The sequence below is a fragment of the Microbacterium sp. CFBP 8801 genome (genome assembly GCF_014839455.1).
Classification (GTDB): domain Bacteria; phylum Actinomycetota; class Actinomycetes; order Actinomycetales; family Microbacteriaceae; genus Microbacterium.
In genome coordinates, this window is sequence record NZ_JACYNU010000002.1 from 171,634 (window position 1) to 226,119 (window position 54,486).

Consider the following 54,486-nt stretch of genomic DNA (forward strand, 5'->3'; position numbering starts at 1 on the left):
GACATGTGCGTCGTCCGCATCCAGGAGGAGCCGGTCACCGGACCGACGACCCTGCTTCCCGACACGGTCTTCGACGCGATCACGCGCTGGCGCAACGCCGAGACGCTGCACCGCCTCGCCTACCTGGCGGAGGGGGGCGCCCCCGGAACACAGGGCGGAGCGTCGGCCCTCGGGTACGAATCCACCGCCGAGAGGGAGCCGATCGACCGATGAGCGAGACCTACGACGCGATCATCGTCGGATCCGGACCCAACGGCTTGGCCGCGGCGGTCACCCTGGCGCGCGCGGGGTTGTCGGTCGCGGTGTACGAGCGCTCGACGACCTTCGGGGGCGCCGCCTCGACGGCCGAACTGACCCTGCCGGGTTTCCGGCACGACGTGGGCTCGGCGGTTCATCCCCTCGCCCTCGAATCGTGGTTCTTCCGCGAGTTCGGTCTCGATCGGCGCGTGCCGCTCATCGTTCCCGAGATCTCGTACGCGCACCCCCTCGACGGCGGGCGCGCCGGGCTCGCCTACCGCGATCTCTCCCGCGCGGCCGAGGGCCTGGGCGTCGACGGTCCCGCCTATGAACGCCTCATGCGTTTCCTCGTCGATCACCTGCGCGGGGTCGCCGACTTCACCGGCAACGCCCTCCTGCGTGTGCCGGGGGACCCCCTCGCGGCCTTCTTCTTCGGCATCCGCTCTCTCGAGCAGGGCGGGCCCTGGTGGAACGCGCGGTTCCGCGAAGACGTCGCGCCGGCGCTGGCCACCGGTGTCTCCGCGCACACGATCCTGCACCAGCCGAGCCTCGCGGCCGGCGGTGCCGGTCTCGTGCTCGCCACCTACGGGCACGGCCGCGGATGGCCGATCCCCGTCGGCGGCAGCCAATCGATCGCCGACGCGATGATCGCCGACATCCGCGCGCACGGGGGCGTGTTCCACGCGGGCGTCGAGGTCACCGCCCTCGACGAGTTGCCGCCGTCGCGGGCGGTGCTGCTCGACACGACGCCGCGGGCATTGATCCGCCTGGCCGGTGACCGGATGCCGGCGGGGTACCGCCGCGCCCTGCAGCGGTTCCGCTACGGCGGGGGTGTCGCCAAGGTCGACTTCGCGCTGAGCGACCCCGTGCCGTGGACCCACCCCGACATCGGCGGCGCCGGAACGGTGCACATCGGCGGGACGCGGGCCGAGATCGCCGCCGCCGAGAACGCCGTCGCGCGCGGCGATCTGCCCGACGCGCCTTACGTGCTCACCGCGCAGCCGACGCTCTTCGACCCCACCCGTGCGCCCGAGGGCAAGCACGTGCTCTGGGCGTACACGCACGTGCCGGCGGGGAGCCCCGCCGACCGCGAGGAGGCGGTGGTGCGTCAGATCGAGCGCTTCGCGCCCGGCTTCCGCGACACGGTTCTGGCCTCGTCGTCGCGCACGGCCGTCGACATCGCCGCGTGGAATCCGAACTTCCCCGGCGGCGACATCTCGGCGGGCGCGCCGACGCTCCCTCAGCTGCTGGGGCGGCCGGTGTACAGCCCCGAACCCTGGCGCACCCCGATGAAGGGCGTGTACCTGTGCTCCTCGTCGACCAGTCCCGGCCCCGGAGTGCACGGCCTCGCCGGGTGGCAGGCGGCCCTCAGCGCCCTGCGGCACGAGTTCGGCACGCGCCTGCGGCCCGACCTCGCCCCGCGCGCCGATCAGGTCTTCACCTCGGCGCCCTGACGGTGCCCGAGGGCGACAGCGTTCTGCGCCTGCGTCGGCGGTTGGATGCCGCGACGCGCGGCGCCCGCGTGGCCGAGGGCGAGCTGCGCTCCGGTTCGGCGGCCGGCAGGTCGCTCGCGGGGCTGCGGATCGAGGGGTACGACACCCACGGCAAACACCTGCTCACCCGGTTCGACGATGCCACGACCCTGCACACGCACCTGCGCATGCAGGGCAGCTGGACGATCACGCGCGCCGGGCGCTCCCTGCCGACGGCCGAGCGCGAGCGGGCGCGCGTGCGCCTGCGGTTCGACGACGGCCGGGAGATGTGGGGCATCGACCTCCCCGTCGTCGAGCTCGTCGCCACGGCCCGCGAGCGCGACGTGATCGGCCACCTGGGCCCCGATCCGTTGCGCGACGACTGGGATGCCGCCGAGGCGGTGCGTCGGCTGTCGGTGCGGCCGGAGCGCACGTTCGTCGCCGCTCTGCTCGACCAGACGCGCCTCGCCGGTCTCGGCAACCTGTGGGTGAACGAACTCGCCTTCCTCCGCGGCATCCATCCCTTCGCGCCGATCGGGGCGACGGATCTGCCCGCGCTGGTGGCCCTCGCCGCGCGGTGCCTGCGGACGTCGGCGACCGTGCCGGGGATGTACCAGGTGACGACGGGCGACCGACGCCGCGGTTCGTCACACTGGGTGGCGGGCCGAGCCGGGCGCCCGTGCCTGCGGTGCGGTACCCGGGTTCAGGTGCGCGCCGAGGTGGTCGACGACCCCGAGCGGCGACGCACCTGGTGGTGCCCGCGGTGCCAGCCGGTGCCCTCGGGCGCCGAGGTCGGATCACCGGGGTAGAACAGCGCGGCCGCCGAGAACGAGAACTCGCTGCGGGTCACGGCGCGGTGTCGGCACCGCCGAAAGCCGGGGCCGTCGCGGCGCCGGCGGCCCTCGTCGCCGAGGAGCCGCCGGACCGTCGCGTGCGGCGCGCGATCAGGAGATGTCGCCGGTGGGGGAGTCCGCCGTGTTCGAGGCGTCGTCGGCGTCCTTCTGGGCCGCCGCTCCTTCTTCGGGGGATTCGCTGCCCGCGCCGTTCGAGTCCTGGTCGGGAGCGTCGTCGGTGCGTCCGTCGATGTCGGTCATGTCATCTCCATCCGTCAGGGGTCGTCGTGTCGACCCGGGCCGACGCTGTCACGCGTCGACGTGCGTGTCCAGGGGGTCGACGAGGGCCCAGCGGTCGGGCGCGGCCGCCGTCACGCGGACGGTGGTGTGGCGGGGAGCCCGGTTCGGCTCACAGGAACGGGGCGAGGGCGCCGGCCGTGAGCGCGAACGCCAGGGCCGTGCCGCCGACGACCGTGGCCGCGGTGGCGGTCGCACGTTCGGCGCGGTGACGCCGGGCGGTGTTGGCCGGGTGCGTCGTCGAACGCAGGGAGGATTTCGCGGCGGAGAGCTCGTCGTAGCGACCGACGGGGATGCCGTGCGCGTCGCGCGAGACGTATCCGCCGGTGACCTGGTCGACGCAACCGAAATACTCGCCGCCGCGATGGGCGACCCAGAAGCCGGTGTCGACCTTCGCCCAGAGGACACGGGTGGAGGCGAGCGCGCTGAGAGGCGCGAGGGAAGCGGTGCTCATGTCACGCCGCCACAGACAGGCTGGGGCGCCGAGCAGCGGGCGCGGTGCCGCGCGTCGCGGCGGCATGGGCGGGTGCCTCGGCCGTGGGGATCTCGGCGTTCAGGTCGACGACCAGACCGGCCGACGAGTTCGCCATGTCGGCCATGTCCTTGAGAACGCGGGGGTTGAGGGCCTCGGGCTCGGCCGAATCGAAGACGAAGCGCATCGGGATCGCCGGCTGCAGCCAGATCGTCGATCGTCCCGGGGTGCCGTCGACGTGAGCCCAGCTCAGAGTGAAGCTCTCGCTGCGGCGGAGTTTGGTGGTCGCGACGACTTTCAGGTGCGACAGCAGTCGATCGGGGATCTGGATCGACTCGCTCGTCGTGCCGTAGAACAACTGCCCCATGGGGTTCTCCTCTCGCAGCGGTTTGCTGGTTTACAAACATACTCGACTAGTAACTAGTTTGTCTAACTATTGGTTTGGCGATATAGTTTCTCCACCAGGGAGGAGTGTGTCGTGACAGGTGTCCGCGTCGCGCCTCGCGAGAGCGCCCCTCCGACCGACTCCGCTGAGCCGAGCTACTGGTACGGCGACGAACCCGCCGACCGACGTATGCGCAGCAAGGCCGTCCTCGAATCGCTCCGGGTGTACCGCGCGGCCGAGGTCGCGATGCGTCGCCGCACGCGCGACTCGATGTCGATGGGCGAGAACGAGCTGCTCGTTCTGCGTTACCTGCTGCGCGATTCCTCCCGCCGCGTACGACCGGGGGAGTTGACGAAGTACCTGGGTCTGTCGACGGCGTCCACCACGGCCATCCTCGACCGGTTGGAGCGATCCGGGCACCTCACCCGCGCCGCCAATCCCGACGACCGCCGCAGCATCTTCGTGCAGGCGACGCCGCGCGCCGATGCAGAGGTGCGGCAGACCCTGGGCACCATGCACGACCGCATGCTGGCCGCGGTGATCGACATGACACCCGAAGAATCGGCGAGCGTCGTCGCCTTCCTCCGGCGGATGAGCGACGCGGTCGACGGCGTCGCGGTCGAGACCCCGGCGGTCGACTCCCCGTGATCTACGTGCTCGTCGGCGGCCCCCGCGACGGACAGCACGTGGATGATCTGCCGCGCGGCTACCGTCTGTCTCTGAGCGACCCGCAACCTGAACCCTTCGGGGAGTTCGAGACGGTTCGAGCCGTCTGGTTCGAGCTCGACGAGGCGATGTTCCGCACGGTGCAGCGACGCGACTGATCGGTACCTCACGTCGGCAAGCCCGGCAACCCGCCCCCCTTCGGGCGACGGTGACCCGCAGTCTGTCAGCATGCGCTGTGTCACCTACGCCGGAGAAACCGTCCTCACCACCGACGACGTCGCGTCGTCCCTGATCCTGTTGACGGCGGCGGTGGCGAAGGAAGGCCAAGCCGAGGCCGTCAGCATCCCGATCGTCACCGACGACAAGAAGGTCGCCCAGGCGGAACTCGTCATCGGGGTCGGCAACGACGTGCTGTCGGCACCGGTGGACTGGACCGACGAGGAGCCGGATTTCTCGCACGCGGCCCAGGAGCTGAAGGACCACCGTTTCTTCCCGCGAGCGCACCTGCGCGCTGTCGAGCCCTCGGAGTCCGACGAGGGCGACGACAATCCCATCGACTGGGACTTCGACCAGCCGACACAGGCTTGACGCCGGTGCGGGTGATGCCCGGGCTCCGCAGGGTGGGGGCCACGCCGCGAGCCTTGCGCCGGGTTCGCGGCGTCCGCTATGTTCGCAAGTCCGTGCCGACCGGCACGATGAGCCGAGGGGACGACACGATGACCGCGATGCGCGATCTTCGCCAGGAGCAGCAGGACACGTACCTGCCGTTCCTGCCTTCGTCGTACCCTCCGGTGCCGGCCGCCTAGACCTCGTTCTCTCGCGCCCCGCCCGTCAGGTCGGGGCTTTTCTCTTTCCACCGTGTGGGGGAGTGCTCCGACCGGAGCTCACCCCAACCGCGCACCCGCGCACCACACGAAGGAAAGGATCCATGCAGAAGCTCACCGAACGACTGGTGTCGTGGGCGAGCCTGATCGATGACAAGACCATCGAGCAGGCCCGTACCTCGTCGCGCATGCCGTTCATCTACCCCCACCTCGCCCTCATGCCCGACGCCCACCTGGGCCTGGGCGCGACGGTCGGGTCGGTCATCCCGACGCTCGGAGCGATCATGCCCGCGGCCGTCGGCGTCGACATCGGCTGCGGCATGATCGCGGTCAAGACGCAGTTCACGTCGTCCGATCTGACCGGTCGCGACCTCGCGGAGCTGCGGCAGCAGATCGAGCGTGCCATCCCGCTGTCGGCCGGCCGCGACAACCGCAAGATCGTCGCCACCGCCGAGCCGCGCGTGGCCGAGCTCGAGTCGCTCGCCGAGAAGGCCGAATTCGACCCCGCGAAATACGCCGGTCACTGGCGGCACCAGCTCGGTTCGCTGGGCAGCGGCAACCACTTCATCGAGATCTCGCTCGACGAGAACGACGACGTGTGGATGTTCCTGCATTCCGGCTCCCGGGGCGTCGGCAACCGCATCGCGCAGCACCACATCAAGGTCGCGCAGCGCCTGGCGAAGCAGTGGTGGATCGAGCTCCCGCATCCCGACCTGGCGTACCTCGTCGAGGGGACCCCGGAGTTCACGCGCTACATCCGCGAGCTCCGGTGGGCACAGCACTTCGCCCTCCTGAACCGTGAGGAGATGATGGATCGCGTCGCGAATCAGCTCGGACGCTTCCTCGACACGACCGTCGAGGAGCGGGAGCGCATCAACTGCCACCACAACTTCACGGAGTCCGAGAGGCACTTCGGCAAGCGCGTGTGGGTCTCGCGGAAGGGCGCCATCATGGCCGACGAAGGTCGGCCGGGACTCATCCCCGGGTCGATGGGCACCGCGTCGTACGTCGTCGAGGGGCGCGGCAATCCTGTCGCGCTGAACTCGTCACCGCACGGAGCAGGCCGGGAGTACTCACGCTCGGCGGCCCGCAAGACCTTCACGCACGAGCAGTTGCGTGACGCGATGGCGGGCATCGAGTACCGCGACACCGACGCGTTCATCGACGAGATCCCGCAGGCGTACAAGCCGATCGATCGGGTCATGGCGGACGCCGCCGACCTGGTGAGCGTGCGACACACGCTGCGGCAGATCGTCAACGTGAAGGGCGACTGAACAGGATGCCACGGGCGCGGCCGACGTGCCCGTGGCATCCTGCCCCCGCCGGTGGCGTTCGCGGGGTCGCTCTCGGCGGGTGATTCCACCGATCAGCGGGGGGAGATACACCTCTGGGAGGATGCGGTCACTTCCCCCGGTTCGACAGCATGGGGTCAACGTCTGCCGCACCGCGCAGGCGTCGAATGCCCCCCGGAGCGGAGAACCCATGCCCCCGACCGCCGACTCGGCTCCCGTGCCGACCGTCGAGCGCCCCGTCGACACCGCAACGATCGAGCGGCAGAGAGCCCGCATCCGCGCGGCGCAGGCCCGCCTGGCGGCATTCATCGCCAGTACGGCTGCTGATGTCGACGAGGTCGCCGGCGAGGCGGAGGCGGCGCTGCGTGCCGCGGTGTCGTCGGGCGCGGGTGTCGAGCGCGTCTCGGCGGAACTGGAGCTCAGCCCCCGGGCGCTGCGCGCGATCGTCGACGGGTCGGTCCGGCTGCGCAGTCTTCACCCCGACGAGCGCCTGAGGTCGGTGTAGCGCGGACACACACGAGGGCCCCCGCGAGCACGCGCCGTGTGCGCTCGCCGGGGCCCCCGTGGTGGCATCCGATCCGGGTCAGCTCAGACGCTCGGCGCGGTACTTGTCGCCGCTGAAGCCGAGGATGAGGTAGCCGATGACATGGAACACCACGAGCAGAACGAGCGAGAAGAACCACCCGTGGCCGAAGGCGCGGCCCACCCGCAGCGACACGATGATGTGGAAGACGAAACCGACGATCGGCACCAGGTAGAGCAGCGCGAACCAGCCCGAGAACCCGGCGATCTTGGTGAGGTAGACGACGTTCACGAGGGGGATGATCGCCAGCCACCCGGAATACCCCGCCTTGGTGAAGACACGCCAGAGCGCGATGACCAGCACGACGTACACGGCGATTGCGAGAAGCGAGTTGGTCGCGCTGAGCGCGAAGAGCGAGGTCTGCTCGGTGATGGAGGACGGGCTCGAAGTCAGCATGGGCTCATCGTAGGGCGTTGTCAGGGAGTTCCCAGAGTGGGCGTTCCGACGCCGGAGCGCACCGCCGGGATTACGCTCGGTGCAGGTCGAGCGATGGCGGAGGCGGACGGCATGGGCGAGAGCCGATTCGAGTGGGGCGGCCTGAGCGCCGGCCGGGGCGATTTCGTCACCGCGCCCGAGGCCCTCGCGATGCTCGAGGTGCTGGCAATCGCGCACACCGACCTCGAGGTGTCCACCGAGCTGCGCGATGGCGCCGCCCGCGCGCGATTCGCCCGAGGCGCGCGGTGGGCCGTCGTTTCGACCCCCGGTTCGCGCTGGTTCTCGGTCGAGACCGACACCGGTCACCGCACGGAGCTCATCGACGCGTCGTCGTCGAAAGACGAGAGCGCGCGCCTGCTGGCCGTCTACGTGGATGTCGCCGAGGCCTATGTCCGCGGCGACGCCGCGCCCGCGCAGGGGCACGGCTTCGGAGGGTCGACCGTGACCCTCGACGTCGACGGCCGACGCGTGGTCCTGACGCAGCCGCTCGGTCGTCGCATGCGCGGGATGTTCGGACGCTAGGCCTCCGTCGCCCCCGCGGTCAAGCCGTTGGGGCCGAGGCCTCCGCGTTGACAGGCTGGACGCGTACGCGACGAAGGGAACACCATGAGCGACCCGCAGAACTCCGCCCCGGCCGACGACGCAACCGACCTCGGCGACGACCCGACGGTCAAGCCGAGCCAGGAGACCGACCCCGACGAGGGCTCGAAGGCCCCCACCAAGGACGACCCGAACGCCGACCACCAGGCCACCGGTATCGGGATCATCGACGGCGAGTAAACCGGATGCCGTGGGGTCGGAGCGCGAGTCCTCGGTCCCGCCCCACGGCGTCGGGGATGCCGCGGGGCGGTGATAACCTGGACCGGTCCGCCTCCGTAGCTCAGGGGATAGAGCGTTGGTTTCCGGTACCAAAGGTCGCTGGTTCGATTCCAGTCGGGGGCACCAGACGAGACAAGGGATCGCGGGTCATTCAGACCCGCGGTCCCTTTCTTCATGGCAACAGGGTGGCAACATTCGCTGAGCGGCGGGCCTGATCGAGAGCGACCGCGACGGCGTCCAGATCGTCGTCGAAGAGGTCCGCGTAGGTGTCGAGCGTCATCGCCGCCGACGCGTGGCCGAGCATCCTCTGCACGGCCTTGACGTGCGCGCCGGCTTGGACTGCGAGGGATGCCGCTGTGTGGCGCAGGTCGTGGGGCGTGATCCGCGGGAACGTCTTGTCGGCCGCGCGTGCTCGAGCGACGGTGCCCGTGAACCATCCGTTCCGCGAGGCGGGGAGCTTCACGTGGATCTTGCCGTCGCCGAATAGCAGGTCGTCTCGGCCCTTCCCCTCGGCGAGCTTCGCGATCGGCAGGGCGAGGAACTCCGGGTAGGGAACTGACCTCGAGCGGTGCGTCTTCGGGGTGCCGACGTGGATGAGGCCGGCGACGAGGACGGCGTTCTCTTGGACCTTCACGCGGCGTCTGAGGGCGTCCACGTGCCGTACCCGTAGCGCGGTCGCTTCGCCCCACCGGAGGCCCGTGTAGGCGAGGAATTGCACGAGGGTGGCGTGTTGCGGGGGAGCGGCGTCCACGAGGTGCTGCACCTGCTGGTGGCTCAGGTAGACGCGCGCCTTCGTGGTGCCCTTCGCGGGTAGGTCGACGTCGCGGGCGACGTTGCGCGCGAGCCGGCGGTCGCGCACGGCGACGTCGAGGATGCCGGCGAGGACGCCGTGCGCGCGCCGGACGGTTGTCGAGCTGGCCGTGCGGGCGGGGGAGTCGTCTGTCGCTTTCCCGGTGGTGGAGCTGGCGAGCTCAGAGATCCACGTCTGCACCTCGCTGTGCCGGATGCTGCCGACCGTGCGCGCTCCCCAGCGTGGCTCGACGTGCTTCTGCCAGGCGGACACCAGAGGTAGGTAGCTGGACGGTTTCAGCACGCCCTCACGGTCGCGGAGCCACGTCTTCCCGAGACTGCCAACCGTGGCGGATGCTGTCGACGGGTCGATGTACTCGCCGCGATCCTTCGACGTCTCGACCTCACGCAGCCGACGCTCTGCGTCCGCCTTCCGTGGGAAGCCACGCTCCTGCGTCTGCGTGTGGTCGGGGCGCCGGTACACGATCCGGTAGAGCTTCTTCCCGGCCTTCGTTTCGTAGGGGTAGACGCTACCCATCAGACGAGGTCAGTCCTCTTCTTCGAAGTCGTCATCGTCGCTGTACCCGGGGATGGGGCTCTCTGAAGCGGGGATGAGGCCGAAGCGCCGGAGGAACCGGTGGCCTGCCGGACTGTAAGCCCACTGTTCCCAGCCCCACTGCAGACCGTCCAGGTCGTCGAAGTAGAGCAGCTGATCGAACGCGTCTTGAGCCGTCGACCGCTTGCCCCACCATTCGTCCAGCTCATCACCCGACATCTCGTCGAAGCGAGCGATGTCAGATCGCAGCTGGGCAAGAGCGTCCCGTGAGCGACGAACTTGCGCCTCGAGGCTGACCAAGCCCGCGAGCAGATCCTTCGTCTGCTGCTCGATACGCATGCGGAGTGCCGCGCGTGACGCGGGATCTTGCTCGGAGAAGAGCGCGAGATTCAGGTCCAGAGCATCCGCGAGGGCCACGGCCTCGCCGATCGATACGCGCCGAGCTCCTCGCTCCAGCTTGTAGACGGTCTGCTGCTGGAAGTCGTGACCACGATCGCGCATTCGACGTGCGAGTTCCTCTTGTGAGAGGCCGGCGCGCGATCGGGCCTCCTTGATCCACTGAGCGAAGGCGGCGTCGGAGGTGAGGGTCGCATCCCGGCTTGATTCCACGTCCCCACCGTAAACCAAGATGCCGTTGCGCTCTACGTGGAAATCGTGTTACAACATTACGACTTAACCACTTACGCGAAATTGGAGACAGTGTGGACGATTACCTCACCCCGCAGCAAGCAGCGGCACTCGTGCCGGGAATGACGATCACTAACCTCGCGCAACTGCGCTTCAAGGGTCGTGGTCCGAAGTTCCTCAAGCCCACTCCGCGCACGGTGGTGTACCGCCGACGAGACGTCATCGAGTGGCTCGAGGCGTCCGAGCGCACAAGCACGGCCGCGGTGACGCGATGACCAACAAGAAAGCCCCCGAAGCCGGCCAGGGCTTCGAGGGCCAAGCACCCCAGGAGGGCACTCAAATGATCCACCACACCGTAGCACTCGCCAGTGCCCCTCAGACACCCCGAGTGGTCCCAGGACTGTCTCAGCTAGTCCAGGCGCAGGAACAGCTCGATGAGCTCGCAGCACGACGCGACCGACTCGCGAGTCAGGTCATCGCGGACGCGACGTTCATGGAGACCCCGATCCTCTCCATCCGGAAGTTCTGGGTCGACGGTCTCCAGCAGGCTCACGTCGGCGACGTCTTCCACGTTGCTGACTTCGACGCGAGCGACACCCACGGCTTCGACGCTCACCCCGAGTCGGGATGCCCGGGGGACTGGTGCTGCTCTCCGGTCGGTACGGTTCGGGGCAGCGGTCGACGCGGGCCACGCTGCCGGTTCGTGAACCGCGGATCCTGGGTGCTGGTCGCAGGGCCCGACTCGGATGGCCATGTGGTGTTCGTCGCAACGGAGGCGGCAGCATGACCGGAAAGGCGCCGCGTCCCGAGACGCAGCGGCAGGCTGAGCGCTGGCAGACGGTGTGCCGGCTCGCGGAGGCCGCGGGACTCTGCTCGCGATGTGCGTCGCAGTTCGCGTGGGGTGTCCAGGGTGGGGCTGGTGGGTTCTCGTCAGTGCATCCGCCGTGCGCGGCGTGCGTGGTGGTGATGCTCGACTGGCCCGTCGTCCGCCCGAATGGGTGGCGCTCTCCCGGTGGGGACGTGTCCGTACGGGGGACCTGGGCGTCTGTGGGGTCTACGGAGCGCACAGCGCCGCGAGACGGGGACGCACGATGAGCGCAGACGGCGGATGGATCGACTTCGTGCACGTCACGAGGGACGTCAACACGAACGCGAAGGTCGGGATCGTCATTCTGGACACGAGCGACTGTGTCGCCCAGGACCTCGATGCGGACGGAGCGCGGGAGGTGGCGGCTCGTCTCGTCGCCCTCGCGGAAGAGATCGAACGAGACGCGGCGCGGCGGCGGTTGCGTCGGCTCCCCGACGTCGACGAGCGGTTGCGCGACCCCGATGGGGGTGTGTGAGGTGTGGTCCGTCCCTCCGTCCGGTGGCTGGTCCGTAGCCGCCGACTCACCCGCCTCGGCCTCACACCCGGCCAGTCGCTCGTGCTCGTCGTCCTCGTCGACCACGCCGACGCGACGGGTCTCAGCTTCCCCGCCCAGCAGACGATCGCCGAGGAGTCGGGCATGGAGCGGTCCGGTGTGCGCAAGGCCCTCGCCGCTCTCGTCGACGCCGGCGTCATCGAAGTCGTCGAGCCCGGCGGACCCCGCAAGTCAGCCCGCTACCGCATCTCCTCGGCGGTCGGGTTATGGGCCACTGGGTAGCCCATACCGTGGCCACCGTTATGGGCCACTGGGTATGCCGTATCGCCCGAACCGTTATGGGCCACCCAGCGGCCACGAAGTAATAAGCACTCACGTTCGCGGCGCTGCCGGACTCTGGCGGCGCCTCCCGGCGCCTACCCGCTCGCTCCGCTCGCTGGTGTGTTCGAAGGGAACATCCTCCGCACTCATCGACACCATCGGCCGGCTCGCCGGGCGATGCCCCTCCGGCGAGGAGGCTCAACGGGACGTCGCGCTGGGAGCACGGCAGTACCGTGCCCGTCACGTCGCTTCGTGCTCGCGGTCTTGCCGCCTCCCGGCGGCGCCGGCTGGGGATGACGAGCAGGAGCGGGGCTGGCTGACGTCGCCGGCTGACCGTAGGCGGCGTGGAATGGGCGCGTGGAGATTCCCAGGGCGGGTCCAGTACGTGCGTGGGGGCGTGGTCGGCTGATGCGACCGCCCGCTGCGTACATCGCGCCGTCGGGTGACGTGATGGTGCCCCCGGAGCTCGCCCGGGTGCTCTACGAGGCGCGGGGCGGTCTCCGGGGGCTTCGCCAGATGGTCGGGGAAGGCGCTCGCCCCGATCTTCTGGCGCTACTCGAGGCGATCCGGTACTCGGGCGCGCGGTGGGCAGGTGTCGATCCCGGGACTTCCACCCCGGAACCGACACCCACCGATCGAGAGTGGGTCTCGACCAGGGAGGCAGCCACCATGATCGGGATTTCCGACAGCGGAGTGCGGAAGGCGTGCAGAGAGCACCGTCTCGCCGCCGACGCGTCGGGCGGTTCATGGCTGATCCATCGTGAGGAGATCGCGCACTTCCGCGCGGCGAGGGAGAACCGATGAGCTTGCTCACCGAGGCCAGTGCTCGAATCGAGGGCTGGGTCGAGAAGGAGTCGCAGCGGGCGCGCGCGGCACGCCTGTACACCGACGTCATGGCGACGGACTGGGCGCGCACGTTCCAGGTCGCGTTCGACACCGCCGAGTGGGCGATCGCGAATGCCCAGGACCTCGACGAGATCCGCGCCGCGATCGCCGCCCGTGAGGCCGCGCGGCCCGACATGCTCGCGTACAACGAGATCAAGTCGCTGCTCGAGGACATGAAGAAGGTCCCGGCCGGCAACATCGACGGGCCCTCGCCGGATGCGGTCGCACCGGCCCTGTCGTGGCTGAACGAGCAGCTGCAGACGCTGATGACGGCCGTCGTCGACATCGACCGTCGCCTCGGCCCCGTCAAGACCGTGCACGACGCGATCCGCGACGACGCGAAGATCCAGGCCTGGCGCGAGCTCGAGGACGCCGTCGACCGGTACCGCGAAATCCGCGCCGCGCAGGAGACCCTCTGCCGGCGCACCAACCTGCCGATGATCGACGGGCCCGCGCTGAGCGAACTGCTCGCGCGGTTCGGCATCCTGCGGAACCCGCTCGACCACCACGCCGACATCCTCCGCGACCGTCAGGGCGCACGGGAAGCGCACCGCACGCCGCAGTCCCGCGGCTTCCTCGAGTGGCTCGAGGACGCGCCGCAGCCCGCCTTCGACTGGACCGCGCGCGGCTCCGGCATGCTCGCGACGTGGCCGGACGAGGCGCAGAGCCCGCTCGACTCCCGCGCCTCCCGCGAGGCTTCCCCGAACGCCGTCGTGCGGTGGCTCGCGACGAACAAGGCCGCGTGGGTCCCGACGTTCGAGCATATGGACGCCGTCGCCGCCGAGGTGCGCGCCATGACCGCACCGCTGTACTCCGTCAACGAGCTGCGGTTCGCGCTCGACGCGTTCGAGCGGTACTACACCACCCGCGGAGTGAAGCCCTCGAAGCCGTTCGACGCCGCGGCCGCGACCGCCGCCCTGCCGAAGCCTCGCGGCCTCCGCGACAACCGCGGCCGCGAAGGCGTTCCCCGCCCCGACCCGCGCGTGCTCGCGCTGACCGGAGAGTGACCATGACCGACGACACCGGATCCGTCCGCAAGGGCCGCGACCTGCACGCGCAGCTGCACCCCACTGCAGAGCAGCGCGCCGCGGCCAAGGCCAACACGCCGCAGCCGAAGCGCGGTGAGAAGTCCGTCGCTGCCGGCCGCGCCCTGCACGACAACCGCGGCAAGTACGCACCCGACTACTCCGAAGGAGCATGACCATGGCCACACCCGCCGAGCACGCCGCCGCATTCGCGGCCTACGTCGTCCGGACCCAGAACCCGCAGCTCACCGAGCCCCTCGAGCCCGAGAAGCTCCGCGCCGAGGTGCACACCATCCTGTCCACCAAGGCCGGTACCGGCGGCGACTATGAGGCCGCAGATGCCGCGCTCGCGTCCGCCGGCACCAGCCTGGTGAAGCTGCACACCGCCAAGCTCATCGCCATCACGGCCGAGTGACCGCGGTGACCGACCCGACCACGCACAGCGCACGGGTGTCCTCCGTTCGCCCGCAGCTGCACGCGCGGTCCATCCCCGGGGCGGCGAGCGTGACGATGCTCGCCGCCCCTCACCAGTTGTCTCCTACGGGCTCGGAGTCAGTCCTTCACCAGCTCGACCGTCGTAACCTGCGACGTCGCAACTGTCAGGACCTTCTCGCCGTCGGCGTAGAAGACGTAGTAGTCACCTTCGACGCGGTAGATATCCGCTTCGATCGTGCCCTCGTAACCGTTGTACAGCTTGTTGATCTCGTACTTCGCCATGTGACTCTCCTGTCTTCGATGAGCGCTCTGATGCGCCCGAGCACGGTACCGACGACCTCCGACATCGACCTCGATGAGGCCGGGGGGAGCCCCCTCCGGTCCCCACCGACGTCGGACCGCCGGGGAGGTGCGCGCTTGGCGTGTCGGGTTCGAGGATTTTTGAGAGGTGGCTCTGATGCCTGGTCCTGCGCCTGATCCGTCGTCTCTGCGGGAGGCTCGTCGGCTCCGTGAGGGGACGATCGAGACCCTTCCGCAGGAGCGGCACGGTGACATGCCGGTGTTCCCGCTGACGGGGCACACAGAGCGCGAGGCGGAGATCTGGGCGGCGATGTGGCGGAAGCCGCAGGCGGTCGTCTGGGAGCGTCAAGGCCTGGAGCTTGAGGTGGCGATGCACGTGCGCACGCTGGTTGAGTGTGAGGCTCCCGGCGCGAACGCGTCTCTCCGATCGCTGCTGCTTCGTCAGGCGGGCTCTCTGCTACTCACTGAGCGGGCGTTGCTCGCCGGTGGGTATCGGATCTCGTCGATGCGCTCGCTGCCTCCGGTCGCTGCCGCTGGCGAGTCCGCTGCCGATGTGAAGCGTCGGACTATTCCGTCGTCGAGGGGTCGGCTCAGGGCCGTGCCGGACGCCGACAGGCCAGAAGGGAGACCAGCATGAGCGATCCCGTAGTCACGGCTCGCCTCGAGGGCGGCGTAATTGTCAAGTTCGCCCACAGCTCGCGCGTGCGCGTCGGTGACGACGGGGTCGTCGTGGATCTGCCGACTATCACCGGCTCCACCGTAGGGCTGCCCCCGGGAACCGTGCACATCTCCGCCAGCGGACAGCTCTACCGGACCATCTGAAAACCACCTTCTATCCGTGGCGGATAGGCGCATGGAGGATTGCATACACAACTAGCTGAAGCCTCAGTCCCTTCGACCATGGAGGGGGTGCGTCGTGGCTGATCGCAGCGTCCGCGTGTCTCTTTACCTCCAGGCGCAGGGCTACATCTCCGGGATGGACGCGGTCGCGCAGAAGACCGCGAAGACCGGTTCCGAGGTGGAGAAGCTCGCGCAGAAGCGCGATGCGTTCAACGCCCTCGGCGCCTCCGCGATCGGGCTCGGCGCGGCCGTCGGCGTCGGTCTCGGTGTCGCGATCGCGAAGTTCTCCGAGTTCGACCAGCAGATGTCGTCGGTGCAGGCCGCGACGCACGAGTCGACCGAGAACATGATCGCCCTGCGGGAGGCGGCTCTCGAAGCCGGCGAGTCGACCGTGTACTCCGCGACGGAATCCGCCGCGGCTGTCGAGGAACTCGCGAAGGCTGGCGTATCGACCGCCGACATCCTCTCGGGCGCACTGGCAGGGTCTCTCGACCTCGCCGCTGCAGGTCAGCTCGGCGTCGCGCGCGCGGCGGAGATCACCTCCACGGCGCTGAACCAGTACAGCCTCGAGGGTGACCGGGCGGCGCACGTCGCCGACGTCCTCGCCGCCGGCGCCGGCAAGGCCATGGGTTCGGTCGACGACCTCGCCAACGGACTCAAGTTCGTAGGCCCCGTTGCCGCGTCGATGGGTGTCTCCCTCGAGGAGACGACGGGTGTGCTGGCGCTGTTCGCGCAGCAGGGCATCATCGGCGAGCAGGCGGGCACGTCGCTCCGAGGGGTCCTGTCGTCGCTGACGTCCCCGTCGAAGGAAGCCCGCAAGGAGATCGACCGGCTCGGCATCACCCTGTACGACAGCCAAGGCAATTTCCTCGGGCTCGAGAACGCCGCCGACCAGTTGTCGAAGGCGTACCGCGGCATGGACGGTGCGTCGCGTGACGCGTCGCTCGGCATCGTCTTCGGTCGTGAGACCGTCACGGCGGCCACCGCGCTGTACCGTGCGGGCGCGGAGGGTGTCGACGAGTGGACCCAGGCCGTCGACGACAGCGGGTACGCGGCCGAGACGGCGCGCGCTCGACTCGACAACCTCGCCGGTGACGTCGAGGCCCTCGGTGGAGCATTCGACACCGCCCTCATCCAGACTGGGTCCGGCGCGAACGGTGTGCTCCGCGAGATGGTGCAGGGCGCTTCGGCGCTGGTCGACATGTACAACGACCTGCCCGCTCCGGTGCAGTCAGCGACGCTGCTTATCGGCGCTGCGACCGCGGCCGTCGCCTTGTCGGGTGGCGCCGCACTGGTAGCCGCACCGAAGTGGGCGGAGCTGCGGTCGACCGTGACGGCAGCCGGTTTCTCCATGGGCCGTATTGCCCTGCAAGGTGCGGGTGTTGGGGCTGCTCTGTCGATCGCGACTGCCGCGGTGAGCGTGCTCGTGTCGAAGCAGGCGGAGATGCGCTCCGGTGCGGAGGAATTCGCTGACAGCCTCGATGCCGCGACGGGAGCCGCCACTCGGTACACGCGTGAGCTGATCGCGAAGAAGCTCGCGGACCAGGGCGCGTTCGAGGGTGCCGCGAAGGCCGGTGTCTCGCAGCGTGAGCTGACGGACGCGGTCTACGAGGGCGGTGCCGCGTACGACACGCTGAAGGCGAAGCTGCGTGCGGCGCACGAGGAGTCGCTCACGTCGGTCCCGATCTGGGAGTCGGCGACGATCGGTAACTCGATCAACGCGATCTCCGACATGAACGTGCAGCTCGGCGACGCCCGCCAGCGTCACACGGATCTGAAGGCCGCGCAGGCGGAGTCGACGGGGGCGTTCAGAGAGGGGGAAGCTGCCACGGCACGTAACGAGCGGGCGCTGGCAGATCTTGCCGGTCGGGCAACCTCCACCCAGGTGGATATCGATTCGCTGGCGAATACGATCCGGGGGTTCGGGTCTGCGCAGATGGATACGAACGCCGCCGCGCGTGGCTTCGAGCAGGCGCTCGACGATCTGCAGGGCTCGATCGAACGGAACGGGACGACGCTCGATCGGACCACCGAGGCCGGTCGAGAGAACGAAGCCAACGTGGATGGGTTGGCACGCACGACGCTGGAGTGGGCTGCCGCCATCGTGCAGCAAACGGGCGATCAGGAAGCCGCGAACGGCGTAATGCAGGCGGGCCGGGATCGGTTGATCGAGATGGTCGGTCAGTTCGGGATCACGGGAGATGCGGCGCAGACGTACGCGGACAGCCTCGGTCTGATCCCCGGGATGATTCCTACCGCGGTCGAATTGAACACGTCCACGGCGACTCGGACGATGGCGGAGTTCCTGGACCGGTGGAACGGCGCGTACATTCGGACGGATCTGCTCGTCAACTCGCCAGGTTCCAGCGGTCTCGGCCCGGTGAAGGGCAACTACTCGGGTGGTCTGTACGAGCAGGCGAAGCCGAAGATGTTCGAGGCAGGCGGGTTCGCATCCGGGATCTTCGCCGGTCGGGCGCGCGGGATCCACAAGTTCGCTGAGGAGAGCCTGCCGTGGGAGGCGTACATCAGCCCGCACCCGGCGCACCGGCAGAAGAACCTGCAGATCCTCGACGAGGTCGGTTACCGGCTGAACGCGTGGGAGCGCCCGTCCGCCTCGGCGCCGGGCATGATGCAGAGTTCCGCGGTGCAGGCCGGCCCGTCTGTCACGACCGGTGACTTCAATCTCGTGAATACGGGACTGTCCCGCACGGAGGTGAAGGAGCTCATCCGCGACGAGGTGGACCGGAACTTCATGCGGGGAGGACTTCGGTGATGCGAGATGATCTGAGCATGTGGGAAGACGACGAGATCCGCACCGGCTCCGAGGACGTGTTCGCGTGGGACGGCGAGATGATCGAGCAGGAGGCGATCCCGCTCGCGCTCAGCATCCGTACGGACGTCGCACGGGCCATCGACGAGTACGAGCTCATCCTGACGAGGACGTTGTCGCCGGCCTACGCGGCGATGGTGTCTGCTCGCGCGGCGGGGTTGATCACGTTCGAGGTCCTCGAGCATGGCGAATGGCCGGTCGCGGTCGTGACTACGGTGGCGGAGCGTCTTCAGGCGTTCATCGTCGGGTCGAAGGCGCGGCTTCAGTTCCACCTGGACCGTCGGCCCGATACCGCCTGAGCGGCGCTGTGCGCCTCAGGGATGTCTGTCTCAGATGAGACCGCGCTCGCGATACTGCTCGACCCGTGAGACGTACTCAGCGCGCCGCTGCCGCTGATACGTGGTCTGCAGGTCGGGTCGATCGGTGACGTCGACGCCGTCGCAATGCGGCCGCTCCCACGGTGCATCGGCGCCGGCGCGGAGGTACGTCAGCTCGGTGGCGGTGTCGACTCGGCCGGGGACGGCGTTCGCGCGGGGGTCCATGGCCGCCACGGTAGGCGAGGCCCCCGACATCATCGAAACGTCCCCGGCGTCCCTCTTCGGAGGTGACGCCGGGGACGTTTCGTCGTGTGTGCGCTTGTATGACATACTCACGGGCATGGGTGGGGCATCGTGGCGCGAGGTCTGGCGCGACGGGGCGCTCGCAGACGGATACGAGGAATTGTTCGACGAGCTCGAACGTTCTGGATGGTACGCGCGAACACGCATGGGTGAAACCGGTATCCGGTTTTGGCCCGATGGTGCCCGCGCGAAGCAGATCGTAATCGACACGCGACTCAATCTGAACCCACACCGTCTTTCCATGTGGAGAGAGCACACTGGCCTTGATCTGGCCATAGAGATTGAAGAAGGAGGGAAATGATGAGCAAATTGTTCGGTGTCGGAGTCGAAGCTACTTTCGACGAGCCGTTCGCATTCACCGACGAATGGGTGGATGCCATCTACTGCTCCCTCGAGAAGAACATGGTTGTCCGCAGTGTCGACATGTTCCTGTCCGAGGATGAGGCAAAGGTCACCTTCCTTCTCGGCATCAAGACTTTCATCGACGACAGCCCAGAGTCGGCGAGTGATCTCGCCCGCCAGGCCCTGGACCGGGCGTTTGAATCGACCGGAGACGAAAGTCATGCGAACGACATGATCGTCACCCAGAGCGAAATTCTGCAGTTCGCTTAATCGCGCAGGACTCAACGAAGGCCCCCCGGTCATTTCCGGGGGGCCTTCGTTGTTCGCGGGAGCGCATGTGGCTACGTGCGGGCGCTCGGCGCAAACGACACAACCGCGCTCACCGCCACCGGTGGTGAGGCGCACAGCGCTGCTCAGGATGCGCTGTGGAGCGCTCTCATCCGGTACTGATGCACGGGGCTCTGCGCGAGGTGCAGCCGAAGGTGCTTGAGCAGCACGTCCTCACGCACGACCCGAGTCCGCTGACCGTCGATTAGCCGCCACTCCATGGGCATGCCCCATTGGCGCCAGTATCGGATGGTCCGCTCGGACCGGTTCACCCGGGCTGCTGCGGACCTGTACGTGTGCCACTTCACCGACGCCATGCGATTCATTCTGGGCCCTGTCGGACGGCCCTCGCCATGGCAACACCGTGGCAACAGAAGTCGTGAGCGAGCATCATCGTGCAGGGTTGTGGTGATCAGAATCGGCCCGTATTCACGCGGTTCCTTGGTGCACGAGCGCGCTGTTGCGGGTCGGACGGGGTTTCCGGTACCAAAGGTCGCTGGTTCGATTCCAGTCGGGGGCACCATACGAGACAAGGGATCGCGGGTCAATTAGACCCGCGGTCCCTTTCGTCTAGCGACGGGCCTCGTCGGAGCGTCATCGTTCGCGCCGGGTGAGATCACGCGTCCGTGGCGAGATCACACGCTATGTGGCGTGATGTCGTGCGTAACGTGTGCGTTGGCGCCGGGCGTGTGCCGTCGCGCCGTGCGACGTGACGCCGCTGCCAGCCCGCGTGCGGCGATGCTGTCCTTCACCAGAGACGCCGGTCCGAGCGAATCGTCGAGCAGCAGCGGCCCGATGGAGGCTCTGCGCTACTCCGGGAGCGCCACTCCCTCATCGCAGGTCTGCGCGATCAGAGCGTGCCGTGGTCTTCTCTGGGGATGCGCACGGGCCTCAGCCGCCAGGCGCTGAGTGAGCGCGTTGTCGGCGCCGACAGATAGGGAGCCACGCGTCATCGCCGGCCCGGTTTGTCGGCTGGAAGTTCCTGCGCCGTCCAGATTCGACAGCTCTGGAACGGAGCGACGGATTGACGTAGAATATGACTCTGAAATCATACTGCGATGGAGGGTGCAATGACTGCCTCGACGCTCATCCGCGCCGCCCGCAAGAGCCAGCGACTCACTCAGAAGCAACTCGCAGACCGCACTCAGATCGACCAGAGCCGCGTTTCCCGGTCAGAGGGCGGGCGAGATACCGAATTCGGCACGGTGGAGCGACTGCTCGCCGGCGCAGGGCATCGGCTGTACTCCGCACCGACCCAGCGTGACGACGCGGCGACTGCGGCTGAAGAGATTCGGCATCGGCTAGCGGAAGGGCAGAGGGACCGCGCTCTTCGCGCGCTCCTGCAACTCAACGACAATCTTCTCGCCGAGCGAGGGTTGGTGCGAGGGATTCTCGGCTTGGCCGAGCCTGCATCGACGCTGGATCGAGCGTGGGATGCTGCGCTCGCGGGTCTCGTCGCCTGGCGGCTGCGAGAGGGAGGACTCCCCGCACCCGAGTGGGTTTCAGATCCGAGCCGGTATCTCCGTGCGCCCGCGACGCTCGACGTCGACCCGGCCGACCCGACTCCGCCCCCGTCGGAGGTGCCAGACGAGTTCGCCGAGCGCGGTGTGCTCGTCTGGCGTGACACCTTCGCGAGCGTGTGAGCGTGGCGACGACGCTCGACAGAGAGGACATCCTCGACGGGCTCAGGGCCCTCATCGCTGAGCTGCACGACTCACACCAGGTCGCGGGTATCCGGATCGTCGGTGGAGCAGCTCTCGCGCTCCGCTACTTCGACCGTGGCACGACGCAGGATCTCGATTCGCTCCACATCGAGCCGGGAAATGACGCCGAAGTCGCAGCAGCCGCGGCGAAGGTAGCCCAGTCCCGCGGGTGGGATCCGGGCTGGCTGAACTTCGACGTCGAGAAGGCCGATGCGCTTCCCACGTTCGGTCGTAGATCGGTCGAGTGGGAGACCATCTACGACCACGACGGCATCGTTATCCACGTCGCCGCTCAGGAAGCGATGCTGGCGATGAAGCTGCGCGCCAACCGGCCCGGCCGCGATACGAACGACATCCGGCAGCTTCTACGACTGTGCAACGTCACCACACTCAACGACGCCGAGGAACTCTACGAGGACTTCTACCCGGGGGATGCGCTCTCGGACCGCGCCGTGAATATGGCCGCCGCCATCCTCGAGGGCGGGCTGCCAGACGATGTCCCCTCGCCGGGGCCGATCGAACTCTAGCGACGCGATCAGGAACACACCTCGATTAGTGCTCCGACGGCAAGGCGATAGTGGTCGAGCGCGGCTCCGTTCCCATCGCTCGCTCTTTTCAGACTTCGCGCTCCGCGCTGCGCTCACCAACCGCACGTGCCGGTCGCTGGTCCGATTCCCGTCGGGGGCACGTGTCAGCAGAGGGCCGCGAGTCGTTCAGACTCCGCGGCCCTCTTCTTATTCGCCAAGGTGTGCACACCCGGCGACTCACCCGTTCATAAAGCGAATTCACCCGCATCGGTGGTGAGTGCCAGCCGTCGTCGGTCGAGGGTGAATGGCCGCCCGGCGTGGTCGCGCGGCGGGTGCTCAGCCGTGATCGTCGCTGTGACGCGGCCCCGTGAGCAGCCCCACGTCGAGCAGCGAGTCGAGAGTCTGCCGAACCGACGCCCGCGCGTCGCCCCCGTCCGGTGCCCCATGGGTCTCCACGGCGGCGGTGACGAGTTCGTCGAACGAGGCGCCGTCGGCGGCGAGCCACAGGGTGGGGCCGATCCCGTCGAGGAGGTGCACGGTGGTCTGGTCGTCGGGAGCTCTCGTCAGCAGCGCCAGACGCCCGTCGAGCTCGACGGCATCCTGAACCGGTGTCCGGCGGAAGGGGTGCACGTCGGTGCGATGGCGATTGTTCCGGGCGAGGGGAACATTCAGCGCGATGGCACCCGGCAGGGCCGCCCGTTCGGTGTCGAATAGGGCTCGCACGAGGGGGAGTACCTCTTCGGCCTCGCGATAGCGCAGGCCGAGCGCGCCTCCCGTCCCCTGGATGTGGCCGATGAGGGTCTGCAGGGGCGCCGTGAGCTCGCCGAGATAGCTGCACTGCGGGGCGAGGGCGGCGACGGCCTCGTCGACGGGAAGCTCGACGAGTCGCGGCGGCGCGTCGTCGCTCAGGCGATCGAGAGCCACGATGGCGTGCAGCCGCAGAGGTACGTCGGGAAGATCCCGCAGCCCCAGGCTGCGCGGAGACAGCTGTCGCTTGGCCCGCGCGACATCGTCGATGATCGACAGCGGTTTGCGGTAGGCCACGACCCCGCCCTCTGCGGTGACGCCGACGCTCTCGTCGCTGACGTAGGCGTACTCGCGGGCGAGACGCGACATGAGCGTGGTCTTGCCCATGCCGGACCGACCGGAGAAGAGGATCACGCGGCCCCGGTCATCGGCGACGGCTCCCGCGTGGACCATCCAGAGGTGACCGCGTCGGGCGGAGAGCGCGGCGTGGGTCACCTGGGTCGTCAGATCGGCGACGGTCGCGTCGAAGGGGAAATGCGCCCGGGGAGCCACCGTGGCGACGGGCGACCGCGGATGCGCCGGGCGAGTGCCCGACCAGGCTTCGCCCAGCAGGTCGCGGTCGGACGGGGGGAGCCCTGCGATCGCCATGCGCACGACGACCCCGAGTGCCTCGATGTCGAGATCGGCGTCGGCGGTGGTCGGCACGGACATGAGGCCCTCCCCGTGCCGTTGCGGGGGCGGCACGGCTACCGAGTGTGCGAGGTGGTCGATACCGGCGGTGCCCGCCGAGCGCGACGGCCGACCGGGTGAAGCCGTCGGTGTCCGCGGCCGAATCGCGCGCGCCGGCCCTTTGTCAAGACCGGTCGACGCATTCGTCACCGCTTGCGATGCTGGACCCACCTTGGAAAGGGGTCTGTCATGAGTATCGGAGCCGGCATTGCGCTCTTCGTCATCGGCGCCATCCTCGCATTCGCGGTGAACCTGCCGAACGAATTCGTGGACCTCAGCATGATCGGGTACATCATGATGGGCGCGGGGGCGGTCGTGTTCGTGATCGGGCTCGTGCTGCTGGTTCGCCGCCGTCAGACCGACACCGTCACCCGCACCGAGGCCGCGGGCGGCGCGCAGGTCACCCGTTCCACCACCCGCTCCTCGAACGACGACCTCGTCTGATAGCTCTCGGGGGCATCACCCCGAGGGACCCGCCATGACCGAACCCCCTCCCACCGTCGCCGACGATTCCGCTGTCGGCGGCCTCTTCGACGGTCGGTACCGTCTGGGCCGCGTGCTCGGACAGGGTGGGTACGCCCGCGTGTACGAGGCTGTCGACACGAGTCTCGGGCGCACCGTCGCGCTGAAGGTGATCGACGCGGGCAGCGCCGACCCGTCGGACGCCGCGCGCGTGCGCTCCGAGATCCGCCTGCTCGCATCACTGTCGCACCCGTCGCTCGTCACGCTCTACGACGCGCGTCTCGCCGCCGAACCGGCCTACCTGTCGATGGAGCTGATCGCCGGCCCGACGCTCAGCGAGCTCATCGCCCGCGGACCCCTCCCCGGCCCCGACGTCGCCCGCACGGGGCGCGAGATCGCCGAGGCGCTCACCGTCATCCACTCCCGCGGCATCGTGCACCGCGACGTCAAGCCGTCGAACATCCTCGTGCGCCCCGCCGCCCACGCGGGCGAGAGCCCCCGCGCGACCCTGGCCGACTTCGGGATCGCGTCGCTGGTGGGGGCGACGCGCCTGACACGCGCCGACACCGTCATCGGCACCGCCGCGTACCTCAGCCCCGAGCAGGCGCGGGGGATGCCCGCGGCCCCACCCAGCGACGTGTACGCCCTCGGCCTCGTGCTGCTCGAGGCGCTGACGGGAACGCGCGCCTTCGCCGGCCGCACGCCGCACGAGGCGCTCGCCGCGCGTCTGGTCGCAGCCCCCGAGATCCCGCCGTCGATCCCCGACCGCTGGCGCACGGTGCTGCAGGACATGACGGCCGTCGACCCGGCAAAGCGACCGGATGCCGCGGGCCTCATCGCCGTGTTGCGCCCCCTGTCCGACCTCGAGACGTCGCCGGCCGCGTCCTCTCCGCGCACCGCGCCGCTGCCCGACGCGACCGCGCCCACGCGCATCCTCGACTCATCCGCATCGACGTCTCGTCGCCCCTCGCGTCGGCTCGTGATCGTGGCGTCCGTGCTCGCGGTGCTCCTCGCCGCCGGAGCGGTGACGGCAGCCGTCGCCGTGTCGAGCGCGGGATCGAGCGTGCAGCCCGAGCTGCCGTCGCTCCCGCAGCCGCTCGACCAACACGTCGACGACCTCTGGAAGGAAGTCGGTCCATGAGGCGCCGTATCGCTCCCGCCGCCGGTCTCGTGCTGGCTGCAGTCTTGACCCTCTCGGCGTGCACGCCGCCCGCGGCCGAGCCGACCGCATGGCAGTCGACGGTCGAGACGGTCGCCGCGCAGGCGTCCGGAGGAGACTACGCCGCCGCCCTGGCGACGCTCGATGCTCTCGAGGCCGAGGTCACCGCTCGCCGCGACGCCGGAGAGCTCCCCGCAGACGAGGCCGAGGCGATCCTCAGCCGCATCGCCACCGTGCGCGCCGACCTCATCTCACTCACGCCGACGCCCACCCCCACGCCGGAGCCCGTGCAGACGAGTGAGCCCGTGCAGCAGCAGCCGATTGAGCCGGAAGAAGACGGCTCGACCGATGACGGCACCGACGACGAGGTCGACCCGGGAGACCAGGGACCGGGCAACGGGCCGTCCGACCAGGCGCCGGGCGGCAGTGGCAACGGGAACGGCAACGGCAACAACGGGAACGGAAAAGACGGCGGGGGCGGCGGACAGGGAAAGAAGAACGGCTGAGTCCGCGTGAGGACCGGGGCGGCGGCCGTGTCCGCGTAGAGGACGGTCGCGGGAGTCGGCCACGCAACGATCTCGACCCCGGACGACGACGCCCCATCTCGTTGCGCGGCCGCCGAATGGCATCCATTCATCCGCATTCGCCGGTCGCGAGCCGTCGTCCCCGCGCGGCGTGCGAGGATGGCCCGGTGCCGCGCCGAGTGACCGCTGAACTCGACCTCGATCTGGGGTCGTCCGTCGACCTGATCTTCCAGATCACCGCCGCCCAGGGGGTGCCCCTCGTGAGCGAGACGTTGACCTTCTCGCAGGGCGATCGAGTGTACACGCCGACCGAGATCGTCGACCAGTCGGGCAGCCGCTTGCACCGTCTCACGGGGGAGCAGGGCCCGCTGTCCGTGCGGTACGAAGCGCGGGCGAACGGCCCGTCGCAGAACCCCCGCACGAGCGACCTCGAGACCATCACGTACCTGCGCCCCAGTCGGTACTGCCAGTCCGACGAGGTGTTCGCCCAGGCTCGCCGTCAGTTCCGCGGGCTCACCGGCGCGGAGTTGGTCTCGGCGGTCTCGAGCTTCGTGGCGTCCACCGTCACGTACACCCCCGGGCTGAGCCTCGGGACTGACAGCGCGGTCACCACGCTGATGACCGGCCAGGGCGTCTGCCGCGACTACGCGCACGTCGTGATCGCGCTGCTGCGGGCCATGGACATGCCCGCCCGCTACGCCGCGTGCTACGCGCCGGGACTCGAACCGATGGACTTCCACGCCGTCGCCGAGGCCTACATCGACGGCGCCTGGTATGTCATCGACGCCACCCGCCTCTCCGATCGGCGCTCGCTCGTGCGCATCGCGACCGGACGCGACGCGTCGGACTGCGCATTCCTGAGCTTCTATGGCGGCTACGTCGGCCTCGATCGCCTGCACGTCGACGCGGTGCTCGAGAACGAGGTCCCGGATGCCGCGACCCCCGACGACCACGAAGCCCTGGTGCAGATCGCCTGAGACCCCGCCCAACCGCAGACACGGCGTCAGACTCCGCGCGTCGTCGCCCACGGCCGCGACTCTCGCATCGTGCGCGCGGGGAGCGTGCAGCCGGCTCGGCCTAGAATTGCAGGGCTATGGATCCCGCTGCCCTCTCCGCTGCCCTGCTCGCCGTCATCGCCCCGCTCGCGGAGGCGCGCCGAGAGGGCTCTTCGGCGGGGATCAGGGCCGCCGACCTTCCGCTCGAGCGCCCGAAGAACCGTGACCACGGCGACTGGGCCTCCAACGCCGCGATGAAGCTGTCGAAGGTCGTCGGCGCCAACCCGCGGGAGTTCGCCGCCGACATCGCCGCGGGTCTCGAGGCCGTCGACGGCATCGCCAGCGTCGAGGTCGCCGGTCCCGGCTTCATCAACATCCGCCTCGACGCGGCCGCCGCGGGCGCCCTCGCCAAGACGATCGTCGACCAGGGCGCGGCCTTCGGCACGAACGACTCCCGCGCCGACGAGATCATCAACCTCGAGTTCGTCAGCGCCAACCCCACCGGGCCCATCCACCTCGGCGGCACGCGGTGGGCCGCCGCCGGAGACGCCCTCGCCCGCATGCTGTCGGCGCAGGGCGCCCAGGTGACGCGCGAGTACTACTTCAACGACCACGGCGCGCAGATCGACCGCTTCGCCCGCAGCCTCGTCGCCGCCCACCAGGGCGACCCGACGCCCGAAGACGGCTACGGCGGCGCCTACATCGGTGACATCGCTCAGCGCGTGGTCGAGGCGTACGACGGTGACATCGACGCCCTCGACGCCGAGGCCAAGCAAGAGGCCTTCCGCGAGCTCGGCGTCAACCTCATGTTCGGCGAGATCAAGCAGTCGCTGCACGAGTTCGGCGTCGACTTCGACGTGTACTTCCACGAGAACGACCTGCACGACTCGGGTGCCGTCGAGCGCGCGGTCGCTCGCCTGCGCGAACTCGGCCACATCTTCGAAGCCGACGGGGCGACCTGGCTGCGGTCGACCGAGTTCGGCGACGACAAAGACCGCGTCATCATCAAGTCCGACGGGCAGCCCGCCTACATCTCGGGCGATCTGGCGTACTACCTCGACAAGCGCGAGCGCGGCTTCAACCGCTGCATCATCATGCTCGGCGCCGATCACCACGGCTACGTCCAGCGCCTGATGGCGATGTGCGCGGCCTTCGGCGACGAGCCGAACGTCAACCTCCAGGTGCTGATCGGCCAGATGGTCAACCTCGTGCGCGACGGTCAGCCCATGCGCATGTCCAAGCGCGCCGGCACCGTGGCCACTCTCGAAGACCTCGTCGAGATCGTCGGGGTGGATGCCGCCCGCTACGCCCTCACGCGCAGCTCGGCCGACTCGAACCTCGACATCGACCTCGACGTGCTGCAGAAGCGCACGAACGACAACCCGGTCTTCTACGTGCAGTACGCGCACGCCCGTACGCACAACGTGGCGCGCAACGCCGCGGCATCCGGGGTCGACCGCTCCGAGTTCGCGCCCGAGCTGCTCGACCACGAGACCGAGTCGGCTCTGTTGGGCGCTCTGCAGGAGTTCCCGCGCATCGTGTCGTTCGCCGCCGAGGTGCGCGAGCCGCACCGCGTCGCGCGGTACCTCGAGGAGCTCGCGGGTCTCTATCACCGCTGGTACGACAACTGCCGCGTCATCCCGCTGGGCGATGCGCCCGTCGAGTCGGTGCAACGCACGCGCCTGTGGCTGAACGACGCCACCGGCCAGGTGCTGCGCAACGGCCTGACGCTGCTGGGCGTCAGCGCTCCGGAGCGGATGTAAACAATGACGGATGCCACGACGCAAAGCCGTCGGCCCCGTCGCCGGATCGCGGTGATCGTGGTGATCATCGTGCTGGTGGTGGCGGCCGTGGTCGCGGCGGAGTTCATCGCGCGCTCGGTCGTGACCGGGACGGTGCGTTCGCTCGTGGTCGAGAACGTCGGTCTCCCCGACGACCAAGACGTCGATGTGCAGGTGGGCGGTGGCCTGGTGCTGCCGCAGGTGCTCGGCGGACGACTGTCCGAGGTCACCGTCGCCTCGGACGATGTCACCCTCGGTCCGATCACCGGTGACGTGCTCGTCGATCTGCGGGGCGTCCCCGTATCGGGTGGCGCCGCCGCCGAGGGGGGCACTGCTTCCGTGCGTCTCGACCAGGATCAGCTCCGCGAGCTCCTCACCCAGATCCCCGACCTGCCGGCGAGCACCGTGACGATCGCCGCGCCCGACGTGATGCTCCAGGCGTCGTTGTCGTTGTTCGGCATCGCCATCCCGGTCGGAGTGGGGGTGACCCCGGGCGCCTCCGACGGAGACCTCACCCTGGCCCCCTCCACGTTCTCCGTCGGCGGCAACGCCGTGGATGCCGACACGCTCCGTCAGCAGTTCGGCGGCGTGGCCGACGCGGTGCTGCAGACCTCGAGCCTGTGCATCGCCGATCGTCTGCCCGCGGGGCTCACCCTGACCTCGGCGACCGTGCAGGGCCCGGATCTGGTGGCGACGTTCGACATCGCCGGTGGCATCCTGAACGACCCGGCCCTCCAGGCCGACGGTTCCTGCGGCTGACGTCGCCCGAGACGCGTCGTCCGCCGGGGCGACGGGTCGGCGCCACTCACCCTGCGCGTGACCGTATTTCACCTGCGCATGTCGAAGTGTCCTGCGTGATCGGTCGGTGACCACTCCTCATAGCGTGACGACGTCGGTGGCCTCGGCTCGAATCGAGGTCGGCGACGTTCATCGCCCACGTCGCCGTCACGGCGCATCGTCACGCACGGGAGCACCCCCTCATGGCCGACATCAGCTCTGTCTCCTCGATCCTCGAATCCCCTCCGACCGCATCACCGGCCGGCGCCGCTCTCTCGCGCCGGTCGGTCGTGGCAGCCGGTGTCTTCGCCGTTCCGGCCGTCACCCTCCTCAGCCAGTCGCCCGCGTCGGCGAACACCTCCGTCCTGCCGCAGATCGCGATCGAGGCGGCCGGGGGAGTCATCCCGGCCACGGGACCCGTCGCCGTCACGGTGACCGTCCGCTCACTTGCGGGCGCCTTGCTCCCCGGGCAGGTGGTCTCTCTGACGGGTCCGCCCGACTCGAACTTTGCCTCGAGCGACGGCACCACCGACGGCTCGGGTCGGTTCACGACGACGTTCTGGCTGGCGAAGCCGTGGATCACCCCCGGAACGACGATCACGATCACCGCCGTCTCCACGGGAACGAGCGCGTCACAGGCGTTCACGGTGGTCGGCTCCAACATGCTGGCGACGGGACCGAACACGTGGGGCCACATCGGCAATGGCGCTCCCGGCGGCCAGTGGGTCACGCCCGCGCAGACGCTGCCGGTGTTCCCGAGCCCCGTGGTGCAGGTGGCCAGCGGCGAGGCGCACACGGTGGTCCTGCTGGCAAACGGGACGGTGTGGACGGCGGGAAACCCCGCCTATGGGCGCCTGGGCCGCGACACGAACGTGGTGCCCTACACCCAGTTCGGTCAGGTGCCCGGCTTGTCCGACGTCACCCAGATCGCGGCGCAGCGCAACGGTTGCTACGCCCTGAGCGCGGGAAAGGTCTACGCGTGGGGCTGGAATAACTGGGGCCAGGTGGGTGATGGCACGACGGTGGGCCGGGATCGCCCGACCCTGGTCAGCGGTCTGTCCGGCGTCATCACTCTGGCGGCGGGCCGGGTGAACGGACTGGTGATCCTGGCCGACAAGACCGTGCGCGCGTGGGGTGCCGCGAACGAGAAGGGGCAGGTGGGCAACGGCAGCACGAGCAACCAGCTCACCCCGGTGACGGTGACCGGACTCTCCGGCATCGTGCAGCTCGCGGGCGGAAACGACACGCACTCCGCGCTGAAGTCCGACGGGACGGTGTGGGCGTGGGGTGCGAACGACCAGGGTCAGGTGGGTGATGGCACGAACATCACTCAGCTGACACCGGTGATGGTCGCTCCCCTGAACCCGGTCCGGTACTCGGCGATCGCCCGCGGTGGAGACACGGGGTACGCCATCGTCGCCGACGCCAAGCAGGTCGTTGCATGGGGAAGGAACAACGAGGGTCAGGTCGGCAGCGGCCCGGCAGGGGCGCCCACCGAACTCCTTCCCCGCGAGGTCGACGGAATGACGAACATCGTCATTCTCGCCGCGGGTGTCTCGAGCGCCTATGCCAAGAAAGCCGATTCCACGGTCTTCGCGTGGGGTCTCAACACCAACGGCGAACTCGGTGTCGGCGACACGACCAGCCGCAACCTCCCGACGCCCGTCGCAGGGCTCTCCGGCCGCTTCATCAGTGCGATCTCCTCGGGTGCGCAGATGACGGCGGCCTACTTCGTCGCCGAGTCCGCGACGGTGACGGTCGACGTTGACTCGCAGGTGACCGCGGGCGCCGCCGGCGCCGTGACAGCCTCGGTCGTTGCCCCGTCGAGCGCGGTGATGAACACGGCGCTGACGCTGTCGGCGACGGGGGACACCACCCTGGGTGCCACGTCGGGAACGACCGACGGCGCCGGGCACTTCAGTACGACGGTGACTCCGAACGTGTGGACGCGGCCCGGTTCGGTGTTGCGCGTGACCGCGTCGTGCGATGCCGGCGCGGCGACCGATACGTTCACGGTGCTCGGCGCGAACACGCTGCACGCGGGGTACTCGGCCTGGACCGCCGGCGGCGACGGGACGTGGAACAACCACACCGTGGCCACGCAGTCGTCGCGACAGTTCTCTTCGCCCGTGGTGCAGGTCTACACGGGCTTCATCTTCGCAGTGGCATTGCTCGCCGATGGGACGGTGTGGTCGGTGGGCCGAAACGACTCGGGGCAGCTCGGCGATCCCTCCATCCCCGTGTACGACGGCGGAGCGTCGTCGGGTCCGTCGATGCAGGGACGGTCGACCTGGGGACGGGTTCCCGGGCTTCCCACCAACATCGTTCAGATCTCCGGCGGACGCAGCACGGTCTACGCGCTCGGCGCCGACGGCATCGTCCACGCGTGGGGATGGAACGGCAACGGCCAGGTCGGCAACGGCAACACCGTCGATCAGACCGGCCCGGTGCAGGTGGCCAACTTGACCGGGGTGAAGCGGGTCTGCGGGGCCTATCGCTCGGCGTTCGCGATTCTGAACGACGGTTCGGTGATGGCGTGGGGCAGCGACCGTAGTGGCAACCTGGGTGACGGCCGTGGCGATGGCACCGCGACGGTCGATCAGTTGACCCCTCTCGCGGTTCCGGGATGGGGCACCGTCACGGACATCGGCGGCGATCACCAGCAGACCGCCGCCCTCCGCACCGACGGAACCGTCTGGACGTGCAGTGCCACCAGCGGAACCCTCGGCAACGGCACGGCGGCCACCAGCGCGGTGCCCGTGCAGGTGTCGGGTCTGTCGAACGTGTCGGCGCTCGGTTTGGGCTTCGGGTTCTTCCACGCCCTGCGCGCGGATAAGACGGTCGTCGGCTGGGGCGCGAACGACGTCGGGCAGCTCGGTATCGGTTCCGTGTCGACGTCGCCGGCGCTGAGCCCGACTCCCGTGTCCGGACTGACCGCCGTATCGCAGATCGCCGATGGATGGGGCGGCGGCTACGCCCTCCTTTCCAACGGTCAGGTGTGGGGATGGGGTCAGAACAGCAGCGGGGAGCTCGCCGACGGGACCACGGCCCTCCGCAAAGCCCCGGTGCAGATGACCGGCATCGGCGCTCGCCCGATTTCTCGGATCGACGCCGGCATCTCCGCCGCTGGTGCGTACGTGATCACCGCGGATGCCACGGTCACCGTCGACGTCGATGCACAGGTGCCGGCAGGAACGGCGGGGGTCGTGCAGGTCGCCGTCACGGCGGCGTCGGCGCCCGTGCCGAACGCGTCGCTGACGTTGTCGGCCACGGGCGGTGCCGTACTCGGCTCGGCCTCGGGCTCGACCAGCAACGAGGGTGCGTACCAGACGAGCGTCACCCCCGACGTCTGGACGATGCCGGGTTCGGTGCTGCGCGTCGCCGCGAACAGCGACCTCGGCTCCGGGGCCGACACGTACCGGGTGTTGGGGGCGAACGCGTTGGGGTTCGGTCGGCAGACGGGGTACGAGTTGGGTGCTGATGGGGCGACAGGGCCGCAGTCGTCGTCGTCCAGCGTGTCGCGAACGCAGGCGACGCAGTTGTGGCGGGAATTCCCGTCTCCGGTGGTGCAGATGGTGTCGACGGGGTCGAGCGGCGACTCGTTCTACAGCTACAACTCCTCGTTCGCGTTGTTGCTGGACGGAAGCGTGTGGGCGGTCGGTGGCAATAGTCACGGTCAGATCGGCGATGGTGTGCAGACCTACCACGCGTCCTGGACGAAGGTGGCGGGTCTTCCGATGATCACGCAGATCAGCGCGGGCAATCTGTCGGTGTACGCGCTGGACAGTTCGGGGGCCGTCTGGGGATGGGGTGACAACTACTTCGGCCAGCTCGGCACGAACGCTCCGGCGCAGGGCCGGGCTGAGACGCCGGTACGGGTGGCGGGTGTCTCGAATGTGCGGCAAGTCAGCGCAGGCTCGCAGAACACCTACTTCCTATTGACCGACGAGTCGGTGTGGTCGGTGGGCCGCGGAGGCGCGCCGCTGGGGACTGGCAGCACGACGCAGCCCGACACCTCGACGCCCGTGCAGGTATCGGGTTTGTCGGGCGTGACGCAGATCGCGGGCCGTGCGGGCGGAGGTATCGCGCTGAAGAACGATGCGACCGTGTGGTCGTGGGGTGTCGACTACTCCGGTGCGTTGGGCTCGGGGACGACTCCGGTCCCGCCGCGGTGGTCCTCGGGGGTCCCGGAGTACAGCTCGGCGACGCCGGTGCAGGTGGCGAGGCTGACGGGCAAGACCGTTACCGCGGTGGCCGGGTTCCTGAGCGGTGGTGTGGCGCTGACGTCGGACGGCGCCGTCTTCGCGTGGGGTGACGGAGTGAGCGGCACCCTCGGTGACGGGGCGAGCACGTCGCGGTCGGTGGCGACACCGGTACAGGGTTTGGACTCGGGGGTGCGGGTCATCTCGGCGTCGGGTCTTTCGGCGTACGCGATCAAGGCGGACGGTTCGGTCGTCGCGTGGGGAGACAACTCCTCCGGTCAGCTCGGCGACGGTTCCACGTTCAACCGCGCCACGCCCGTCGTCGTGGCGGGACTGGCCGGACGCTCAGTGAGCGCACTGATGACGAACTCGCCGGTCTCGTACCGCATGTTCACCATCACCTCCTGACCTGGGGAGTCCCTCAGGGCTCGATGGTCGCCCTGCCCGGGCGCGCACTGCGCCGGGGCGGGGTGACAATCGCAGGCAGGCGACGCGATGCGTCGTCATCGCCGCGTAGCCGCCGTCAGAACGAGAAGCCCCGCGACCCGCGCACACGCCGGGTCGCGGGGCTTCCGCGTGTCAGGCGGTTCCCGTCACCAGACCTGCCGCCACGAGCGCGTCGAGCGCGGCCCGTGTCGCCGCGACGGCGTCGGGGGCGCGGTGGCGCCGGGTCACGGCATCCACGAGGTCCTCGAAGAGGGTGTACTCGGCGGCCAACCAGATCTCGGGGGCGACCCCCGCCAGCACCCGCAGGGTGCCCTCGCCGCTCGTCTCGGCGGTGAGCACGGCCAGGAGCCCGTCGTCGAGGCGGTACCAGTCGACGACCGGCACTCGTCGGAAGCGCCGGCCCGATGCGGCAGCAACGTCGCCGTGATCGAGCGGCGGAGTGCTGCCGGCCCGGTCGGGCTCGGGCCGCGCCGCGCCGCCGACCGCTGCGCGCGCTGTGATGAGGTCGTCGAGGAGCGGCACCAGGTCGCGTGCCTCGGAGTACTGCGCGCGGACTGCCCCTCCCGTCTGCGCGAGGAGCTGCACGATGGTCTGCAGGGGGCGGATGGTCGTGGTGAGGGCGCTCGAGTGTCCGGCCAGGTCGGCCAGTGCGTCGACGTCGGCGAGGGGGACCAGCGCGGCGGGGGAAACCCCGGGCCGCCGGTCGAGCAGCACGAGGCGCGACAGGTGCAGGGGCGCGTCGGGCAGCGGCTGCAGGCCGAGGTCTTCGGGGGCGCGCTGCACCTTGAATCCGTAGCCGTCGGTGATCACCGAGAGCGGCTTTCGGTACGCGTGGACGGCGCCGTCGGCGTCGATGCCGATCGTCTCGTCTGAGACATACCCCCATCGCCGGGCGAGGAACCTCGTGGCGGTGGTCTTGCCGGCGCCCGATCGGCCGATCAGCACCACCACGCCACCGTCGGGGCCTGCCAGCCCGGCGGCGTGCAGCATCCACCGGTCGTGGCGCGGTGCCGTGACGGCGGCGTGGGTCACCGCACCGGAGAGGTGCGCGAGCATCTCGCCGGTCTCGGCGAACCGCTGCGGCGAGACGGTGCGATCCGGCTGCGCCGACGAGGCCGAGACGGTGCTCCGCCAGGCTGAGCGCACGGCCAGGCGCTCCGGGGGATCGAGAGCGGTGAGATCGATGCCGATGCGCACGCCGACGGCATCCACGGTCATCACGTTCGCTGCGGGGGAGGATGCACGGCTCGACACCGCCTCACGGTAGGCGACGGATGCCGACGCGTTCGGCGTCCCGGAACCGCGTGCCGTGCGGGGCGGGATGCCGGCCGGGAAATGTTCACCTTCCGCTTCACCCGCACCGCCGGAGCCGCGCGCTCCTGAGTCGGGCGGCATCCGCGTGTGCCCTAGACTGCAGGGACTACCCGGCGCGTGACTCTCCGCGCGGGTGGAGCCGTGATCCGCGGCCGTCGCGTCGCCGCAAAACCCGATTGGTTCTCCTGTGTCCGCCTCGCACTCCGCGCTCGTGCCCGAGTGGCTCACCGCCCCGGCCGAAGCGAACGCTCTCGTCGCCCCCGTCTGGCCGTCGTCTGCCCGTCGCGTCGACGACGGTTCCGTCGAGATCGGCGGCGTCTCGGTGTTCGACCTCCGTGACCGCTTCGGCACCCCGCTCTACGTCCTCGACGAGGACGAGGTGCGAGCCCACGCGCGACGCGCGCGCGACGCGTTCGAGGCCGCGGCGGCTCGTCACGGCATCCGGGCTCGCGTCTACTACGCGGGCAAGGCGTTCCTGTCGACCGAGGTCGTGCGGTGGGTGGTCGACGAGGGACTCGCTGTCGACGTCTGCACGCGCGGAGAGCTCGAGGTGGCCCTGGCCGGCGGTGCCGAGCCCGCGCGACTGGGGTTCCACGGCAACAACAAGAGCGTCGGCGAGCTGGAGCGCGCGGTCGAGGTCGGTGTCGGCTCGGTCGTCGTCGACAGCCCCATCGAGATCGAGCGTCTCGCTGCCCTCGCCGACCGTCGCGGTGCGGTGCAGTCGGTGCTCGTGCGCGTGCGCACCGGCGTGCACGCCGAGACCCATGCCTTCCTCGCCACAGCGCACGAAGACCAGAAGTTCGGCTTCTCGCTCGAGGGTGCGGCCGACGCGGTCGCCCGCATCCGCGAGCTTCCCAGCCTGCGCTTCGTGGGCCTGCACGCGCACATCGGCTCGCAGATCTTCGACTCCTCCGGCTTCCGCGAATCCGCCGCCCGCCTGGTCGACCTGCACGCCGACCTGCTCGCCGGGGGAGAGATCCCCCTGCTGAACGTCGGCGGCGGGTTCGGCATCTCGTACACCTCGGTCGACGACCCGAAACCCCTCGAATCGATCGCCGACGGCATCCTCGACGCCATCGCCGACGAGTGCGCGGTGCGCGGCATCCCCATGCCCGACGTCGCGTGCGAACCCGGACGCATCATCGTCGGTCAGGCCGGCGTCACCCTGTACGAGGTCGGCACCGTGAAGACCGTCACCGCGGGCGAGAACCTCGACCGCACCTACGTCAGCGTCGACGGCGGCATGAGCGACAACGCCCGCCCGGCGCTCTACGGCGCCGATTTCTCTGCCCGCATCGTCTCGCGCAGCAGCCCCGAGACCCCGGTGCTGTCGCGCGTCGTCGGGCGGCACTGCGAATCGGGCGACATCGTCGTGGATGCCGAATACCTGCCGGGCGATGTCACCCCGGGCGATCTGCTCGCCGTGCCCGCGACCGGCGCCTACTGCTTCTCGCTCGCGAGCAACTACAACTACACGCCGCGTCCGCCCGTCGTCGCCGTGCGCGACGGAGCCGCCCGCGTGATCGTGCGCGGCGAGAGCATCGACGACCTCCTCTCTCGCGACGTCGGCGTTCCGGCATCCACCCTGATCGACACACCCCACGGAGACACCGAATGACCGACTACCGCACGCTCCGCGTGGCGCTCCTCGGCGCCGGCGCCGTCGGCTCGCAGGTCGCCGACCTGCTGCTCAAGCACGGCGACGAGCTCGCCGACCGCGCGGGCGCCAAGCTCGAACTCGCCGGCATCGCCGTGCGCAACCTCGACGCCAAGCGCGAGGCCGATCTGCCCCGCGAACTCTTCACCACCGATGCCGAGACGCTCATCGTCGGCTCCGACATCGTCATCGAGCTGATGGGCGGCATCGAGCCGGCCCGCACCCAGGTGCTGCACGCGATCGCCTCGGGCGCCGACGTCGTCACCGCCAACAAGGCGCTGCTCGCGACCCACGGCTCCGAGGTGTTCGAGGCCGCCGACCAGGTCGGCGCCGAGGTGTACTACGAAGCCGCCGCGGCCGGTGCGATCCCGATCATCCGACCGCTTCGCGACTCGCTCGCCGGCGACCGCGTCGTGCGCATCATGGGCATCGTCAACGGCACGACGAACTACATCCTCGACCGCATGGACACCGAGGGCGCCGACTTCGCCGACGTGCTCGCCCAGGCGCAGGCGCTCGGCTACGCCGAAGCCGACCCCACCGCCGATGTCGAGGGCTACGACGCAGCCCAGAAGGCCGCGATCCTCGCGAGTCTCGCCTTCCACACCACCGTGCCGCTGGATGCCGTGTACCGCGAAGGCATCACCTCGGTCGACGCCGCGATGATCGAATCGGCGCGTCACGCCGGCTACGTCATCAAGCTGCTCGCCGTGTGCGAGCGTCTCGCCGCCGAAGAGGGCGGCACCGAGTCGATCTCGGTGCGCGTGTACCCGGCGCTCGTCGACCGCAGCCACCCCCTCGCGAGCGTGCACGGCGCGAACAACGCCGTCTTCGTGCAGGCCGAAGCCGCCGGCGACCTCATGTTCTACGGTGCGGGCGCCGGTGGCGTTCAGACCGCGTCGGCCGTGCTCGGCGACGTCGTGTCGGCCGCGCGCCGCCACATCGCCGGGGGAGTGGGCGTGGGCGAATCGACCCGCGCGAACCTCCCCGCCGTGCCGATCGGTCACGTCATCACGCGGTACCAGATCACGCTCGAAGTCGACGACAAGCCGGGCGTCCTCGCCACCGTCGCCGGCATCCTAAGCGAGGGTCGCGTGTCGATCGCGACGGTCGAGCAGACGGTCATCGAGGCTGACGAGAACACTCAGACCGGCGGCTCCGCCCGTCTGGTCATCGGAACACACAAGGCCCGTGAGCAGGACCTCAGCGAGACCGTCGAGCGTCTCGCCGCGAGCGGCGTCGTCGAGCGCGTGGTCTCCGTGCTGCGCGTGGAAGGGAACTGAACATGGCACACCTCTGGCGCGGAGTCCTCCGCGAATACGCCGACCGTCTGGGCGTCACCGACGCCTCCACCGTCGTCACCCTCGGCGAGGGCGGCACGCCGCTCCTGCCCGCCCCGTCGCTGTCGCGTCGCACCGGCGCCGACGTCTGGGTGAAGTTCGAGGGGATGAACCCCACCGGCTCCTTCAAGGACCGCGGCATGACGGTCGCCCTCTCGCGCGCCGTCGAGCACGGCGCCAAGGCCGTCATCTGCGCCTCGACCGGCAACACCTCGGCGTCGGCGGCCGCCTACGCCGCGCACGCCGGCATCACCGCCGCGGTGCTCGTGCCCGAGGGCAAGATCGCCATGGGCAAGCTGAGCCAGGCCGTCGCGCACAACGGTCGCCTCATCCAGATCCGCGGCAACTTCGACGACTGCCTCGAGATCGCCCGCGAGCTGGCCGACCACTACCCGGTGCACCTCGTGAACTCGGTCAACCCCGACCGCATCGAGGGGCAGAAGACCGCCGCCTACGAGGTCGTCGAGGTTCTGGGCGACGCGCCCGACTTCCACTTCATCCCCGTCGGCAACGCGGGCAACTACACCGCCTACTCGCGCGGCTACCGCGAAGAGGCCGCCCGCGGCGCCGCCACGACCGTGCCCCGCATGTTCGGCTTCCAGGCCGCTGGCTCCGCCCCGCTCGTGCGCGGCGAGGTCGTGAAGAACCCCGAGACGATCGCCAGCGCCATCCGCATCGGCAACCCCGCCTCGTGGGATCTCGCCCTCGAAGCGCGCGACGCCACCGACGGCTGGTTCGGCGCGATCGACGATGCCCGCATCCTCGAAGCGCAGAAGATCCTCGCCGGTGAGGTCGGCATCTTCGTCGAGCCCGCCTCGGCGATCAGCGTCGCGGGACTGCTCGACCGGGCCGAGGCCGGGGTCATCTCCGCCGGCGCCAAGGTCGTCCTCACGGTCACCGGGCACGGACTCAAGGACCCGCAGTGGGCCCTCCGTCAGCCCGACGGCACCGACGTGCAGCCCACCGTCGTCGACGCCACCACCTCGGAGGTGGCATCCGTCCTGGACCTGCGGCCGGTGAGCGCGTGACCGCAGGCCCCGGCCGTCGGGTCGCGGTCCGCGTTCCCGCCACCAGCGCGAACCTCGGGCCCGGCTTCGACACGCTCGGCCTCGCGCTCAGCGTGTACGACGAGCTCGTCGTCGAACAGCTCGACGGCGACCGCCTCGAGATCGAGGTCGAGGGCGAGGGCGTCGCCGACGTCCCGCGCGACGCCTCGCACCTCGTCGTGCGGGCCATGGCGCACACCTACGCCTCCGTCGGGCGCGCCCTGCCGGGGCTGCGGCTGACGGCACGCAACGTGATCCCGCACGGGCGCGGCATGGGATCGTCGGGGGCCGCCGTGGTCGCCGGCATCCTCGCCGCGAAGGGACTGCTCGAGGGCGAGGCCGACTTCAGCGACGTCGACCTGCTGCGCCTGGCCACCGAGCTCGAGGGGCACCCCGACAACGTCGCGCCGGGCCTCTTCGGCGGACTCACCATCGCGTGGATGGACGCCGAAGGCCCGCAGCACAAGCAGCTCATCGTGCACCGCGGAGTGTCGCCCCTGGTGTTCGTGCCGAGCTTCACCATGTCGACCGCGGTCGCCCGCAGCCTGCAGCCGCTGCAGGTGCCCCGCGAGGACGCCGTGTTCAACGTCTCCCGCTCGGCGCTGCTCATCGCCGCGATGACGCAGAGCCCCGAGCTGCTCATGGCCGCCACCGAAGACAAGCTGCACCAGAACTACCGCGCGCAGGCCATGCCCGAAACCGACCGCCTCGTGCGGGCGTTGCGGGCAGAGGGCTACGCCGCGGTCGTGTCGGGTGCGGGGCCCAGCGTGCTCGTGCTCGCCGACGGTCCCGGACAGCGGCTCGCCGCGGCGGATCTTATGGCATCCGTGGTCGACACCCCGTGGCAGGCGCTCATGCTCGCCGTCGACGTCAAGGGTGGTACAGTGAAAAACGCAGAGGGTTCCGCGTAACTTCGCGAATCTGAGCCTCTGCACCACCTGCGAAATCCGCAACACATCGCGAACCCGGTATCGGCTGCAGTCTCCCGAACCGCTGGTGTCTCTTCGTCTGCGTTCTGCACGGCGAAGCGCGATCTGATCACGTAGCACTTCAGAGGAGCACTCGTGGAGTCCATCTCCGAGACCCAGCCCATCGACGCGCCCGAGGGCGCCGAGACCCCCGCCGAAGAGCAGCCCACGGCTGCGACGCCGGGTACCGACACCGCGCAGGCCGAGGCCGTCGCCGAGACGACGGATGCCGAGGGCGTCGACGCTCCGGATGCCGCTGCCTCCGCCGCCGCGACCGACGCGGCGCAGCCCGAGGCGCTGTTCACCGACGAGGCGCTCGCCTCGGACGCACCGGCCGCCGAGGCCGCGTCCGACGTCGCGGAGCCCGCCGCCACCGAGGCGCCCGCCGCCGAAGCGCCGGCCGAAGAGCCCGCGCCGGCCGAAGAGCCCGCGCCGGTCGAGAAGCCCGCCCGGGCACCGCGCAAGCGCGCACCCCGCCGCGCGACGACGGCCACCGCCAAAGAGAAGGCCGCCGCCGAGGCCGCTGCGGCCGAAGAGAAGGCTGCGGCCGACGCCGCCGCCGTCGAAGCCCCCGCCGCCGACGAGGCCGCAGCCGACGCTGCGGTCGTCGAGGCTCCCGCCGCCGAGTCCGTCTCGGACGACGCCGCGACCACTCCCGTGACCACCGCGGCCGATGTCGCCGACGAGGTGGCCGCCGCCGAGGCGACCTCGACCGTCGAGGCCGACGCCCCGACCGCTGACGCGCCCGTCGCTGACGCACCCGCCGTCGACGCCCCGGCCGCCGACGAGGCCGCTGACGCGTCCGCCTCCGACGCCGACGGCGCAGACCAGGCCGACGAGACCCCCGCCCGCGGCCGTGGCCGCAGCCGGTCGCGCAACCGCAACCGCAACAAGCCCGACGCCGCGGACAAGCCCGAGGCGCAGACCGCGGCCGCCCCCGCCGACGAGGCCGAGGCCCCGCAGCAGGGTGGCCAGCGCGACAATCAGCGCGACGGTGGTCAGCGTGACAACCAGCGCGACTCGAACCAGCGCGAGACCGGGCAGCGCGACAACCAGCGTGACTCGAACCAGCGTGACGGCAATCAGCGTGACGCCGCGCAGCGTGACGGCAACCGTCAGAACGGCCAGCAGGCCCAGCAGCAGCAGGACGGCACGAGCAACCGCAACCGTCAGCGCAACAAGCGCCGCGGCCAGAACACCACGGGCGACGAGTTCGAGACCGAGATCGGTGAGGACGACGTGCTCGTTCCGATCGCCGGTGTGCTCGACGTGCTCGACAACTACGCCTTCGTGCGCACGACCGGCTACCTCTCGGGTCCGAGCGACGTCTACGTCTCGCTCGGCCAGGTGAAGAAGTACAACCTGCGCAAGGGCGACGCCGTCGTCGGCGCGATCAAGCAGCCCCGCGAGGGCGAGCAGCAGGGGCGTCAGAAGTACAACGCGCTCGTGCAGGTCGACTCCATCAACGGCCTCTCGGTCGAAGACGCCGCGACGCGTGTCGAGTTCAACAACCTCACGCCGCTCTACCCGCAGGAGCGGCTGCGCCTCGAGACCGGTCCCGAGAAGCTCACCCAGCGCATCATCGACCTGGTCGCCCCGGTCGGCAAGGGCCAGCGCGGTCTCATCGTGGCGCCGCCCAAGGCCGGCAAGACGATCGTTCTGCAGCAGATCGCCAACGCGATCGCCACGAACAACCCCGAGGTCCACCTCATGGTCGTGCTCGTCGACGAGCGTCCCGAAGAGGTCACCGACATGCAGCGGACCGTTCGCGGCGAGGTCATCGCCTCGACGTTCGACCGCCCGGCCGAAGACCACACCACGGTCGCCGAGCTCGCCATCGAGCGCGCCAAGCGTCTGGTCGAGCTCGGCCGCGACGTCGTCGTGCTGCTCGACTCGATCACCCGCCTCGGCCGCGCGTACAACCTCGCCGCCCCCACCTCGGGCCGCGTGCTCTCCGGTGGCGTCGACGCGTCGGCGCTGTACCCGCCGAAGCGCTTCTTCGGTGCCGCGCGCAACATCGAGAACGGCGGATCGCTCACGATCCTCGCCACCGCGCTCGTCGAGACCGGCTCCAAGATGGATGACGTGATCTTCGAGGAGTTCAAGGGCACCGGCAACAGCGAGCTGCGCCTGAACCGTCAGCTCGCCGACAAGCGCATCTTCCCGGCGGTCGACGTGAACGCGTCGAGCACGCGTCGCGAAGAGATGCTCCTGTCGAACGACGAGGTCAAGATCACCTGGAAGCTCCGCCGCGCGCTGGCCGGTCTCGAGCCCCAGCAGGCCCTCGAGGTCGTGCTCGGCAAGCTCAAAGAGACCCAGTCGAACGTCGAGTTCCTCGTGCAGATGCAGAAGTCGATCCCCGCGCCCGCGCGCGGCGGTGACGACAACAGCATCCGCTGATCCGACCGGGAGTCGCGATGTCGGTACCCGCGATGTTCGAGTCGGTGCGCAGCCTGCTCGACGAGCACAAGGCCGTTCAGGAGGAGCTCTCCGACCCGGCCGTGCACGCCGATGCGGTGCGCGCCAAGCGGGTCAACCGGCGCTACGCCGAGCTCAGCCGCATCGTGCACGCGTACGAGTCCTGGGTCACGGCATCCGACGACCTGGAGGCCGCCCGGGAACTCGCCCGTGAGGACCAGGCGTTCGCCGACGAGGTGCCGGCACTGGAGGAGCGCGTCGTCGAGACGCAGGAGCGTCTTCGGCGCCTCCTCATCCCGCGCGACCCCGACGACGCGCGCGACGTGATCATGGAGATCAAGGGCGGCGAGGGCGGGGCCGAGAGCGCCCTCTTCGCCGCCGACCTGCTGCGCATGTACCTGCAGTACGCGGCATCGATGGGGTGGAAGACCGAGATGCTCGAGCGCACCGAGTCCGACCTCGGCGGCTACAAGGACGTGCAGGTCGCGATCAAGGGGTCGTCGAGTGATCCCGCGCAGGGTGTGTGGGCGCACCTGAAGTACGAGGGCGGCGTGCACCGCGTGCAGCGGGTGCCGGCGACCGAGTCGCAGGGGCGCATCCACACCTCGACGACCGGCGTGTTGGTGTTCCCCGAGGTCGACGAGCCCGAAGAGGTCGGCATTGACCCCAACGACCTGAAGATCGACGTGTTCCGCTCGTCGGGACCGGGCGGCCAGTCGGTCAACACGACCGATTCGGCCGTGCGCATCACGCACGTGCCGACGGGCATCGTCGTGTCGATGCAGAACGAGAAGTCGCAGCTGCAGAACCGCGAGGCCGGCATGCGCGTCCTGCGCGCCCGCCTGCTCGCCAAGCAGCAGGAGGAGCGCGACGCGGTCGCCGCCGACGCGCGCAAGTCGCAGATCCGCGGCATGGACCGCTCCGAGCGCATCCGCACCTACAACTTCCCCGAGAACCGCATCGCCGACCACCGCACCGGGTACAAGGCCTACAACCTCGACCAGGTGATGGACGGCGCCCTCGGCCCGATCATCGAGTCGGCCATCACGGCCGACGAAGAGGCGCGTCTGACGGCACTGGCCGGCGAGTGACGCCGCCGCGTCGCGGCCCGAACTCCTGAGAAATCCGCGATCTGGCGCCTCCGCGCCCGCTGGGTGCTGGCGCGAGACGAGAATCTCAGGAGTTCGGCTCGCCCGCAGACTCCGAGACGCTCACGCGTCCCATACCGGCGGGTGGGGGAGCGCTCCGCGGCGGCCCTCGAGCTGAGCGGCGAGCGACAGCAGCGCGGCTTCGCCGCCGGGGCGACCGACGAGCTGCACCGAGACGGGGTGCCCGGCGGCGTCCGTCGTCACCGGCAGCGTCAGGGCTGGGAGCCCTGCGACGTTGACGAAGCTCGAGTACGGCGCGTACTCGACCTGCATCGCGAAAGTGCGTTCGGGATCGTGCCCCGCGTAGGAGCCCACGGGCTGGGGAGCCTGCGCCAACGCGGGGGTGAGCACCGCGTCGAACGCGGCGAAGTCGGCGATCGTGCGCCGTTCGAAGGCGCGCGCCGAGGCGAGACCTCCCAGCAGGTCGAGCGACGACAGTCGGCGCCCCTCGCGCACGAGCCACGCCGTCAGCGGCTCGACCAGTGTCATGTCGTCGTCGCTGAGAGGGATGCGCGCGGCGCTCGCGCGCCACAGCACGTGGAAGAGCGACGCGTAGCCGAACGGATGCCAGGCCGCGCCCTCGACGTCGTGCCCCGCGTCGGCGAGCCAGGCGGCGGCCGTGTCGTAGGCCGAGCGCGCAGCGGGATCGAGGGTGATGTTCTCGTCGTCGTCCCACGGCGAGACCGTGGTGACGCCGATGCGGAGCGGGCCCGGATCGCGACGTGCGGCGTCGACGAACGGGCCGGTGCCGGGGGCGGCCGTGGCGTAGGTGAACGGACCGAGTCCCACCAGGGCGTCCAGCAGCAGTGCCGCATCTTCGACGCTCCGCGCGATCGGGCCGGTGACCGACAGCCCGTCGGGGGAATCGAAGCCCGAGCCGATCGGCAGCCGTCCGCGCGAGGGTTTCAGCCCGACGACGCCCGTCGTCGCCGACGGGATACGGATCGATCCGCCGCCGTCGGACCCCACCGCGGCGGGCAGCAGCCCCGCGGCGACCGCGACGGCGGCCCCGCCGCTCGAACCGCCCGCGCCCGCCGAGAGGCGCCAGGGATCGCGGGCCGGCGCGTGGATGAGGGGTTCGGTGAAGCCGGTGAGGCCGAACTCGGACGTGCTCGTCTTGCCGAGGTTCACCGCGCCCGCGGCGTCGAGCGCCTCGGCCAGCGGGTCCGACGTCGAGGGGACGAGATGGGCGCGGGAGCGCGAGCCGTACCGCGTCGGCACCCCGGCGCGGGCGACGAGGTCCTTATCGGCGAGGGGGATCCCCCACAGCGGACCCCGGGTGGGGGAGGCCGTGACCTCTCCGGCTCGGCGGAGCGCGGCATCCGGGGTCACCTCGGCGAACGCCCCCAGATCCGCGAACCGCCGGATGCGGGCGAGGTAGTGGGCAGCGAGGTCGGTGGGCGAGAGATCGCCCGCGCGCAGCGCTGCGACCTGCGCGGCGAGGGAGAGATCGTGCAGCCGCGTCATGAGTGGAGGCACCGCGTCAGATCGAGTACTCGGGCGCGGTCAGCAGGGCGCGCGTGTCTTCGCCGCCCCGTCGCGAGCGCGCCGTGGCGGGAACACCGACCAGCACGCTGTCGGCGGGGGCGTCGCGCGTCACGACGGCGTTGGCCCCGACGACGCTGCGCGCACCCAGGGTGATCGGGCCGAGGACCTTCGCTCCGGCTCCGACGGCGACGCCGTCGTGCAGGGTGGGATGCCGCTTGCCCCCCTCGCGCTGACGACCGCCGAGCGTGACCCCGTGATACAGCATGACGTCGTCGCCGACCTCGGCCGTCTCGCCGACGACGACACCCATGCCGTGGTCGATGAAGAAGCGTCGGCCGATCGTGGCGCCCGGGTGGATCTCGATCCCGGTGAGCCACCGCGTCACCTGCGACAGGGCCCGCGCCGGGAAGCGCAGGCCCTGTCGCCACAGGCGGTGCGAGACGCGGTGCATCCACACCGCGTGCAGGCCCGGGTACAGCAGGGCGATCTCGAGCCCGCTCCGGGCTGCCGGATCACGGAGTTTGGCGGCGGCGACGTCTTCGCGGATGCGGGAGATGGCCCCCACGTCAGTCTTCGCGCAGGTGCTCGTACAGGGCCGTCGAGAGGTACCGCTCGCCGTACGAGGGGATGATCACGACGATGTTCTTGCCGGCGGCTTCGGGGCGGCGGGCCACCTCGAGAGCCGCCCAGATGGCGGCACCCGACGACATGCCGACCAGGATGCCGTCTTTGGCCGCGGTCTCGCGGGCCAGACGGATCGCGTCGTCGAACTCGACGTCGATGACCTCGTCGATGATGTCGCGGTCGAGGATCGCGGGCACGAAGTTGGGACCGATGCCCTGGATCTTGTGGGGGCCGGGGTGGCCCTTGGTGAGGACGGGGGAGTCGGCCGGCTCGACGGCGACGATCTGCACGCCGGGCACGCGCTCTTTGAGCACCTGGCCGACGCCCGTGATCGTGCCGCCCGTGCCGATGCCGGCCACGAAGTAGTCGACCTTGCCGTCGGTGTCGCGCAGGATCTCTTCGGCCGTCGTCTTGCGGTGGATCGCCGGGTTCGCCTCGTTCTCGAACTGGCGGGCCCAGACGGCTCCCGGAGTCTCGGCCACGATGCGCTTGGCCTCGTCGACGGCGTGCGACATGCCCTTGGTGGGGTCGGTCAGCACGAGGTCGGCGCCGAAGGCCTTGAGCAGGATGCGACGCTCTTTCGACATCGACGCCGGCATCGTCAGGATGACCTTGTACCCGCGGGCGGCGCCCACCATCGCGAGGGCGATGCCGGTGTTCCCGCTGGTGGACTCGACGATCGTGCCGCCCGGCTTCAGCTCGCCCGAGGCTTCGGCCGCGTCGACGATGGCGATGCCCAGGCGGTCCTTCACGCTGGAGGCCGGGTTGTAGAACTCGAGCTTGGCGAGGATCTGCGCGTCGGTACCCTCCGCCACGCGGTTCAGTCGTACGAGTGGCGTGTCGCCGAACGCAGAGGTGATGTCGGAGTGGATGCCGGGCATGGCTTGCCTTTCGCCGTCGATCAGAACCCCCTCATTTTAGGCGAGGCCACCGACATCTCCGGCCGTATGACGCCGCGCGACTAGGCTGGGCTCCCGTCATGCCAGAGACCGTCCCCGCCCCCGCCCCGTCGTCGGTCGCCGACGTCGTCCGCGACACCGCCCGGCGCTTCGGTGCAGCCGGAGTCCCCGACCCGCAGGTCGACGCCGAGCTGCTCGTCGCGCACGTGCTCGACTCCTCTCGCGGGGGAGTGCAGGCCGCCGCCATCCGGGGCGATCGGATGCCACCCCCCGCCGTCGCGGCCCTGGCGCCGCTCGTCGACCGACGCTGCGCGCGCGAACCGCTGCAGCACCTGACCGGTCTCGCGCCCTTCCGCTCCCTGGAACTGGCGGTCGGGCCGGGCGTCTTCGTGCCGCGACCCGAGACCGAGATGGTGGCGCAACTGGCGATCGATGCGTTGCGCTCCGTGGCATCCGAGAGTCCGATCGCCGTCGACCTCGGCACCGGCAGCGGCGCGATCGCGCTCGCGATGGCCACCGAGGTGTCGCACGCGCGGGTCTTCGCGGCCGAGAACTCGGTCGACGCCTACATCTGGACGAAGCAGAACGTCGCCCGCATCGGCGCGCGCAACGTCACGCTCGCCTTGATCGACCTCGCCGACGCGTTCCCCGAGCTCGACGGCACGGTGTCGGTCGTGGCATCCAACCCGCCCTACGTGCCCGACGACGCGATTCCCCGCGACCCGGAGGTGCGGTTGTTCGATCCGCCGGCGGCGCTCTACGGCGGACCCGACGGATTGGATGCCGTGCGGCAGCTGAGCCGCGTGGGTCTGCGTCTCGCTCATCCCGGCGGCTCGATCGTCATCGAGCACGGCGAGTGGCAGGGAGCGGCCATCCGCGACATCCTCACCGCCGACGGCTGGCGCGCGGCGGCGACGCACCCCGACCTCACCGCCCGGGACCGCGCGACGACGGCCGTACGCCCCTGACCATGATCGGCCGCGCGCGCGACTAGACTGGCGCGCGTTATGTCACCCGTCTACGACTGCCGTGACGAGTCGCAGCTGCTTCCCGGAATGCGCCACGCGCGTCAGGCGATCGGCCGAGGCGAACTCGTCGTGCTCCCCACCGACACCGTCTACGGAATCGCCGCCGACGCGTTCAATGCGCGCGCCGTCGCGGGACTCCTCGAGGCGAAGGGCCGCGGCCGCCAGCAGCCGCCGCCCGTGCTCGTCGCCGGCGTCGGGACGCTGCGCGCCCTCGTCGCCGAGATCCCGCCCGCGGTCGACGACCTCGTGCGTGAGTTCTGGCCGGGAGGTCTGACCATCGTGCTGCCCGCGCAGCCCTCGCTGTCGTGGGATCTCGGCGACACGCACGGCACCGTGGCCGTGCGCATGCCGGCCCACAAGCTCACCCTCGAACTGCTCGAAGAGACCGGTCCCCTCGCCGTCTCGAGCGCCAACCGCACCGGCATGCCCGCCGCGGTGAACATCGACTCCGCGCGCGACATGCTCGGCGACAGTGTCGCGGCCTACCTCGACGCCGGGGTGAGCGAGACCGGCATCGCCTCGACCATCGTCGACGCGACCACCCTGGTCGGGGGAGCGGAGCCCCGGGTGCGCGTGCTGCGCGAGGGGGCGATCTCGCGCGAGCGCCTGCGCGAGGTGCTCGGCGACCTGCTCGAGCCCGACCCGGTCGACGACCGCGACGTGACCCCGTCCGCTCCCGTGTCGCTCGACACCCCCTCGTCGTCCGACCCCGCGCCGCGGGCCGACGCTCACGAGACCCCGGATTCCGAGGCGCCGGGTCCGTGACCCAGTACCTTCTCACCATCCTCTTCACGGCAGCGGTGACGCTGGCGCTGTCGTGGGTGGTGTGGAAGCTCGCCCTGCGGTTCAAGCTGTACCCCGGGATCCGCGATCGCGACGTGCACAAGACGCCGACTCCGCGCCTGGGCGGGGTGGCGATGTTCCTCGGCGTCGTGGCCGCCTTCGCACTGTCGAGCCGCAACCCCTACTTCTCGATCTTCTGGACCGACCCGGTTCCGGTTCTCTCGCTGCTGGGTGCGGTGCTGCTGATCGTCCTCGTCGGTGTCGCCGACGACCTGTGGGACCTCGACTGGATGATCAAGCTCGGCGCGCAGTTCATCGCCGCCGGGATCATCGCCTGGTTCGGCCAGTTGCAGATCCTCTCGCTGCCGATCGGCGCCCTCACGGTCGGGTCGAGCTGGGTGAGTTTCCTGCTCACCGTCTTCGCCCTCGTCGTCGTCATGAACGCCGTGAACTTCATCGACGGCCTCAACGGTCTGGTCGCGGGGGTCTGCCTCATCGCCAACGGGGTCTTCTTCGCGTACTCGTACCTGCTCGTGCGCGACACCGGCGCCAGCACCTACTTCAACCTGGCGTCGTTCATCGCGGCGGTGCTGGTGGGGGCCTGTCTCGGGTTCCTCCCGATGAACTGGACGCCCGCCAAGCTCTTCATGGGCGACGCCGGCGCTCTCATGCTCGGTCTGCTCATGGCGAGCTCGGCGATCGCGATCACCGGGCAGCTCGACCCCGCCGTGCTCGACCCCGAGAAGATCGGGCGATCGCAGCTGCTGGGTGCGTTCATCCCCATCCTGCTGCCGGTCGTGATCGTGCTGCTTCCCCTGCTCGACTTCGGGCTCGCCGTCGCGCGGCGCCAGTGGGCCGGACGCTCGCCGTTCTCGCCGGACCGCAAGCACCTGCACCATCGCATGCTCGACATGGGTCACACCGATCGCGATGCCGTGCTCATCTTCTACAGCTGGACCGCCGTGGTGAGCCTGGCGTTCCTGCTCATGTACATCGGCACCCAGCAGAGCTGGCCCGGCGACTACGCCTTCGGCATCGTCTTCGGCATCGTCGGCGTCGCCGCCTGCGTGGTGCTCACCCTGCTTCCGTCCCGGCGCTTCGCGCGTCGCCCCGTCCGTGAGGAACCGTCATGACCGCCCCGCTCTCCAGCACCCCCGTTCTGCGCGCCGCCCTGATCTGGTCGGCGGTGGTCGCGGTGGTCGTGCTCGTCGTCGCCGTCGGGGTGGGCGCTCTCGTCGCCGGGGGTGACGGAGCGCTCAGCGGGGGAGTGGGAGCCGCGGTGGGCGCCATCTTCCCGGCGCTGACGGCCGTGAGCATCCTGGTCGCCAACCGCTTCTACGGCCACCCGTCGTGGCTGCAGATCTTCTTCGGCGTGGTGCTGGGCGGATGGCTGCTGAAGTTCGTGCTCGTCATCGTGGCCTTCCTGGTGCTGCTGCGCCTGGAGTGGGTGGTGGCGCCGGTGTTCTTCTTCGCACTCCTGGCTACGGCCGTCAGCTCGCTCGTCGTGGACCTCGTCGTCATCTCGCGCATGCGTCTTCCCGCGGTCTCCGAGACCGTCCTGCCGACGCACAGTGATCCCAATGAGGTCTGACCACACTCGGATGCCGCAAATCCACCGATCTTTGATACTGTGTTCATACGCACCTCGGCCGGTGTGCGGCGGTAACGCCGAGGCCCCGGGGAGAGACGTTTCCCACCCTCCCCGAACCGCTTCGTTGCGGCTCGAGAAGCTGGAGCCACCCCGTTGACTCAGGCGAATACGATCGCGCACATCGTTGCTGACGCGAACACATTCCACCCCCCGTCCATCTCGGACTTCTTCCCGCCCGAACTGCTGTTCGCCGGGACGCCGTTCGCGGTCACGCGCATCACCGTCGTGCAGCTGCTCGCCACCGCGGTGATGGTTCTCATCATCGTCGTCGGCACGCGCCGCATGACGGTCGTGCCCGGTCGCTTCCAGAGCGTGATTGAGCTCGGCTTCGGATTCATCCGCGAGCAGATCGCCTTCCAGGTCCTCGGCGAGAAGGACGGCAAGCGCTTCCTTCCGCTGCTGACCGCGATGTTCTTCACGATCCTCGCGCTCAACCTCACCGGTGTCATCCCCGGACTCAACATCCCGGGTACCTCGGTGGCCGGAGCACCGCTGGTCTTCGCCCTGACCGCGTACGTCGCATTCGTCTACGCGGGCATCCGGCGCCACGGCGTGGGTCACTTCCTGAAGAACTCGCTCGTGCCGAGCGGTGTGCCTGTCTACCTCGTGCCGATCATCGCGATCGTCGAGCTGATCTCGGTCTTCATCGCACGGCCCGTGTCGCTCTTCCTCCGACTGCTGCTGAACATGATCGTCGGGCACCTCATGCTCGTCTTGTTCTTCTCGGCCACCCAGTTCTTCTTCTTCAGCTTCAACCTGCTCACGCCTCTCGCTGCGGGAACGCTGGCCCTCGGGTTCGCGTTCACCCTCTTCGAGGTGTTCGTGGCGCTGCTGCAGGCCTACGTCTTCACGATCCTCACCGCGGTCTACATCCAGCTCGCGGTGGCGGAAGAGCACTGACGACCAGCCGCCCGGCTGTTCGCCCTACGAAAGGAAACCCTCAGTGGACGCAACGACGATTCTCGCTCAGGTCACGGGCAACATCGCGACCGTGGGCTACGGTCTCGCTGCCATCGGCCCGGCCATCGGTCTCGGCATCATGATCGGCAAGACCATCGAGTCGACCGCCCGTCAGCCCGAGCTCGCCGGCCGCCTGCAGACCACCATGTTCATCGGTGTCGCCTTCATCGAGATCCTCGCGCTGATCGGCATCGCCACGCCCTTCATCTTCGGCGCGCTCTGATCCACCCGATCCCCGAGTAAGGAGACAGGATGCTTCAGGCTCTTGTCACGGTCGCAGCCGAGGAAGGCTCCAGCGGTAACCCGCTGCTGCCCGCTGTCTACGACATCGTTTGGTCGCTCGTCTGCTTCATCATCATCGCCTTCGTCGTGTGGCGCATCGCGCTTCCGCGCGTCGGCGCGGTGCTGGATCAGCGCAGCACGGCCATCGAGGGCAACATCGCGAAGGCCGACGAGGCTCAGCGCAAGGCCGAGGCCGCTCTCGAGGAGTACACCGCGCAGCTCGCCGCCGCTCGTAAAGAGGCCGGCGAGATCCGCGAGTCCGCTCGTGAAGACGGTCGCAAGATCGTCAACGAGGCCAAGGACACCGCGTCTCTCGAAGCGGCTCGTCTGACCGCTGCGGCGCACACGCAGATCGAGGCCGAGCGTCAGACCGCTCTGGTGTCGCTGCGCGCCGAGGTGGGCACGCTCGCCGTCGACCTCGCCGGCAACGTCATCGGGGAGTCCCTCTCCGACGACGTGAAGGCGCAGGCCGTGGTCGACCGCTTCCTGGCCGACCTCGAGGCATCCGAGAAGGCGGCCAAGTAATGGGCAGCGCGACCACTCAGGCGCGGGCAACCGTCGCCGGCGCCCTCGGCGCCGCGAGCGGTGTCGACCTCGACGTCACCCGCGAGCTCTTCGCCGCGGCACGCACCGTGGACTCGTCGTCGCACCTGAGCGGCGCGCTGGCCGACTCGTCGGCGCCCGCTTCGGCGCGGGCCGACGTGGTCACGGCCGTCTTCGGCCCGTCGTTCGCTCCGACGACGGTGGCGCTGCTGCGCTCCGTCGTCGAGCAGCGCTGGTCGAGCGTCAGCGACCTGATCGACGGGCTCGAAGAGCTCGCGATCCGTGCCGCCGCCGTGGCCGACACGCAGAGCGACGTCGAGGGGGAGCTGTTCCAGTTCTCGCGCACCGTCGCCGCCAACGGCGAACTCGAGCTCGCGCTCGGCAGCCGTGTGGGCGAGCCCGCCGCGAAGGGCGCGCTCGTCGCGTCGCTTCTCGAGGGTCGCGTCAGCGCCGCCACGGTGCTGGTCGCCTCGTCGCTCGTGCGGCAGCCCCGTGAGCGTCGCGTGCGTTCGCTCCTGCGGTGGGCCGAGCGGCTCGTCGCCGAGCAGCGCGGTCGCGTCGTGGCCACGGTGCACGCCGTCGCTCCGCTCAGCGAGGAGCAGGCGACCCGTCTGCAGAACGCCCTCGGCGCCCGGTACGGCGCCGTCGTGACCCTCAACACGGTCATCGACCCGACGGTGGTGGGTGGACTGCGCGTGCAGATCGCCGACGACGTCATCGACGCGAGCGTCTCGGCGCGTCTCGCCGACCTGCGGCAGCGGATCGCAGGCTAAGACTTCCCGCCTGAACGGGCGGAGATCTGGGGGCCGATGGCCCCACGAACGAAGGAAGACAATGGCAGACCTCTCTATCAGCCCCGACGTCATCCGTGACGCGCTGAAGGACTTCGTCAACGCCTACGAGGCCACTGGCGCCGCGGCGAACGAGGTCGGTTCGGTCGTGGATGCCGGTGACGGCATCGCTCACGTCGAAGGCCTCCCCGGTGTCATGGCGAACGAGCTCGTGCGCTTCGCGGACGGCACGCTCGGCCTGGCGCAGAACCTCGACGAGAACCAGATCGGCGTCGTCGTGCTCGGCGAGTTCTCCGGCGTCGAAGAGGGCCAGCCGGTCACCCGCACCGGCGAGGTGCTCTCGGTCGGCGTCGGCGAGGGCTACCTCGGCCGCGTGGTCGACCCGCTCGGCAACCCGATCGACGGCCTCGGCGAGGTCGCGACCTCCGGCCGTCGTGCCCTCGAGCTCCAGGCTCCGGGCGTCATGCAGCGCAAGAGCGTGCACGAGCCCCTGCAGACCGGCATCAAGGCCATCGACGCCATGATCCCCGTCGGCCGTGGCCAGCGTCAGCTGATCATCGGCGACCGCCAGACCGGTAAGACGGCCATCGCGATCGACACGATCATCAACCAGAAGGCCAACTGGGAGTCGGGCGACGTCAACAAGCAGGTGCGTTGCATCTACGTCGCCATCGGCCAGAAGGGCTCGACCATCGCTTCGGTGAAGGGCGCGCTCGAAGAGGCCGGCGCGATGGAGTACACCACCATCGTCGCGGCCCCCGCGTCGGACCCCGCCGGCTTCAAGTACCTCGCTCCCTACACCGGTTCGGCCATCGGCCAGCACTGGATGTACGAGGGCAAGCACGTCCTGATCATCTTCGACGACCTGTCGAAGCAGGCCGAGGCCTACCGCGCCGTGTCGCTGCTGCTGCGCCGCCCGCCGGGCCGCGAGGCGTACCCCGGCGACGTCTTCTACCTGCACTCGCGTCTGCTCGAGCGTTGCGCGAAGCTGTCCGACGAGCTCGGCGCCGGTTCGATGACGGGTCTGCCCATCATCGAGACCAAGGCCAACGACGTCTCGGCGTACATCCCGACCAACGTGATCTCGATCACCGACGGCCAGATCTTCCTGCAGTCCGACCTGTTCAACGCCAACCAGCGTCCCGCGGTCGACGTGGGTATCTCGGTCTCGCGCGTCGGTGGTGACGCCCAGGTGAAGTCGATCAAGAAGGTCTCGGGAACGCTGAAGCTCGAGCTCGCTCAGTACCGCTCGCTCGAGGCGTTCGCGATGTTCGCCAGCGACCTCGACGCGGCGTCGCGTCGTCAGCTCGCCCGCGGTGCGCGCCTGACCGAGCTGCTCAAGCAGCCGCAGTACTCGCCGTACCCCGTCGAGGAGCAGGTCGTCTCGATCTGGGCCGGAACGAACGGCAAGCTCGACACGATCGAGGTCTCCGACGTGCTGCGTTTCGAGCGCGAGCTGCTCGATTACCTGCGTCGCAACTCGACCGTGCTCGACACGCTGCGCGAGACCAACGTGCTGGGCGACGACACCGTCGCCGAGCTCACGCAGAAGGTCGACCAGTTCATCCTCGAGTTCCAGGCGGGCGACGACCAGGCTCTGGTCGGCACCGAGAAGGTCGAGGCCGCCGAGGCCGAAGACGTCAACCAGGAGCGGATCGTCAAGGGCCGTCGCTAAAGCGACGACACGAGAACGGAATCATGGGCGCACAACTACGGGTCTACAAGCAGAAGATCAGTTCTGCTCAGACGACCAAGAAGATCACGAAGGCGATGGAGCTCATCGCTGCGTCGCGCATCCAGAAGGCGATGGCGCGTGTGCGCGCGGCGTCGCCCTTCGCGCGTGCCGTGACCAGCGCGGTGTCGGCGGTGGCGACGCACTCGAGCGTCGACCACCCGCTGACCACCGAGCGTGAGACCATC

General features: G+C 69.7%; 62 protein-coding genes and 1 tRNA gene (2 of these 63 cut by a window edge). 49 read left to right on the forward strand and 14 right to left on the reverse strand.

Annotation, left to right across the window (positions count from 1 at the left end; translation table 11 throughout):
* The 3 genes in view from IFR11_RS03695 to IFR11_RS03705 are tightly spaced (at most 2 nt apart) and all read left to right on the forward strand, a layout consistent with a single transcriptional unit that may run on beyond the window.
* Positions 1-213 carry the 3' portion of an SRPBCC family protein gene (locus tag IFR11_RS03695; RefSeq protein ID WP_055936815.1) on the forward strand. The gene continues 291 nt to the left of window position 1, outside the view, so only the last 213 of its 504 coding nucleotides appear in the window; its start codon lies off the left edge, out of view; it ends in the stop codon at positions 211-213.
* Positions 210-1,691: a phytoene desaturase family protein gene (locus IFR11_RS03700; protein ID WP_191915251.1), complete on the forward strand. Its 1,482-nt coding sequence runs from the start codon at positions 210-212 to the stop codon at positions 1,689-1,691. The genes IFR11_RS03695 and IFR11_RS03700 overlap by 4 nt, the downstream gene beginning before the upstream one ends.
* Before the next feature lie 2 nt (positions 1,692-1,693).
* Positions 1,694-2,518 carry a DNA-formamidopyrimidine glycosylase family protein gene (locus tag IFR11_RS03705; protein WP_191915252.1) on the forward strand — a complete coding sequence of 275 codons (825 nt, stop codon included), beginning with the start codon at positions 1,694-1,696 and terminating at the stop codon, positions 2,516-2,518.
* 135 nt (positions 2,519-2,653) lie between these two features.
* Here IFR11_RS03705 and IFR11_RS03710 read toward each other — a convergent pair whose 3' ends face one another.
* The 3 genes from IFR11_RS03710 to IFR11_RS03720 all read right to left on the reverse strand — a co-directional run bounded on the left by IFR11_RS03710 (position 2,654) and on the right by IFR11_RS03720 (position 3,678).
* Positions 2,654-2,803 carry a hypothetical protein gene (locus IFR11_RS03710; RefSeq protein ID WP_156458740.1) on the reverse strand — a complete coding sequence of 50 codons (150 nt, stop codon included), beginning with the start codon at positions 2,801-2,803 and terminating at the stop codon, positions 2,654-2,656.
* 148 nt (positions 2,804-2,951) lie between these two features.
* Positions 2,952-3,293 carry a hypothetical protein gene (locus IFR11_RS03715; RefSeq protein WP_055834749.1) on the reverse strand — a complete coding sequence of 114 codons (342 nt, stop codon included), beginning with the start codon at positions 3,291-3,293 and terminating at the stop codon, positions 2,952-2,954.
* A gap of 1 nt (position 3,294) precedes the next feature.
* Positions 3,295-3,678 (reverse strand): DUF7882 family protein, encoded by a 384-nt coding sequence (locus IFR11_RS03720; protein ID WP_191915253.1) that lies wholly within the window; start codon positions 3,676-3,678, stop codon positions 3,295-3,297.
* 111 nt (positions 3,679-3,789) lie between these two features.
* Here IFR11_RS03720 and IFR11_RS03725 point away from each other — a divergent pair, with 111 nt between their 5' ends.
* From IFR11_RS03725 to IFR11_RS03745, 5 genes are all read left to right on the forward strand, one after another.
* Positions 3,790-4,344 (forward strand): MarR family winged helix-turn-helix transcriptional regulator, encoded by a 555-nt coding sequence (locus IFR11_RS03725; protein WP_342030239.1) that lies wholly within the window; start codon positions 3,790-3,792, stop codon positions 4,342-4,344.
* Positions 4,341-4,520, forward strand: a complete 180-nt coding sequence (locus IFR11_RS03730) for a hypothetical protein (RefSeq protein WP_055834758.1) — start codon at positions 4,341-4,343, stop codon at positions 4,518-4,520. The genes IFR11_RS03725 and IFR11_RS03730 overlap by 4 nt, the downstream gene beginning before the upstream one ends.
* Before the next feature lie 70 nt (positions 4,521-4,590).
* Positions 4,591-4,950, forward strand: coding sequence for a hypothetical protein (locus tag IFR11_RS03735; RefSeq protein ID WP_191915254.1), 360 nt, complete (start codon positions 4,591-4,593; stop codon positions 4,948-4,950).
* A 340-nt stretch (positions 4,951-5,290) separates the two neighbouring features.
* Positions 5,291-6,460, forward strand: a complete 1,170-nt coding sequence (locus IFR11_RS03740) for an RtcB family protein (protein WP_191915255.1) — start codon at positions 5,291-5,293, stop codon at positions 6,458-6,460.
* A gap of 208 nt (positions 6,461-6,668) precedes the next feature.
* Entirely contained in the window at positions 6,669-6,983 is a 315-nt protein-coding gene (locus IFR11_RS03745; protein WP_191915256.1) for a hypothetical protein, read from the forward strand.
* A gap of 78 nt (positions 6,984-7,061) precedes the next feature.
* Here the strand turns inward: IFR11_RS03745 and IFR11_RS03750 are convergent, their stop codons facing one another.
* A complete protein-coding gene (locus IFR11_RS03750; protein ID WP_191915257.1) occupies positions 7,062-7,457 on the reverse strand; it encodes a DUF5684 domain-containing protein in 396 nt (131 codons plus the stop codon).
* Positions 7,458-7,568: 111 nt separating this feature from the next.
* On the opposite strand from IFR11_RS03750, the gene IFR11_RS03755 reads away from it, so the two are divergent.
* The 3 genes from IFR11_RS03755 to IFR11_RS03765 all read left to right on the forward strand — a co-directional run bounded on the left by IFR11_RS03755 (position 7,569) and on the right by IFR11_RS03765 (position 8,441).
* Complete coding sequence (locus IFR11_RS03755; RefSeq protein WP_191915258.1) at positions 7,569-8,018, forward strand: hypothetical protein; 450 nt, start codon at positions 7,569-7,571, stop codon at positions 8,016-8,018.
* A gap of 84 nt (positions 8,019-8,102) precedes the next feature.
* Complete coding sequence (locus IFR11_RS03760) at positions 8,103-8,276, forward strand: hypothetical protein (RefSeq protein WP_156458742.1); 174 nt, start codon at positions 8,103-8,105, stop codon at positions 8,274-8,276.
* An 89-nt stretch (positions 8,277-8,365) separates the two neighbouring features.
* Positions 8,366-8,441: transfer RNA gene (locus tag IFR11_RS03765), tRNA-Arg, on the forward strand.
* Between the two features lie 46 nt (positions 8,442-8,487).
* Here the strand turns inward: IFR11_RS03765 and IFR11_RS03770 are convergent.
* Positions 8,488-9,642, reverse strand: coding sequence for a tyrosine-type recombinase/integrase (locus IFR11_RS03770; RefSeq protein WP_191915259.1), 1,155 nt, complete (start codon positions 9,640-9,642; stop codon positions 8,488-8,490).
* Positions 9,643-9,651: 9 nt separating this feature from the next.
* Entirely contained in the window at positions 9,652-10,269 is a 618-nt protein-coding gene (locus IFR11_RS03775) for a helix-turn-helix domain-containing protein (protein ID WP_191915260.1), read from the reverse strand.
* A 92-nt stretch (positions 10,270-10,361) separates the two neighbouring features.
* Between IFR11_RS03775 and IFR11_RS03780 the strand changes: the two genes are divergently transcribed.
* From IFR11_RS03780 to IFR11_RS03815, 8 genes are all read left to right on the forward strand, one after another.
* Entirely contained in the window at positions 10,362-10,562 is a 201-nt protein-coding gene (locus IFR11_RS03780) for a helix-turn-helix transcriptional regulator (protein WP_191915261.1), read from the forward strand.
* Entirely contained in the window at positions 10,559-11,074 is a 516-nt protein-coding gene (locus IFR11_RS16210; RefSeq protein WP_206755289.1) for a hypothetical protein, read from the forward strand. The genes IFR11_RS03780 and IFR11_RS16210 overlap by 4 nt, the downstream gene beginning before the upstream one ends.
* 304 nt (positions 11,075-11,378) lie before the next feature.
* On the forward strand, positions 11,379-11,630 hold the full coding sequence (locus IFR11_RS03790; RefSeq protein WP_191915263.1) for a hypothetical protein: 252 nt from the start codon (positions 11,379-11,381) through the stop codon (positions 11,628-11,630).
* A 3-nt stretch (positions 11,631-11,633) separates the two neighbouring features.
* The gene (locus IFR11_RS03795; protein ID WP_191915264.1) at positions 11,634-11,930 is read left to right on the forward strand and encodes a helix-turn-helix domain-containing protein; all 297 of its coding nucleotides are present in this window, start codon (positions 11,634-11,636) and stop codon (positions 11,928-11,930) included.
* Between the two features lie 447 nt (positions 11,931-12,377).
* On the forward strand, positions 12,378-12,773 hold the full coding sequence (locus IFR11_RS03800; RefSeq protein WP_206755290.1) for a helix-turn-helix domain-containing protein: 396 nt from the start codon (positions 12,378-12,380) through the stop codon (positions 12,771-12,773).
* Positions 12,770-13,861, forward strand: a complete 1,092-nt coding sequence (locus tag IFR11_RS03805; RefSeq protein ID WP_191915266.1) for a hypothetical protein — start codon at positions 12,770-12,772, stop codon at positions 13,859-13,861. Before IFR11_RS03800 ends, IFR11_RS03805 begins: the two co-directional genes overlap by 4 nt.
* A 2-nt stretch (positions 13,862-13,863) precedes the next feature.
* On the forward strand, positions 13,864-14,055 hold the full coding sequence (locus IFR11_RS03810; RefSeq protein WP_191915267.1) for a hypothetical protein: 192 nt from the start codon (positions 13,864-13,866) through the stop codon (positions 14,053-14,055).
* Between the two features lie 2 nt (positions 14,056-14,057).
* Positions 14,058-14,294: a hypothetical protein gene (locus tag IFR11_RS03815; RefSeq protein WP_191915268.1), complete on the forward strand. Its 237-nt coding sequence runs from the start codon at positions 14,058-14,060 to the stop codon at positions 14,292-14,294.
* 137 nt (positions 14,295-14,431) lie between these two features.
* Here IFR11_RS03815 and IFR11_RS03820 read toward each other — a convergent pair whose 3' ends face one another.
* Positions 14,432-14,596 (reverse strand): hypothetical protein, encoded by a 165-nt coding sequence (locus IFR11_RS03820; RefSeq protein ID WP_191915269.1) that lies wholly within the window; start codon positions 14,594-14,596, stop codon positions 14,432-14,434.
* A 651-nt stretch (positions 14,597-15,247) separates the two neighbouring features.
* Between IFR11_RS03820 and IFR11_RS03825 the strand changes: the two genes are divergently transcribed.
* Positions 15,248-15,436, forward strand: coding sequence for a hypothetical protein (locus tag IFR11_RS03825; RefSeq protein WP_191915270.1), 189 nt, complete (start codon positions 15,248-15,250; stop codon positions 15,434-15,436).
* A gap of 141 nt (positions 15,437-15,577) precedes the next feature.
* Here IFR11_RS03825 and IFR11_RS16715 read toward each other — a convergent pair whose 3' ends face one another.
* Positions 15,578-15,802: a hypothetical protein gene (locus IFR11_RS16715; protein ID WP_342030245.1), complete on the reverse strand. Its 225-nt coding sequence runs from the start codon at positions 15,800-15,802 to the stop codon at positions 15,578-15,580.
* Here IFR11_RS16715 and IFR11_RS03830 point away from each other — a divergent pair.
* Both IFR11_RS03830 and IFR11_RS03835 read left to right on the forward strand, forming a co-directional pair.
* A complete protein-coding gene (locus IFR11_RS03830) occupies positions 15,729-18,227 on the forward strand; it encodes a phage tail tape measure protein (protein ID WP_342030243.1) in 2,499 nt (832 codons plus the stop codon). The genes IFR11_RS16715 and IFR11_RS03830 overlap by 74 nt on opposite strands.
* A gap of 17 nt (positions 18,228-18,244) precedes the next feature.
* A complete protein-coding gene (locus tag IFR11_RS03835; protein ID WP_191915272.1) occupies positions 18,245-18,583 on the forward strand; it encodes a hypothetical protein in 339 nt (112 codons plus the stop codon).
* Between the two features lie 30 nt (positions 18,584-18,613).
* Here IFR11_RS03835 and IFR11_RS03840 read toward each other — a convergent pair whose 3' ends face one another.
* On the reverse strand, positions 18,614-18,826 hold the full coding sequence (locus IFR11_RS03840; protein ID WP_191915273.1) for a hypothetical protein: 213 nt from the start codon (positions 18,824-18,826) through the stop codon (positions 18,614-18,616).
* Between IFR11_RS03840 and IFR11_RS03845 the strand changes: the two genes are divergently transcribed.
* From IFR11_RS03845 to IFR11_RS03860, 4 genes are all read left to right on the forward strand, one after another.
* Positions 18,825-19,205 (forward strand): hypothetical protein, encoded by a 381-nt coding sequence (locus IFR11_RS03845; RefSeq protein ID WP_206755292.1) that lies wholly within the window; start codon positions 18,825-18,827, stop codon positions 19,203-19,205. The genes IFR11_RS03840 and IFR11_RS03845 overlap by 2 nt on opposite strands.
* A complete protein-coding gene (locus IFR11_RS03850) occupies positions 19,205-19,516 on the forward strand; it encodes a hypothetical protein (protein WP_191915275.1) in 312 nt (103 codons plus the stop codon). Before IFR11_RS03845 ends, IFR11_RS03850 begins: the two co-directional genes overlap by 1 nt.
* Before the next feature lie 1,127 nt (positions 19,517-20,643).
* Positions 20,644-21,216 carry a helix-turn-helix domain-containing protein gene (locus IFR11_RS03855; RefSeq protein ID WP_055834781.1) on the forward strand — a complete coding sequence of 191 codons (573 nt, stop codon included), beginning with the start codon at positions 20,644-20,646 and terminating at the stop codon, positions 21,214-21,216.
* 2 nt (positions 21,217-21,218) lie between these two features.
* The gene (locus tag IFR11_RS03860) at positions 21,219-21,803 is read left to right on the forward strand and encodes a hypothetical protein (protein WP_191915276.1); all 585 of its coding nucleotides are present in this window, start codon (positions 21,219-21,221) and stop codon (positions 21,801-21,803) included.
* A 336-nt stretch (positions 21,804-22,139) separates the two neighbouring features.
* On the opposite strand, the gene IFR11_RS03865 is transcribed toward IFR11_RS03860, so the two are convergent.
* On the reverse strand, positions 22,140-23,261 hold the full coding sequence (locus IFR11_RS03865; RefSeq protein ID WP_191915277.1) for an ATP-binding protein: 1,122 nt from the start codon (positions 23,259-23,261) through the stop codon (positions 22,140-22,142).
* A 207-nt stretch (positions 23,262-23,468) separates the two neighbouring features.
* Between IFR11_RS03865 and IFR11_RS03870 the strand changes: the two genes are divergently transcribed.
* From IFR11_RS03870 to IFR11_RS03900, 7 genes are all read left to right on the forward strand, one after another.
* Positions 23,469-23,723, forward strand: coding sequence for a DUF6458 family protein (locus IFR11_RS03870; RefSeq protein ID WP_055834791.1), 255 nt, complete (start codon positions 23,469-23,471; stop codon positions 23,721-23,723).
* A gap of 34 nt (positions 23,724-23,757) precedes the next feature.
* Complete coding sequence (locus tag IFR11_RS03875) at positions 23,758-24,882, forward strand: serine/threonine-protein kinase (RefSeq protein WP_191915278.1); 1,125 nt, start codon at positions 23,758-23,760, stop codon at positions 24,880-24,882.
* Positions 24,879-25,406: a hypothetical protein gene (locus tag IFR11_RS03880; protein ID WP_191915279.1), complete on the forward strand. Its 528-nt coding sequence runs from the start codon at positions 24,879-24,881 to the stop codon at positions 25,404-25,406. Before IFR11_RS03875 ends, IFR11_RS03880 begins: the two co-directional genes overlap by 4 nt.
* A gap of 185 nt (positions 25,407-25,591) precedes the next feature.
* Positions 25,592-26,401, forward strand: a complete 810-nt coding sequence (locus IFR11_RS03885) for a transglutaminase family protein (protein WP_191915280.1) — start codon at positions 25,592-25,594, stop codon at positions 26,399-26,401.
* Between the two features lie 116 nt (positions 26,402-26,517).
* Complete coding sequence (gene argS, locus IFR11_RS03890) at positions 26,518-28,182, forward strand: arginine--tRNA ligase (RefSeq protein ID WP_191915281.1); 1,665 nt, start codon at positions 26,518-26,520, stop codon at positions 28,180-28,182.
* A 3-nt stretch (positions 28,183-28,185) separates the two neighbouring features.
* Positions 28,186-28,959, forward strand: a complete 774-nt coding sequence (locus IFR11_RS03895; protein WP_191915282.1) for an LmeA family phospholipid-binding protein — start codon at positions 28,186-28,188, stop codon at positions 28,957-28,959.
* A 221-nt stretch (positions 28,960-29,180) separates the two neighbouring features.
* The gene (locus tag IFR11_RS03900; protein ID WP_191915283.1) at positions 29,181-33,587 is read left to right on the forward strand and encodes an RCC1 domain-containing protein; all 4,407 of its coding nucleotides are present in this window, start codon (positions 29,181-29,183) and stop codon (positions 33,585-33,587) included.
* A gap of 171 nt (positions 33,588-33,758) precedes the next feature.
* On the opposite strand, the gene IFR11_RS03905 is transcribed toward IFR11_RS03900, so the two are convergent.
* Positions 33,759-34,880, reverse strand: a complete 1,122-nt coding sequence (locus IFR11_RS03905) for a hypothetical protein (RefSeq protein ID WP_191915284.1) — start codon at positions 34,878-34,880, stop codon at positions 33,759-33,761.
* Positions 34,881-35,127: 247 nt separating this feature from the next.
* Here IFR11_RS03905 and lysA point away from each other — a divergent pair, with 247 nt between their 5' ends.
* The 6 genes from lysA (at position 35,128) to prfA (ending at position 43,460) form a co-directional block, all read left to right on the forward strand.
* Positions 35,128-36,558 (forward strand): diaminopimelate decarboxylase, encoded by a 1,431-nt coding sequence (lysA, locus tag IFR11_RS03910; protein ID WP_191915285.1) that lies wholly within the window; start codon positions 35,128-35,130, stop codon positions 36,556-36,558.
* Positions 36,555-37,880, forward strand: a complete 1,326-nt coding sequence (locus IFR11_RS03915) for a homoserine dehydrogenase (protein WP_055834822.1) — start codon at positions 36,555-36,557, stop codon at positions 37,878-37,880. Before lysA ends, IFR11_RS03915 begins: the two co-directional genes overlap by 4 nt.
* 2 nt (positions 37,881-37,882) lie before the next feature.
* Complete coding sequence (gene thrC / locus IFR11_RS03920; RefSeq protein WP_055834824.1) at positions 37,883-38,965, forward strand: threonine synthase; 1,083 nt, start codon at positions 37,883-37,885, stop codon at positions 38,963-38,965.
* Positions 38,962-39,894, forward strand: coding sequence for a homoserine kinase (gene thrB, locus IFR11_RS03925; RefSeq protein WP_191915286.1), 933 nt, complete (start codon positions 38,962-38,964; stop codon positions 39,892-39,894). Before thrC ends, thrB begins: the two co-directional genes overlap by 4 nt.
* 153 nt (positions 39,895-40,047) lie before the next feature.
* Complete coding sequence (gene rho / locus IFR11_RS03930) at positions 40,048-42,351, forward strand: transcription termination factor Rho (RefSeq protein WP_191915287.1); 2,304 nt, start codon at positions 40,048-40,050, stop codon at positions 42,349-42,351.
* A 32-nt stretch (positions 42,352-42,383) separates the two neighbouring features.
* Positions 42,384-43,460 (forward strand): peptide chain release factor 1, encoded by a 1,077-nt coding sequence (gene prfA, locus IFR11_RS03935; protein WP_191915381.1) that lies wholly within the window; start codon positions 42,384-42,386, stop codon positions 43,458-43,460.
* 120 nt (positions 43,461-43,580) lie between these two features.
* On the opposite strand, the gene IFR11_RS03940 is transcribed toward prfA, so the two are convergent.
* Genes IFR11_RS03940 through cysK form a run of 3 tightly spaced genes read right to left on the reverse strand, consistent with a single transcriptional unit; the run spans position 43,581 to position 46,510 of the window.
* A complete protein-coding gene (locus IFR11_RS03940; RefSeq protein ID WP_191915288.1) occupies positions 43,581-44,984 on the reverse strand; it encodes an amidase in 1,404 nt (467 codons plus the stop codon).
* Positions 44,985-45,000: 16 nt separating this feature from the next.
* Positions 45,001-45,570 (reverse strand): serine O-acetyltransferase EpsC, encoded by a 570-nt coding sequence (epsC, locus tag IFR11_RS03945; protein WP_191915289.1) that lies wholly within the window; start codon positions 45,568-45,570, stop codon positions 45,001-45,003.
* A 1-nt stretch (position 45,571) separates the two neighbouring features.
* Positions 45,572-46,510 carry a cysteine synthase A gene (gene cysK / locus IFR11_RS03950; protein WP_055834839.1) on the reverse strand — a complete coding sequence of 313 codons (939 nt, stop codon included), beginning with the start codon at positions 46,508-46,510 and terminating at the stop codon, positions 45,572-45,574.
* A gap of 98 nt (positions 46,511-46,608) precedes the next feature.
* Here cysK and prmC point away from each other — a divergent pair, with 98 nt between their 5' ends.
* The 10 genes from prmC to IFR11_RS04000 all read left to right on the forward strand — a co-directional run.
* Complete coding sequence (prmC, locus tag IFR11_RS03955) at positions 46,609-47,496, forward strand: peptide chain release factor N(5)-glutamine methyltransferase (protein ID WP_191915290.1); 888 nt, start codon at positions 46,609-46,611, stop codon at positions 47,494-47,496.
* Between the two features lie 39 nt (positions 47,497-47,535).
* Positions 47,536-48,321, forward strand: a complete 786-nt coding sequence (locus tag IFR11_RS03960; protein ID WP_191915291.1) for an L-threonylcarbamoyladenylate synthase — start codon at positions 47,536-47,538, stop codon at positions 48,319-48,321.
* Positions 48,318-49,472 (forward strand): MraY family glycosyltransferase, encoded by a 1,155-nt coding sequence (locus tag IFR11_RS03965; protein WP_055834846.1) that lies wholly within the window; start codon positions 48,318-48,320, stop codon positions 49,470-49,472. The genes IFR11_RS03960 and IFR11_RS03965 overlap by 4 nt, the downstream gene beginning before the upstream one ends.
* Positions 49,469-49,930: a hypothetical protein gene (locus IFR11_RS03970; protein WP_055834849.1), complete on the forward strand. Its 462-nt coding sequence runs from the start codon at positions 49,469-49,471 to the stop codon at positions 49,928-49,930. The genes IFR11_RS03965 and IFR11_RS03970 overlap by 4 nt, the downstream gene beginning before the upstream one ends.
* A 153-nt stretch (positions 49,931-50,083) precedes the next feature.
* Positions 50,084-50,890: a F0F1 ATP synthase subunit A gene (atpB, locus tag IFR11_RS03975; protein ID WP_197978624.1), complete on the forward strand. Its 807-nt coding sequence runs from the start codon at positions 50,084-50,086 to the stop codon at positions 50,888-50,890.
* A 43-nt stretch (positions 50,891-50,933) separates the two neighbouring features.
* Positions 50,934-51,173, forward strand: a complete 240-nt coding sequence (atpE, locus tag IFR11_RS16170) for a F0F1 ATP synthase subunit C (RefSeq protein ID WP_055834851.1) — start codon at positions 50,934-50,936, stop codon at positions 51,171-51,173.
* A gap of 29 nt (positions 51,174-51,202) precedes the next feature.
* On the forward strand, positions 51,203-51,757 hold the full coding sequence (locus tag IFR11_RS03985; protein WP_191915292.1) for a F0F1 ATP synthase subunit B: 555 nt from the start codon (positions 51,203-51,205) through the stop codon (positions 51,755-51,757).
* Entirely contained in the window at positions 51,757-52,548 is a 792-nt protein-coding gene (locus IFR11_RS03990; RefSeq protein WP_191915293.1) for a F0F1 ATP synthase subunit delta, read from the forward strand. Before IFR11_RS03985 ends, IFR11_RS03990 begins: the two co-directional genes overlap by 1 nt.
* Positions 52,549-52,609: 61 nt before the next feature.
* A complete protein-coding gene (atpA, locus tag IFR11_RS03995) occupies positions 52,610-54,241 on the forward strand; it encodes a F0F1 ATP synthase subunit alpha (protein WP_055834859.1) in 1,632 nt (543 codons plus the stop codon).
* Positions 54,242-54,264: 23 nt separating this feature from the next.
* Positions 54,265-54,486, forward strand: partial view of a F0F1 ATP synthase subunit gamma gene (locus IFR11_RS04000; protein WP_055834862.1) — the 5' portion only. Its footprint extends 678 nt past the window's final position; 222 of the gene's 900 nt are visible here — the first part of the coding sequence; its start codon is at positions 54,265-54,267; the stop codon falls past the right edge of the window.

What these genes read in the sequence shown, in the direction of transcription:
- IFR11_RS03810 (WP_191915267.1), top strand. Translation starts at nt 13,864, where the DNA reads ATGACCGACGACACCGGATCCGTCCGCAAGGGCCGCGACCTGCACGCG.
- IFR11_RS03960 (WP_191915291.1), top strand. Translation starts at nt 47,536, where the DNA reads ATGTCACCCGTCTACGACTGCCGTGACGAGTCGCAGCTGCTTCCCGGA.
- atpA (WP_055834859.1), top strand. Translation starts at nt 52,610, where the DNA reads ATGGCAGACCTCTCTATCAGCCCCGACGTCATCCGTGACGCGCTGAAG.
- IFR11_RS03790 (WP_191915263.1), top strand. Translation starts at nt 11,379, where the DNA reads ATGAGCGCAGACGGCGGATGGATCGACTTCGTGCACGTCACGAGGGAC.
- argS (WP_191915281.1), top strand. Translation starts at nt 26,518, where the DNA reads ATGGATCCCGCTGCCCTCTCCGCTGCCCTGCTCGCCGTCATCGCCCCG.
- IFR11_RS03760 (WP_156458742.1), top strand. Translation starts at nt 8,103, where the DNA reads ATGAGCGACCCGCAGAACTCCGCCCCGGCCGACGACGCAACCGACCTC.
- IFR11_RS03710 (WP_156458740.1), bottom strand. Translation starts at nt 2,803, where the DNA reads ATGACCGACATCGACGGACGCACCGACGACGCTCCCGACCAGGACTCG.
- IFR11_RS03870 (WP_055834791.1), top strand. Translation starts at nt 23,469, where the DNA reads ATGAGTATCGGAGCCGGCATTGCGCTCTTCGTCATCGGCGCCATCCTC.
- IFR11_RS03835 (WP_191915272.1), top strand. Translation starts at nt 18,245, where the DNA reads ATGTGGGAAGACGACGAGATCCGCACCGGCTCCGAGGACGTGTTCGCG.
- IFR11_RS03715 (WP_055834749.1), bottom strand. Translation starts at nt 3,293, where the DNA reads ATGAGCACCGCTTCCCTCGCGCCTCTCAGCGCGCTCGCCTCCACCCGT.
- IFR11_RS03985 (WP_191915292.1), top strand. Translation starts at nt 51,203, where the DNA reads ATGCTTCAGGCTCTTGTCACGGTCGCAGCCGAGGAAGGCTCCAGCGGT.
- IFR11_RS03855 (WP_055834781.1), top strand. Translation starts at nt 20,644, where the DNA reads ATGACTGCCTCGACGCTCATCCGCGCCGCCCGCAAGAGCCAGCGACTC.
- IFR11_RS03880 (WP_191915279.1), top strand. Translation starts at nt 24,879, where the DNA reads ATGAGGCGCCGTATCGCTCCCGCCGCCGGTCTCGTGCTGGCTGCAGTC.
- IFR11_RS03895 (WP_191915282.1), top strand. Translation starts at nt 28,186, where the DNA reads ATGACGGATGCCACGACGCAAAGCCGTCGGCCCCGTCGCCGGATCGCG.
- IFR11_RS03745 (WP_191915256.1), top strand. Translation starts at nt 6,669, where the DNA reads ATGCCCCCGACCGCCGACTCGGCTCCCGTGCCGACCGTCGAGCGCCCC.
- IFR11_RS03735 (WP_191915254.1), top strand. Translation starts at nt 4,591, where the DNA reads ATGCGCTGTGTCACCTACGCCGGAGAAACCGTCCTCACCACCGACGAC.
- IFR11_RS03805 (WP_191915266.1), top strand. Translation starts at nt 12,770, where the DNA reads ATGAGCTTGCTCACCGAGGCCAGTGCTCGAATCGAGGGCTGGGTCGAG.
- IFR11_RS03700 (WP_191915251.1), top strand. Translation starts at nt 210, where the DNA reads ATGAGCGAGACCTACGACGCGATCATCGTCGGATCCGGACCCAACGGC.
- thrC (WP_055834824.1), top strand. Translation starts at nt 37,883, where the DNA reads ATGGCACACCTCTGGCGCGGAGTCCTCCGCGAATACGCCGACCGTCTG.
- prmC (WP_191915290.1), top strand. Translation starts at nt 46,609, where the DNA reads ATGCCAGAGACCGTCCCCGCCCCCGCCCCGTCGTCGGTCGCCGACGTC.
- IFR11_RS03750 (WP_191915257.1), bottom strand. Translation starts at nt 7,457, where the DNA reads ATGCTGACTTCGAGCCCGTCCTCCATCACCGAGCAGACCTCGCTCTTC.
- IFR11_RS03825 (WP_191915270.1), top strand. Translation starts at nt 15,248, where the DNA reads ATGAGCGATCCCGTAGTCACGGCTCGCCTCGAGGGCGGCGTAATTGTC.
- IFR11_RS03820 (WP_191915269.1), bottom strand. Translation starts at nt 14,596, where the DNA reads ATGGCGAAGTACGAGATCAACAAGCTGTACAACGGTTACGAGGGCACG.
- IFR11_RS03865 (WP_191915277.1), bottom strand. Translation starts at nt 23,261, where the DNA reads ATGTCCGTGCCGACCACCGCCGACGCCGATCTCGACATCGAGGCACTC.
- IFR11_RS03770 (WP_191915259.1), bottom strand. Translation starts at nt 9,642, where the DNA reads ATGGGTAGCGTCTACCCCTACGAAACGAAGGCCGGGAAGAAGCTCTAC.
- IFR11_RS03740 (WP_191915255.1), top strand. Translation starts at nt 5,291, where the DNA reads ATGCAGAAGCTCACCGAACGACTGGTGTCGTGGGCGAGCCTGATCGAT.
- IFR11_RS03970 (WP_055834849.1), top strand. Translation starts at nt 49,469, where the DNA reads ATGACCGCCCCGCTCTCCAGCACCCCCGTTCTGCGCGCCGCCCTGATC.
- IFR11_RS16210 (WP_206755289.1), top strand. Translation starts at nt 10,559, where the DNA reads ATGACCAACAAGAAAGCCCCCGAAGCCGGCCAGGGCTTCGAGGGCCAA.
- IFR11_RS03840 (WP_191915273.1), bottom strand. Translation starts at nt 18,826, where the DNA reads ATGGACCCCCGCGCGAACGCCGTCCCCGGCCGAGTCGACACCGCCACC.
- IFR11_RS03875 (WP_191915278.1), top strand. Translation starts at nt 23,758, where the DNA reads ATGACCGAACCCCCTCCCACCGTCGCCGACGATTCCGCTGTCGGCGGC.
- IFR11_RS03940 (WP_191915288.1), bottom strand. Translation starts at nt 44,984, where the DNA reads ATGACGCGGCTGCACGATCTCTCCCTCGCCGCGCAGGTCGCAGCGCTG.
- IFR11_RS03720 (WP_191915253.1), bottom strand. Translation starts at nt 3,678, where the DNA reads ATGGGGCAGTTGTTCTACGGCACGACGAGCGAGTCGATCCAGATCCCC.
- IFR11_RS03915 (WP_055834822.1), top strand. Translation starts at nt 36,555, where the DNA reads ATGACCGACTACCGCACGCTCCGCGTGGCGCTCCTCGGCGCCGGCGCC.
- IFR11_RS03815 (WP_191915268.1), top strand. Translation starts at nt 14,058, where the DNA reads ATGGCCACACCCGCCGAGCACGCCGCCGCATTCGCGGCCTACGTCGTC.
- IFR11_RS03845 (WP_206755292.1), top strand. Translation starts at nt 18,825, where the DNA reads ATGGCCGCCACGGTAGGCGAGGCCCCCGACATCATCGAAACGTCCCCG.
- IFR11_RS03990 (WP_191915293.1), top strand. Translation starts at nt 51,757, where the DNA reads ATGGGCAGCGCGACCACTCAGGCGCGGGCAACCGTCGCCGGCGCCCTC.
- IFR11_RS03755 (WP_191915258.1), top strand. Translation starts at nt 7,569, where the DNA reads ATGGGCGAGAGCCGATTCGAGTGGGGCGGCCTGAGCGCCGGCCGGGGC.
- prfA (WP_191915381.1), top strand. Translation starts at nt 42,384, where the DNA reads ATGTTCGAGTCGGTGCGCAGCCTGCTCGACGAGCACAAGGCCGTTCAG.
- cysK (WP_055834839.1), bottom strand. Translation starts at nt 46,510, where the DNA reads ATGCCCGGCATCCACTCCGACATCACCTCTGCGTTCGGCGACACGCCA.
- IFR11_RS03900 (WP_191915283.1), top strand. Translation starts at nt 29,181, where the DNA reads ATGGCCGACATCAGCTCTGTCTCCTCGATCCTCGAATCCCCTCCGACC.
- IFR11_RS03850 (WP_191915275.1), top strand. Translation starts at nt 19,205, where the DNA reads ATGAGCAAATTGTTCGGTGTCGGAGTCGAAGCTACTTTCGACGAGCCG.
- IFR11_RS03800 (WP_206755290.1), top strand. Translation starts at nt 12,378, where the DNA reads ATGCGACCGCCCGCTGCGTACATCGCGCCGTCGGGTGACGTGATGGTG.
- IFR11_RS16715 (WP_342030245.1), bottom strand. Translation starts at nt 15,802, where the DNA reads ATGTTCTCGGTCGACTCGTGCGTCGCGGCCTGCACCGACGACATCTGC.